Source organism: Tenacibaculum sp. A30, from assembly GCF_051200845.1.
In the GTDB taxonomy this organism is placed as follows: Bacteria; Bacteroidota; Bacteroidia; order Flavobacteriales; family Flavobacteriaceae; genus Polaribacter.
In genome coordinates this window covers 2657647-2715132 of record NZ_CP195160.1, presented here as the reverse complement: position 1 = coordinate 2715132, position 57486 = coordinate 2657647, and the positions used below count along the sequence as shown (strand labels likewise).

Annotated in this window: 58 protein-coding genes, 1 tRNA gene and 1 pseudogene (1 of these 60 only partly in view); 33 read left to right on the top strand and 27 right to left on the bottom strand. The window is 31.9% G+C overall.

The window, feature by feature from the left end:
- From ACR9ES_RS13090 to ACR9ES_RS13080, 3 genes are all read left to right on the top strand, one after another.
- A protein-coding gene (locus tag ACR9ES_RS13090; RefSeq protein ID WP_435254499.1) for a hypothetical protein crosses the window boundary here: on the top strand, nucleotides 1-97 show its 3' end. It extends 452 nt beyond the left edge of the window; 97 of the gene's 549 nt are visible here — the last part of the coding sequence; the start codon falls outside the window, past its left edge; the stop codon is at nucleotides 95-97.
- Between the two features lie 137 nt (nucleotides 98-234).
- Nucleotides 235-504, top strand: coding sequence for a hypothetical protein (locus ACR9ES_RS13085; protein ID WP_435254498.1), 270 nt, complete (start codon nucleotides 235-237; stop codon nucleotides 502-504).
- 463 nt (nucleotides 505-967) lie between these two features.
- On the top strand, nucleotides 968-1510 hold the full coding sequence (locus ACR9ES_RS13080) for a TlpA family protein disulfide reductase (RefSeq protein ID WP_435254497.1): 543 nt from the start codon (nucleotides 968-970) through the stop codon (nucleotides 1508-1510).
- A gap of 83 nt (nucleotides 1511-1593) precedes the next feature.
- Here the strand turns inward: ACR9ES_RS13080 and sucC are convergent, their stop codons facing one another.
- On the bottom strand, nucleotides 1594-2790 hold the full coding sequence (sucC, locus tag ACR9ES_RS13075) for an ADP-forming succinate--CoA ligase subunit beta (RefSeq protein WP_274633576.1): 1197 nt from the start codon (nucleotides 2788-2790) through the stop codon (nucleotides 1594-1596).
- Between the two features lie 408 nt (nucleotides 2791-3198).
- Between sucC and ACR9ES_RS13070 the strand changes: the two genes are divergently transcribed.
- The 9 genes and pseudogenes from ACR9ES_RS13070 to ACR9ES_RS13030 all read left to right on the top strand — a co-directional run bounded on the left by ACR9ES_RS13070 (nucleotide 3199) and on the right by ACR9ES_RS13030 (nucleotide 11138).
- Nucleotides 3199-3591: a carbohydrate binding family 9 domain-containing protein gene (locus ACR9ES_RS13070; protein ID WP_435254496.1), complete on the top strand. Its 393-nt coding sequence runs from the start codon at nucleotides 3199-3201 to the stop codon at nucleotides 3589-3591.
- A pseudogene (locus ACR9ES_RS13065) lies at nucleotides 3572-4054 on the top strand (DUF5916 domain-containing protein). Before ACR9ES_RS13070 ends, ACR9ES_RS13065 begins: the two are co-directional and overlap by 20 nt.
- Before the next feature lie 364 nt (nucleotides 4055-4418).
- Entirely contained in the window at nucleotides 4419-5081 is a 663-nt protein-coding gene (locus tag ACR9ES_RS13060) for an ABC transporter ATP-binding protein (protein ID WP_274633574.1), read from the top strand.
- Between the two features lie 48 nt (nucleotides 5082-5129).
- On the top strand, nucleotides 5130-5681 hold the full coding sequence (locus ACR9ES_RS13055) for a CPBP family intramembrane glutamic endopeptidase (protein WP_435254495.1): 552 nt from the start codon (nucleotides 5130-5132) through the stop codon (nucleotides 5679-5681).
- Between the two features lies 1 nt (nucleotide 5682).
- Nucleotides 5683-6447, top strand: coding sequence for a TIGR02757 family protein (locus ACR9ES_RS13050; protein ID WP_435254494.1), 765 nt, complete (start codon nucleotides 5683-5685; stop codon nucleotides 6445-6447).
- Between the two features lie 100 nt (nucleotides 6448-6547).
- Nucleotides 6548-7303, top strand: a complete 756-nt coding sequence (locus ACR9ES_RS13045) for a LytR/AlgR family response regulator transcription factor (protein ID WP_435254493.1) — start codon at nucleotides 6548-6550, stop codon at nucleotides 7301-7303.
- Between the two features lie 23 nt (nucleotides 7304-7326).
- Nucleotides 7327-10287, top strand: coding sequence for a histidine kinase (locus tag ACR9ES_RS13040; protein WP_435254492.1), 2961 nt, complete (start codon nucleotides 7327-7329; stop codon nucleotides 10285-10287).
- A gap of 73 nt (nucleotides 10288-10360) precedes the next feature.
- Nucleotides 10361-10606: a hypothetical protein gene (locus ACR9ES_RS13035; protein ID WP_435254491.1), complete on the top strand. Its 246-nt coding sequence runs from the start codon at nucleotides 10361-10363 to the stop codon at nucleotides 10604-10606.
- A 148-nt stretch (nucleotides 10607-10754) separates the two neighbouring features.
- Nucleotides 10755-11138 (top strand): DUF6122 family protein, encoded by a 384-nt coding sequence (locus ACR9ES_RS13030; protein WP_435254490.1) that lies wholly within the window; start codon nucleotides 10755-10757, stop codon nucleotides 11136-11138.
- Here the strand turns inward: ACR9ES_RS13030 and ACR9ES_RS13025 are convergent.
- Together ACR9ES_RS13025 and rimO are read right to left on the bottom strand one after the other, a co-directional pair.
- Entirely contained in the window at nucleotides 11127-11885 is a 759-nt protein-coding gene (locus tag ACR9ES_RS13025) for a diphthine--ammonia ligase (protein WP_435254489.1), read from the bottom strand. The two genes, ACR9ES_RS13030 and ACR9ES_RS13025, sit on opposite strands and share 12 nt — an antisense overlap.
- 112 nt (nucleotides 11886-11997) lie before the next feature.
- On the bottom strand, nucleotides 11998-13350 hold the full coding sequence (rimO, locus tag ACR9ES_RS13020) for a 30S ribosomal protein S12 methylthiotransferase RimO (protein ID WP_435254488.1): 1353 nt from the start codon (nucleotides 13348-13350) through the stop codon (nucleotides 11998-12000).
- Nucleotides 13351-13569: 219 nt separating this feature from the next.
- On the opposite strand from rimO, the gene ACR9ES_RS13015 reads away from it, so the two are divergent.
- Nucleotides 13570-13893 carry an HNH endonuclease gene (locus ACR9ES_RS13015; protein ID WP_435254487.1) on the top strand — a complete coding sequence of 108 codons (324 nt, stop codon included), beginning with the start codon at nucleotides 13570-13572 and terminating at the stop codon, nucleotides 13891-13893.
- Between the two features lie 107 nt (nucleotides 13894-14000).
- Here the strand turns inward: ACR9ES_RS13015 and ftsY are convergent, their stop codons facing one another.
- From ftsY to ACR9ES_RS12980, 7 genes are all read right to left on the bottom strand, one after another.
- On the bottom strand, nucleotides 14001-14954 hold the full coding sequence (gene ftsY, locus ACR9ES_RS13010; protein ID WP_274633566.1) for a signal recognition particle-docking protein FtsY: 954 nt from the start codon (nucleotides 14952-14954) through the stop codon (nucleotides 14001-14003).
- A gap of 261 nt (nucleotides 14955-15215) precedes the next feature.
- The gene (locus tag ACR9ES_RS13005) at nucleotides 15216-15368 is read right to left on the bottom strand and encodes a DUF4295 domain-containing protein (protein ID WP_081728324.1); all 153 of its coding nucleotides are present in this window, start codon (nucleotides 15366-15368) and stop codon (nucleotides 15216-15218) included.
- Nucleotides 15369-15395: 27 nt separating this feature from the next.
- On the bottom strand, nucleotides 15396-15578 hold the full coding sequence (rpmG, locus tag ACR9ES_RS13000) for a 50S ribosomal protein L33 (RefSeq protein WP_013868805.1): 183 nt from the start codon (nucleotides 15576-15578) through the stop codon (nucleotides 15396-15398).
- A gap of 28 nt (nucleotides 15579-15606) precedes the next feature.
- On the bottom strand, nucleotides 15607-15846 hold the full coding sequence (gene rpmB / locus ACR9ES_RS12995) for a 50S ribosomal protein L28 (protein WP_028893013.1): 240 nt from the start codon (nucleotides 15844-15846) through the stop codon (nucleotides 15607-15609).
- A gap of 165 nt (nucleotides 15847-16011) precedes the next feature.
- Nucleotides 16012-17256, bottom strand: a complete 1245-nt coding sequence (locus ACR9ES_RS12990) for a competence/damage-inducible protein A (protein WP_435254486.1) — start codon at nucleotides 17254-17256, stop codon at nucleotides 16012-16014.
- Nucleotides 17257-17297: 41 nt separating this feature from the next.
- The gene (locus ACR9ES_RS12985) at nucleotides 17298-17906 is read right to left on the bottom strand and encodes a fumarylacetoacetate hydrolase family protein (protein WP_435254485.1); all 609 of its coding nucleotides are present in this window, start codon (nucleotides 17904-17906) and stop codon (nucleotides 17298-17300) included.
- 99 nt (nucleotides 17907-18005) lie between these two features.
- On the bottom strand, nucleotides 18006-18845 hold the full coding sequence (locus tag ACR9ES_RS12980; protein ID WP_274633563.1) for a 1,4-dihydroxy-2-naphthoyl-CoA synthase: 840 nt from the start codon (nucleotides 18843-18845) through the stop codon (nucleotides 18006-18008).
- A gap of 94 nt (nucleotides 18846-18939) precedes the next feature.
- On the opposite strand from ACR9ES_RS12980, the gene ACR9ES_RS12975 reads away from it, so the two are divergent.
- Nucleotides 18940-20184: an alpha/beta hydrolase-fold protein gene (locus ACR9ES_RS12975; protein WP_435254484.1), complete on the top strand. Its 1245-nt coding sequence runs from the start codon at nucleotides 18940-18942 to the stop codon at nucleotides 20182-20184.
- Between the two features lies 1 nt (nucleotide 20185).
- On the opposite strand, the gene ACR9ES_RS12970 is transcribed toward ACR9ES_RS12975, so the two are convergent.
- The 4 genes from ACR9ES_RS12970 to ACR9ES_RS12955 all read right to left on the bottom strand — a co-directional run bounded on the left by ACR9ES_RS12970 (nucleotide 20186) and on the right by ACR9ES_RS12955 (nucleotide 23891).
- Complete coding sequence (locus ACR9ES_RS12970) at nucleotides 20186-20596, bottom strand: DNA-binding protein (RefSeq protein WP_274633561.1); 411 nt, start codon at nucleotides 20594-20596, stop codon at nucleotides 20186-20188.
- 1 nt (nucleotide 20597) lies between these two features.
- Nucleotides 20598-22250 (bottom strand): 2-succinyl-5-enolpyruvyl-6-hydroxy-3-cyclohexene-1-carboxylic-acid synthase, encoded by a 1653-nt coding sequence (gene menD, locus ACR9ES_RS12965; RefSeq protein WP_435254483.1) that lies wholly within the window; start codon nucleotides 22248-22250, stop codon nucleotides 20598-20600.
- Nucleotides 22251-22315: 65 nt separating this feature from the next.
- Nucleotides 22316-22969, bottom strand: coding sequence for a fructose-6-phosphate aldolase (fsa, locus tag ACR9ES_RS12960; RefSeq protein ID WP_274633560.1), 654 nt, complete (start codon nucleotides 22967-22969; stop codon nucleotides 22316-22318).
- Nucleotides 22970-23090: 121 nt separating this feature from the next.
- Nucleotides 23091-23891 carry an SDR family oxidoreductase gene (locus tag ACR9ES_RS12955; protein WP_435254482.1) on the bottom strand — a complete coding sequence of 267 codons (801 nt, stop codon included), beginning with the start codon at nucleotides 23889-23891 and terminating at the stop codon, nucleotides 23091-23093.
- Nucleotides 23892-23982: 91 nt separating this feature from the next.
- Here ACR9ES_RS12955 and ACR9ES_RS12950 point away from each other — a divergent pair, with 91 nt between their 5' ends.
- Complete coding sequence (locus tag ACR9ES_RS12950; protein WP_435254481.1) at nucleotides 23983-25653, top strand: M1 family metallopeptidase; 1671 nt, start codon at nucleotides 23983-23985, stop codon at nucleotides 25651-25653.
- A gap of 72 nt (nucleotides 25654-25725) precedes the next feature.
- Here ACR9ES_RS12950 and ACR9ES_RS12945 read toward each other — a convergent pair whose 3' ends face one another.
- The 5 genes from ACR9ES_RS12945 to ACR9ES_RS12925 all read right to left on the bottom strand — a co-directional run bounded on the left by ACR9ES_RS12945 (nucleotide 25726) and on the right by ACR9ES_RS12925 (nucleotide 34737).
- Nucleotides 25726-27570 (bottom strand): DUF349 domain-containing protein, encoded by a 1845-nt coding sequence (locus ACR9ES_RS12945; protein ID WP_435254480.1) that lies wholly within the window; start codon nucleotides 27568-27570, stop codon nucleotides 25726-25728.
- 86 nt (nucleotides 27571-27656) lie between these two features.
- Nucleotides 27657-28418: a shikimate dehydrogenase family protein gene (locus ACR9ES_RS12940; protein ID WP_435254479.1), complete on the bottom strand. Its 762-nt coding sequence runs from the start codon at nucleotides 28416-28418 to the stop codon at nucleotides 27657-27659.
- Entirely contained in the window at nucleotides 28399-29406 is a 1008-nt protein-coding gene (locus ACR9ES_RS12935) for a DUF368 domain-containing protein (protein WP_435254478.1), read from the bottom strand. Before ACR9ES_RS12935 ends, ACR9ES_RS12940 begins: the two co-directional genes overlap by 20 nt.
- Nucleotides 29407-29439: 33 nt before the next feature.
- On the bottom strand, nucleotides 29440-30363 hold the full coding sequence (locus ACR9ES_RS12930) for a DUF368 domain-containing protein (RefSeq protein WP_435254477.1): 924 nt from the start codon (nucleotides 30361-30363) through the stop codon (nucleotides 29440-29442).
- Between the two features lie 12 nt (nucleotides 30364-30375).
- Nucleotides 30376-34737, bottom strand: coding sequence for a translocation/assembly module TamB domain-containing protein (locus ACR9ES_RS12925; protein WP_435254476.1), 4362 nt, complete (start codon nucleotides 34735-34737; stop codon nucleotides 30376-30378).
- A gap of 226 nt (nucleotides 34738-34963) precedes the next feature.
- Here ACR9ES_RS12925 and tsaD point away from each other — a divergent pair, with 226 nt between their 5' ends.
- The 5 genes from tsaD to ACR9ES_RS12900 all read left to right on the top strand — a co-directional run bounded on the left by tsaD (nucleotide 34964) and on the right by ACR9ES_RS12900 (nucleotide 40188).
- Nucleotides 34964-35992 (top strand): tRNA (adenosine(37)-N6)-threonylcarbamoyltransferase complex transferase subunit TsaD, encoded by a 1029-nt coding sequence (tsaD, locus tag ACR9ES_RS12920; protein WP_435254475.1) that lies wholly within the window; start codon nucleotides 34964-34966, stop codon nucleotides 35990-35992.
- A 21-nt stretch (nucleotides 35993-36013) separates the two neighbouring features.
- Nucleotides 36014-36679 carry a M15 family metallopeptidase gene (locus tag ACR9ES_RS12915; protein ID WP_435254474.1) on the top strand — a complete coding sequence of 222 codons (666 nt, stop codon included), beginning with the start codon at nucleotides 36014-36016 and terminating at the stop codon, nucleotides 36677-36679.
- Nucleotides 36680-36746: 67 nt separating this feature from the next.
- On the top strand, nucleotides 36747-37421 hold the full coding sequence (locus tag ACR9ES_RS12910; protein ID WP_274633549.1) for a hypothetical protein: 675 nt from the start codon (nucleotides 36747-36749) through the stop codon (nucleotides 37419-37421).
- Between the two features lie 127 nt (nucleotides 37422-37548).
- The gene (gene pdhA, locus ACR9ES_RS12905; protein ID WP_299000721.1) at nucleotides 37549-38544 is read left to right on the top strand and encodes a pyruvate dehydrogenase (acetyl-transferring) E1 component subunit alpha; all 996 of its coding nucleotides are present in this window, start codon (nucleotides 37549-37551) and stop codon (nucleotides 38542-38544) included.
- Nucleotides 38545-38547: 3 nt separating this feature from the next.
- A complete protein-coding gene (locus ACR9ES_RS12900; protein WP_435254473.1) occupies nucleotides 38548-40188 on the top strand; it encodes a pyruvate dehydrogenase complex dihydrolipoamide acetyltransferase in 1641 nt (546 codons plus the stop codon).
- Between the two features lie 186 nt (nucleotides 40189-40374).
- On the opposite strand, the gene aroC is transcribed toward ACR9ES_RS12900, so the two are convergent.
- Nucleotides 40375-41436, bottom strand: coding sequence for a chorismate synthase (aroC, locus tag ACR9ES_RS12895; protein WP_299000716.1), 1062 nt, complete (start codon nucleotides 41434-41436; stop codon nucleotides 40375-40377).
- A 295-nt stretch (nucleotides 41437-41731) separates the two neighbouring features.
- Here aroC and ACR9ES_RS12890 point away from each other — a divergent pair.
- Nucleotides 41732-41816, top strand: a tRNA-Ser gene (locus tag ACR9ES_RS12890).
- Between the two features lie 126 nt (nucleotides 41817-41942).
- Nucleotides 41943-43168 (top strand): IS3 family transposase gene (locus ACR9ES_RS12885; RefSeq protein WP_435254472.1). Its coding sequence is split into 2 segments (ribosomal slippage): nucleotides 41943-42324 and nucleotides 42324-43168, totalling 1227 coding nucleotides; the frame shifts between segments, so codons are not numbered across the junction.
- 66 nt (nucleotides 43169-43234) lie between these two features.
- On the opposite strand, the gene ACR9ES_RS12880 is transcribed toward ACR9ES_RS12885, so the two are convergent.
- The 5 genes from ACR9ES_RS12880 to ACR9ES_RS12860 all read right to left on the bottom strand — a co-directional run bounded on the left by ACR9ES_RS12880 (nucleotide 43235) and on the right by ACR9ES_RS12860 (nucleotide 47240).
- Nucleotides 43235-43813, bottom strand: coding sequence for a phosphatase PAP2 family protein (locus ACR9ES_RS12880; protein ID WP_274633545.1), 579 nt, complete (start codon nucleotides 43811-43813; stop codon nucleotides 43235-43237).
- A gap of 2 nt (nucleotides 43814-43815) precedes the next feature.
- Nucleotides 43816-44865: a peptidylprolyl isomerase gene (locus ACR9ES_RS12875; protein ID WP_435254471.1), complete on the bottom strand. Its 1050-nt coding sequence runs from the start codon at nucleotides 44863-44865 to the stop codon at nucleotides 43816-43818.
- 93 nt (nucleotides 44866-44958) lie between these two features.
- Nucleotides 44959-45684 carry an FKBP-type peptidyl-prolyl cis-trans isomerase gene (locus ACR9ES_RS12870; protein ID WP_435254470.1) on the bottom strand — a complete coding sequence of 242 codons (726 nt, stop codon included), beginning with the start codon at nucleotides 45682-45684 and terminating at the stop codon, nucleotides 44959-44961.
- Entirely contained in the window at nucleotides 45671-46222 is a 552-nt protein-coding gene (gene gldI, locus ACR9ES_RS12865; protein WP_435254469.1) for a gliding motility-associated peptidyl-prolyl isomerase GldI, read from the bottom strand. Before gldI ends, ACR9ES_RS12870 begins: the two co-directional genes overlap by 14 nt.
- Nucleotides 46212-47240: a DHH family phosphoesterase gene (locus ACR9ES_RS12860; protein ID WP_274633541.1), complete on the bottom strand. Its 1029-nt coding sequence runs from the start codon at nucleotides 47238-47240 to the stop codon at nucleotides 46212-46214. The genes gldI and ACR9ES_RS12860 overlap by 11 nt, the downstream gene beginning before the upstream one ends.
- Before the next feature lie 90 nt (nucleotides 47241-47330).
- Here ACR9ES_RS12860 and ACR9ES_RS12855 point away from each other — a divergent pair, with 90 nt between their 5' ends.
- The 4 genes from ACR9ES_RS12855 (at nucleotide 47331) to ACR9ES_RS12840 (ending at nucleotide 49670) form a co-directional block, all read left to right on the top strand.
- Nucleotides 47331-47498, top strand: a complete 168-nt coding sequence (locus ACR9ES_RS12855; RefSeq protein WP_435254468.1) for a hypothetical protein — start codon at nucleotides 47331-47333, stop codon at nucleotides 47496-47498.
- Nucleotides 47476-48330, top strand: coding sequence for an alkaline phosphatase D family protein (locus tag ACR9ES_RS12850; RefSeq protein ID WP_435254467.1), 855 nt, complete (start codon nucleotides 47476-47478; stop codon nucleotides 48328-48330). The genes ACR9ES_RS12855 and ACR9ES_RS12850 overlap by 23 nt, the downstream gene beginning before the upstream one ends.
- A 109-nt stretch (nucleotides 48331-48439) precedes the next feature.
- Nucleotides 48440-48859, top strand: coding sequence for a nucleoside-diphosphate kinase (locus ACR9ES_RS12845; RefSeq protein ID WP_028892988.1), 420 nt, complete (start codon nucleotides 48440-48442; stop codon nucleotides 48857-48859).
- Between the two features lie 169 nt (nucleotides 48860-49028).
- Nucleotides 49029-49670 (top strand): DUF1801 domain-containing protein, encoded by a 642-nt coding sequence (locus ACR9ES_RS12840; RefSeq protein WP_274633539.1) that lies wholly within the window; start codon nucleotides 49029-49031, stop codon nucleotides 49668-49670.
- A gap of 10 nt (nucleotides 49671-49680) precedes the next feature.
- On the opposite strand, the gene ACR9ES_RS12835 is transcribed toward ACR9ES_RS12840, so the two are convergent.
- The gene (locus tag ACR9ES_RS12835) at nucleotides 49681-49977 is read right to left on the bottom strand and encodes a DUF721 domain-containing protein (RefSeq protein ID WP_028892985.1); all 297 of its coding nucleotides are present in this window, start codon (nucleotides 49975-49977) and stop codon (nucleotides 49681-49683) included.
- Between the two features lie 35 nt (nucleotides 49978-50012).
- On the bottom strand, nucleotides 50013-51092 hold the full coding sequence (recF, locus tag ACR9ES_RS12830) for a DNA replication/repair protein RecF (protein ID WP_274633538.1): 1080 nt from the start codon (nucleotides 51090-51092) through the stop codon (nucleotides 50013-50015).
- 114 nt (nucleotides 51093-51206) lie between these two features.
- On the opposite strand from recF, the gene ACR9ES_RS12825 reads away from it, so the two are divergent.
- The 7 genes from ACR9ES_RS12825 to ACR9ES_RS12795 all read left to right on the top strand — a co-directional run bounded on the left by ACR9ES_RS12825 (nucleotide 51207) and on the right by ACR9ES_RS12795 (nucleotide 57444).
- Nucleotides 51207-51989, top strand: coding sequence for a tetratricopeptide repeat protein (locus ACR9ES_RS12825; RefSeq protein ID WP_299033355.1), 783 nt, complete (start codon nucleotides 51207-51209; stop codon nucleotides 51987-51989).
- A complete protein-coding gene (ribH, locus tag ACR9ES_RS12820; RefSeq protein WP_435254466.1) occupies nucleotides 51989-52495 on the top strand; it encodes a 6,7-dimethyl-8-ribityllumazine synthase in 507 nt (168 codons plus the stop codon). The genes ACR9ES_RS12825 and ribH overlap by 1 nt, the downstream gene beginning before the upstream one ends.
- 177 nt (nucleotides 52496-52672) lie before the next feature.
- A complete protein-coding gene (locus ACR9ES_RS12815) occupies nucleotides 52673-52954 on the top strand; it encodes a riboflavin synthase subunit beta (protein WP_435254465.1) in 282 nt (93 codons plus the stop codon).
- Complete coding sequence (mutL, locus tag ACR9ES_RS12810) at nucleotides 52955-54805, top strand: DNA mismatch repair endonuclease MutL (RefSeq protein WP_435254464.1); 1851 nt, start codon at nucleotides 52955-52957, stop codon at nucleotides 54803-54805. It abuts the gene before it with no gap.
- A gap of 8 nt (nucleotides 54806-54813) precedes the next feature.
- On the top strand, nucleotides 54814-55539 hold the full coding sequence (locus tag ACR9ES_RS12805; protein WP_435254463.1) for a rhomboid family intramembrane serine protease: 726 nt from the start codon (nucleotides 54814-54816) through the stop codon (nucleotides 55537-55539).
- Nucleotides 55540-55569: 30 nt separating this feature from the next.
- On the top strand, nucleotides 55570-56430 hold the full coding sequence (locus ACR9ES_RS12800) for a rhomboid family intramembrane serine protease (RefSeq protein ID WP_435254462.1): 861 nt from the start codon (nucleotides 55570-55572) through the stop codon (nucleotides 56428-56430).
- Complete coding sequence (locus ACR9ES_RS12795) at nucleotides 56431-57444, top strand: endonuclease/exonuclease/phosphatase family protein (RefSeq protein ID WP_435254461.1); 1014 nt, start codon at nucleotides 56431-56433, stop codon at nucleotides 57442-57444. It abuts the gene before it with no gap.
- Nucleotides 57445-57486: the final 42 nt, after the last annotated feature.

Below are 57486 nucleotides of genomic sequence, written 5' to 3'. Positions count from 1 at the left end.
TTATTCCACTCAAACATATGGAGGAGAGTTTAAATTACTACAAAAAGTAAATGGAGAATGGGAAACTATTTGTGCTAATTCGGTTTGGATAGAGTAAAAAAATAAAAGATTCAATAAAAGTGGTGCGAAAAGTACTAAGTGTTAGTTTATTACTAAGTTTTTATTGTTGTAAGACCTCAAAAAATGTTTTTAGTTAATGATGAACTCTTCAGTATAAAAAGATTAAAATCTAATATGAGTACTACGTTAACTTTACAAGCTTATGATTATAATTCTAAAGAAAAGATTGGAGGTTTTGCGGAGATAAACAATGTGTATGTTAATTTTAAATATGAAAATAACGACTTTTCTCCAATAGTACTCGACGTAAAGCCAGAGAATGAATTTGACATTTCATTTCATTTTGTTGGTAGTAAAAACAATAGAATAAATAAAGTAAAAGTTGTGAAAAAAGATTCAATTATAATTAAGGCGTATTTAAAAAATAATGACATAATAGATTAAGAATATAACTTATTAATAATAATGCAAAAAGTACTAAATACCCGTAATTTTATTTGTTTATTTACTTGTATACTTATAATGAGTTGTCATACAAGTAAAAATACTATTAATAATAAAATACCGAGTTCCAGTTATGAAATAAAAAAATTAAATCATTTGGAAATTGGATAACCATAAATGCATTTGATAAGGGGGCACCCTATGGTAAGATCCCTCCTTTGATTATTATAAATAATCTTTATTTTACAAAAACAAATTCATTTAATATTGCCAAGGAAAACATACTATAGAAATAGGTTTTATAGGTAAAGTAAGTGTAAACATAGAAAAATTAAGAGTTAAAGAAAAATGATTCTATAGTAATTAATGCTTATTTAAAAGATGACCCTACTCCAATAGTTGATTAAACACGAAAGTCAGTAAATATTATCTCTTTATATTAGATCAGCAAATTAACTCAAAAATGAAAAAAGCAATTACCATAATTTTATTACTGTTTCTAACAATTCATTTACATTCACAAGAATTAGTAAAATTCCCTTATAAAACTACTTTAAAAGATATTCATGGAAAATCCTTTTTATCAAGTAATTTAACAAATAACAACTCCCCCATTATTTTAGAGTACTGGGCATCTTACTGTAAACCCTGTATTAGTAAATTAAATGAGTTAAGTAAAAAATATGATAAATGGAAAGATAAATACAATGTAAAAATAATTGTAGTTTCAATAGATAAAGGAAAACACATCAAAGATGCTTTAACTATAATAAAGAAAAATAATTGGCCTTTTGAATTTTATTTTGACTCTGACCTAACCTTGTTATCAAAATTAAGTCAATTTAAATTTGTTCCGCAATCATTTATATTTGACAAGAAAATGAGAAAAGTTAAAAGTTTTAAGGGAGTAAAATACAAAAACCCTCCTTCTAACTATTTAGATGTAACTAATCTAAAAGTTGATTTATATAGATATAAGAAAATACTTAAAAAAGCGTCTAAATAACTACTATAGTTTTAACAAACAAAAAAACCTCACTTTAAACAGTGAGGTTTTTTAATATATTACTAAGAATTAATTAAAAAGTTTTAAGCGCTTAAAACTTCTTGTACTTTATCAGCTGCTTCTTGGAACTCAGTAGCTGAGATAATTTCCATTCCGCTGTTATCAATTAATTCTTTTGCTTCTTTAGCGTTTGTTCCTTGTAAACGAGCTATAATAGGCACATTAATTTTGTCACCCATGTTTTTGTAAGCATCAACAATACCTTGTGCCACACGATCACAACGAACGATACCTCCAAAAATGTTTACTAAGATAGCTTTTACGTTAGGATCTTTTAAAATGATTCCAAAAGCAGTTTCAACACGTTGTGCATCAGCAGTACCACCAACATCTAAGAAGTTAGCTGGCTCACCACCTGCTTGCTTAATTAAATCCATAGTTCCCATTGCTAAACCAGCTCCGTTTACCATGCATCCAACGTTACCATCTAAATCTACATAGTTTAATCCTGCAGCATTCGCTTCAACTTCAATTGGGTTTTCTTCACGTAAATCACGCATTTCTGCATAATCTTTGTGACGGTATAAAGCGTTATCATCTAAAGTAACCTTAGCATCAACAGCCATGATTTTATCATCAGATGTTTTTAATACTGGGTTAATTTCAAATAAAGATGAATCAGATTTTACGTATGCTGTATATAAAGCAGTAACAAATTTTGTCATTTCTTTAAAAGCTGCACCACTTAACCCTAAGTTAAACGCAATTTTACGAGCTTGGAAAGGTAATAAACCTGTTGCTGGATCTACTTCTTCAGTAAAAATTAAGTGTGGAGTTTCTTCTGCCACAGTTTCAATATCCATACCTCCTTCAGTAGAATACATAATCATGTTTCTACCAGTAGCACGGTTTAATAAAACTGACATATAAAATTCATCTGGCTCACTATCACCTGGATAATATACATCCTCAGCAATTAACACTTGGTTAACTAACTTACCTTCTGCTGAAGTTTGAGGAGTTACTAACATCATTCCTAAAATGTCATCAGCGATACTTTTTACCTCATCTAAGTTTTTAGCTAACTTAACACCTCCACCTTTTCCACGACCACCTGCGTGTACTTGAGCCTTAATTACGTGCCAACCAGTACCTGTTTCTTCTGTTAATTTCTTCGCTGCTTCAACAGCTTCTTCTGGAGTATTTGCAACAATTCCACGTTGAATACGAACGCCAAAACTGTTTAATATTTCTTTACCTTGATATTCGTGTAAGTTCATTAGATATGAATTTTTAAAGTCGAACAAAAATACAAATTCAATTTATAATACCTTATAATTTGTACTTTAATTTATGATTAATATCAATTTTCTTTTTCACATTTTTTTAACACTTACAATGTAACGTTCATTTTTTAACAGGTTTTTATTGTAATTAACATGATTTTGTGATTTTACAACCTAAATCACAATAATTTAGCTAAACAACTAATTCTATTTCTAATCAACTATGCGTACAATTTAGCATTAATTGCTGTTTTTTTCTTTTTCATAGAAACAACTGCCGCTCAAACCGTAAACCAAAACAGAAAGAAACTAGATGTAATACGTGTAGAATCACCTCCAAAAATTGATGGAAAACTAGATGATGCTGCATGGAAAAATGTTCCTATAGCAAACAATTTTGTGATGATGCGCCCTGATAATGGTAAACCAGAACCCGATACGCATAAAACAGAGGTTAAATTAGTGTACAATGATGATGCTATTTACATCAGTGCTAAAATGTACGATCCTGAGCCATCAAAAATACCAGCTGAGTTTACTAACAGAGATAATATTGGTAATAGTGATTTCTTTTTAATTACGATTAACCCTAATGACGACGGACAAAACCCTTTTGAGTTCTTAGTTACTAGTTCTGGTGCGCAAGCAGATTCGAAAGTATCGAACGGAAACGAAGATTTTAATTGGAGTGCTGTTTGGGAAAGCGATATTAGTATGAATGATGATTCTTGGGTTGTTGAGATGAAGATACCGATTCAACAATCAATTTTCTTTAATTTATGGTTTAAACTATAATAAGTATGAAAATCAATTTGGGTATGTAAATAACGATGACACTGCTATTTATTTCGGACAACGAAATTGGACTTCATACAACAACTCTTTAACTGGTTAATACACATTTAGCACAAAATCGGCAGTATCATTATCGTTTAGACACAACTGGAGTAAAGTTCCGTATCAAAATCAATTTTACAGTTTAGATCAAACTAACGGAGAACTAATTCAAAGTAGCTATCAAGGAGATCATGACAAAAACTTTAATAGCTGGAATTTAGACCTTAATTACCAATGGCAATTTGCTCTTGGTAGTCAATTAATTGCTTTTTACAGAAACTCAATTTTTGGTTCAAACAGTCATGCAAAACACAGTTTCTTTAAAAATTTAGATCGTCTTTTTGATGAGAAACATCAACATACTTTTTCTGTTCGATTGGTGTATTTTATCGATTACAACAACATTAAAAATATATTTTAAAACATTATCGTCCGATAAAAGAAAATAGACCGCTTCACTGTTAGAATAGAGAAACAAGAATTTTATAACCAAATGACATTGATACGATTACCAGACAAAAAATAATTTAAAAGCTTAAACACCTCAATCCCTTTAAAAATAGAGCTTAGGTATATTTTACATAAATTAATCGGACGCTAATAATTAAAAAAAGGAAATTTCTTTATTATTTGAATTGGGTAGTCTCTTATATAAAATCACACAAGTAAATCCAAAACATTCATTTTATGTTTTTTTGTCTTGTTTCTTGGCTCTTATTTCTTAGAGTCTATATAAAGTCTATCTGATTTCTTTTTTATACATTCGTTACTTTGAAAATTACCTCATGATTGTTGCTAAAAATATTCATAGACACTACGGAGATGTTGAAATCTTAAAAGGAGTAAATCTTCATATAAAAAAAGGAGAAATTGTTGCTATTGTTGGTCCGTCAGGAGCTGGAAAAACTACCTTGCTTCAAATTTTAGGTACCTTAGATAAACCTTTAAAAGATAAAAACTATGAATTACTTGTCAATGGAGTTTCAATCAAAGATTTAAACGATAAAGAAGTTTCATCTTTCAGAAATAAACACATCGGGTTTATTTTTCAATTCCATCAGTTACTACCTGAATTTACAGCCTTAGAAAATGTTTGTATCCCAGCTTTTATTGGAGGAAAAGCAAAAGCTTCAACTGAAAAGAGAGCGAAAGAATTATTAGCTTTTTTAGGATTATCACACAGAGAAAACCACAAACCTAATGAGCTTTCTGGTGGTGAACAACAACGCGTAGCTGTTGCAAGAGCATTGATAAATGAACCTTCCGTTATTTTTGCTGATGAGCCATCAGGAAACCTTGATTCTACTTCAGCCAAAAACTTACACGAATTATTTTTTAAACTTCGTGATGAGTTTGGACAAACCTTTGTGTTAGTTACACACAACAAAGAATTGGCAGAAATGGCCGATAGAACACTTACCATGAAAGACGGAATTATTGTTGAATAGTGTAACGTTTTAAAGTTTCTGCCTACCTATTATAAAATCAACCAAACTATGAAAGAAACTTTTTACGAGCTTATTGCCTATTTAAAAAATCCTGTTTTAGAAAAAGATGCAAATCAAAATGCTTCGTATCGATTTCAAAAATTCTTACATCTACTCACGATATGTATTGTCACAGGTGCACTTTTATCACCTCTTTTTGTGCTTATTGAAGAATTGGGTTGGGTAAACATGGATGATCATGCTATGGAAGAGTTGCTAAAAACGCACTCTAAGTGGTTTATTGCTGGAATCGCTGTAATCTTAGCTCCTTTATTAGAGGAAATATTTTTTAGAGCTCCAATCACTTTATTCCAAAGTAAAAAATCGTTCAAAATAGCTTTTTATGTTTTTGCTATACTTTTCGGATTGGTGCATTTAACCAATTTCAACATTACTACCAACGTGTTGTTATTAGCCCCCATATTGGTGGCTCCTCAAACTATTTTAGGAGGTTACCTTGGGTTTATCAGAGTTCGATTTGGTTTAGCATGGAGTATCTTATTACACGCTTGCTATAATGCTTTCTTCGTTTTGCTTAGTTTTGCAGGAGATTTAATGTAAAATGAACAAAACGGAACTCAAAGAATTTTTAGACGAAAAGGTAATACAATACAACAATCCGGATTTTATTGATAGCGACCCTATTCAAATTCCGCATCAATTTTCAGTAAAAGAAGATATTGAAATCGCTGGTTTTTTAGCGGCGACCATTGCTTGGGGAAATCGTAAAATGATTATTAACAACTCCCATAAAATGATGGATTTAATGGGAAACTCTCCATACGATTTCGTTATGAATCATTCTGAGGAAGATTTAGCCAATTTTGACGGATTCGTACACAGAACATTCAATGCCGATGATTTTAAGTTTTTTGTTCAATCGTTAAAAAACATCTATCAAAATCATGGTGGATTAGAAGCTGTTTTACAACCAAAAAACAATGCTGATAATTACCAACATGCTATACATCATTTCAAACAAGTATTTTTTGAAATTCCTCATCAATCAAGAACTTTAAAGCATGTTTCTGATCCGTTAAAAGGATCAGCTTCAAAACGAATAAACATGTTTTTACGTTGGATGGTTAGAGACAATACAACTGGTGTCGACTTAGGAATATGGAAGACACACTCGTCTGCTCATTTACATTGTCCGTTAGATGTTCACACAGGAAATATTGCTCGAAAACTTGGGATTCTTACTCGAAAACAAAATGATTGGAAAGCAGTTCAAGAACTAGACCTTACTTTAAGAGATTTTGATGCTAAAGACCCTGTTAAATATGATTTTGCCTTATTTGGATTAGGAGTTTTTGAAAAGTTTTAAATGAGTTAATAAAGAGCAATTATGCTACTTTAAAACAATTTTTTAATACGTTTACTAATTCATACTTTTTTTCACTTATTATAAAAATAAATTTACCGTTATGATAAAGACAATTATTATTGATGATGAACATAATGCTAGAGAATTTTTAGAAAAATTATTAAATAGATATTTACCCAATGAATTCTTAGTACTTGATAAATGTGAAAGCGTTGATAAAGCTATTGTTTCTATTGAAAAAAACGAACCCGAACTAATTTTTTTAGATGTAGAAATGCCTAATAAAAATGGTTTTGAGCTATTAAAAGAAATGAAAAGTAGAAGTTTTGATGTCATTTTTACCACCGCTTATTCTGAATATGCCATAAAAGCTATAAAAGAAAACGCACTTGATTATCTTCTTAAACCAATAAATTATATTGATTTATTAGAAACCATAAAACGCTATAAACAACGTTTAGAAAAAAATACTAAACAAGATAATTTAAAAATAATTTTAAACCAAATAGACTCTGGTGATAGCAACTTTAATAAAATAGCTTTACCTACTGAATCTGGGTATGAAATTATAAACCCTAATCAAATTTTATATTGTCAAGCTGATAGCAATTATAGTTCGGTAACCTTTATAAATGGTAAAAAAATAATTTTATCGAAAACACTAAAATATATTGAGGAATTACTACCTAAAGCAAGTTTTCATCGAATTCATAAATCCTATTTAGTAAATTTAAACCACGTTGTACGATTTAATAAATCTGTAGATTTATATGTTGAATTAAATAATGGAGAACAATTACCTCTTGCTTCAAGAAAAAAAGAAAGTTTTTTAAATGCGATACTTCCTAAAAAATAAGCTTGTTCTTTTTATTTGTTTTTTTGTCTATTCAATTAACGTTTTCTCAAACCTTCTCGTCTACTAATTTTAGCACTTTAAACGGATTACCTAATAACAGTGTTTTTTCAATAAAAAAAGATAGCAGAGGCATTTTGTGGGTTGGTACTGGTGCAGGTGTTTCAAAAATAAGGAATAACAAGATTACTAATTTTTATGAAGAAGATGGTTTAGCTTATAATAATTGTTGGGCTATTGAAGAAGACGCTAATCATAATTTATGGTTTGGTAGTTACGGTGGTGGGGTAACATTTTATGATGGAAACAACTTCTCTGTTTACAATACCTCGAAGGGTTTGGTAAACAATTACATACGTAAAATATTTTATCACAATCAAAAGGTTTTTATAGGAACCAAAAGCGGATTATCGGTTATAGATATTAACAGTAAAGAAATTACTAATCCTGTAATCAACAACGATTTGAAGTTCCAAGTTATGGGATTTTTTGAATTTGAAAAAAGTGTCTATATCCAAACCTATAGAGACGGATTATGGAAGTATAATGAAGAAAAAAATCAATTAGTTTTTTTACATCATAATTATGATTCTGTTTTTTCAATATTTAAAAATAACGATTTAGTACTAGTTAGTTTTGATGGTTTTGTTAACAAAGATAAATCCATCAAAAAATATAATATTAGAAATTACATCAATGATAGCAAACCTTTAAACGAATTTGGTAACAGCGTTTTTTGGAATTTTGTTTCTGACAGAAATCAAAATATTTATGGAGTTGCCGATGGTATTAATTACCCTTCGGGTGGTTTATTTAATTTAAATAATAATGCTGCTGAAATACTCAATTCGACATTCAATGTGCAAAGTACAAAGCAATGGTCTTTAGAGTACGACTCAAATAACAATGTTTTATTTATTGGAACTTTAGATAAGGGACTTTTTAAAGTAGATTTAACTAAAAAAGTTACGTTTTATAATCAAATAAAAAATATTATTGATATTGAAGTTACAGAAAACACAGAGTACTATTTGTCTGAAGACGGATTACATGTTAAAGGAAACACTTACATGTATATCCCTCCTAAAGACTTCTATTCAAAATATCAGCTTTTTTTTGATGATGAGAAATTAACTCTAAAAGAAGGCTTTAGTTTTGCTCGTTTTAAAAACAACAATCTTGAAGATTTAGAATTTAAAAGCCTTAAAAAAATAGATAATACTATTTGGGTAAATACAACTATTGGGTTATTTAAAATAGCTAAGAATAATACCGTAGAGAGTTATTTCCCTATTTATACTAATACTTTTTATTTTACCTCAAAAAATAATGCTTTTTTTCAAGGCCCCTATTCTAAAGTTTACTTATTAAAAGATCTAGAAAATAATATCAAACATTCTGATTTTGAACTTGAAAATAGTAATAATCCAAGAGATGTTACTTCAATCATTGAAGTAAATAATAACTTGTTTTTCATTTCTAGATTTTCAGGCTTGTATCAGTATCATAACGGTGAATTTAAATCACTCTTAAAAAACAATATTTGGAAAGAGAAAGAGCTAATTTATTCAGCTGTTAATAACAACAATCAATTAATTATCAGCAATTCAAAAGGTGAAGTTTTCTTTATTAAAACGGATGATTATTTTGAAGTTGTAAATAAAATTGAAAATAGTGAGATTATAGGAAACACCATACTTTTCTTAAAATCGTATAAAGAATATTTAATTATTGGTACTGAAAAAGGAATTAATTTATACAGAGATAATTCAGTTATTTTCTTAGATGAAGAACAAGGAATAACAAATAAGCTTTTTTCTTCAGCAATAATCTCCAACGATAATTTATTAATAGGAACTGACAAAGGTTACTATAAAATTGATTTAAAAACTATTATTAATAATTTTAATATAAAACCTTATGACTTTAGTATTTCAAACATTAAAGTAAATTACAAAGACATACCGTCATCAAACTATAATTGGTTTCAATACACCAAAAAATCTATAAAACTACCTTACAAACAAAATACCGTTTCATTTTCCTTTAATATTAACAACCATCCACTCCCTAATAAATTAAAATATCGATATAAAATAGCTAGTGATGAATGGAGTCAGTGGAGTAGTGAAAACACAGTTCAATTAAACCACTTAAACAATGGTGATTATAATATTACTGGAGAAATTAAAGACTATAGTAACGGAAAAACTTACAGCAGTAAATTACTAAGCATAACTATTACTCCTCCTTTTTGGAAAACTTGGTGGTTTATTAGCTTAATTCCTATTATACTCTTTTTAGGAGGTTATATACTTTATAGGTTTAAAATTAATCGTATAAAGAAAGAAGAACTACTTAAACAAGATATTTTAAAACGAGTTTCAGAAACTAAGATGGAGGCATTGCAAAGTCAAATGAATCCTCATTTTATTTTCAATGCTATGAATTCAATTCAGAATTTTATTATAGATAATGATATTGATAACTCATTAAAATATATGGGAGAGTTTTCAAAACTAATAAGAAAAACACTTCATAATTCATCTTTACAATACATAAGCTTAGCTGAAGAAATAAGCTACTTAAAAACCTATATAGAGCTTGAAAAGTTACGTTTTGAAACAGAAGTAACCACTACAATAACAGCTGATGACTTAGCTATAGATACGATTGGGGTACCTCCTATGCTACTACAACCAATTATAGAAAATGTTTTTAAACATGCTTTTGACAGCAACTCTAAAAACCCAAAACTAACCATAAACTTTACTCAAAATAACGGTTCTTTAGCTTGTGAAGTGATTGATAACGGAAAAGGGGTTGACTATAACAATTCTAACAAACAGTCTAAAGGAACCAAATTAATCGAAGAACGATTACAATTGTTAGATCATTCTTCTTCTAATTCATTCTCAACCGTTTCAATTCCTTTAAAAGGAACAATCGTTACGATTACATTAAAAATTTACACGTTAAATAATTAACTAAAAATTATGTTTATAGTTGGGTTTTCTTTGTACTTATTTTAAATATCCATTAATTAAAAACCCCTACATAATGAAGTTAAAATTAAAAAAAAGAGCAACAAGGGTTAGGCGAAATAAAAAAGTTAAATTTTTATTCTTACCTATTATTCACCAAGGCTATTTTTATTGGTTAGAAAAAGTAGAAATCACAAAAAACTTTAATGGTTATAAATATCAAATAACGACAATAAAGTCTTTAAAAAACAATATTGAAAAGGGGAAAGAGAAACAAGTAGATGATAAACAAAAGGTAATTATTCTACAACCACAGGCTTAAAAACCAAAACAAGTACTAATATTTTATACCCATTTTATAAATATCTTCAAAACGGAGTACTTGTTTCTTTAAGCGAGTAAAAAAAAGCACATAATCCATGTGCTTTTTTTTATTTTAGAATAAGAAAGTAGTTTACTTTTGTAAGTAAATGCAGTCATTTATTCATTACTTTTTACATTTCGGATTTCCTGTTTTAATCGCTTTCTTCTTTTTTAGAAAAGATTGGATAAAAGTTGCTGTAATACTACTAGCAACTATGCTGGTAGATTTAGATCACTTATTAGCAAGCCCTATATTTGATCCCAATCGATGTAGTTTTGGCTTTCATATACTCCACTCCTACCATGCAATTGTTTTCTATATTGTATTGCTCTTTTTTAAAAGACCCTATAATATTATTGGTTTAGGACTTCTACTACATATGTTAACCGATTTTATCGATTGCTTGTTTATGTACAATACGTGTAGTTCTTGCTTAGAAAATGCGCCTGCTAAAGAATTACTAAAAACAATAAGTAGTTTATTTTTTTAACTGTAAATCACAATACCAAAAACTTCTATCATAGTTTTTATTAGTAGTTTCTTCTGACTTCTTAGTTTTCTTTGAATCTTGATAACAGTTATCATCATCATTTGTATGTAAAGTGTACGACTTCAACATCTTTTCTCCTATTTCAAATTCTACTGGTTTCTTAAAAATAGGACCATCATAACAAAAGGTATGAAACTCTCCATTCTCTCCACAAACATCAACCCCATCAGGTAGCTCATTAATAAAATCTTCATCAATAACTCTTCCTACAAACTCTTCACCTAATAATTTAGCATTGACACAAACAGTAATCGTTTTAAAACCTAAAGCTAAAAACTCTCTAAGTAACTCTTTAGTATCTTGTCTCCAAAGTGGATACACTCCTGTAATTCCAACCTCTTGTAGCTTCGAATCACGATAAGCTCTTAAATCTTCTAAAAAAATATCACCAAAAATACCATTTACAAGTCCAGCTTCTTTTAACTCAGCAGTTTTCTCCTTCATCTTTTGATTGTACAAATCCATGGTAACTTCAGCAGGAAAATATATTTTTTCTAATGGAATTCCAATACTTTCAGCCTGTGCATCTAACAAATCTTCATGTAAGCCATGCATTGAAACACGTTGATAGTCTTGATTTACATTCGTAATCAACTTTTGTACATCGTATTCTTTTTGTTGTACAATTTTATATAATGCTAATGACGAGTCTTTTCCTGAACTCCAGTTAAAATAGGCTTTTTTCATTATACCTTAGATGATTAGATACTTAGATTATTGGAATGTTAAATTTTTATCATTATTCAAACTCAAAAAAAACAAAAGCTTATAGCATACCGCCTGAAGCCTACACCCCAAACTATTTTCTCTTCTGATTTAAAGGAACTGGTCTTTCTTGTTTTACCACTGGCTTTCCATGTAAATCAAAGTCTCCTGCATCAAAAATCTCGATATCAATAAATTCTCCAAGCTTTATATAATACTCACGAGCATCAACAATTACGTCATTATCTACATCTGGTGAGTCAAATTCGGTACGTCCGTAATAGTACTCTCCATCTTTTCTATCGAACAAGCATTTGAAAGTCTTTCCTATTTTTTCTTGATTTAGTTCCCAAGAGATTTGTGACTGAACTTCCATAATTTCGTTCACACGTCTGAACTTTACATCCGCTGGCACATCATCTTCTAAAACGTACGCCCCTGTATTTTCTTCGTGTGAGTACTCAAAAGCTCCTAAACGCTCAAAACGCATCTCCTCTACCCAGTCTTTCAATTCTTGGAATTGTTCTTCAGTTTCTCCTGGATATCCAACAATTAACGTCGTACGAATGGCCATGTTTGGCACTGCCTCTCGAAATTTATGAATCAGCGAAGTCGTTTTTTCGTGCGTTGTACCACGCTTCATCGACTTTAAAATTTCGGTATTGATATGCTGTAACGGAATATCTAAATAATTACAAACCTTTGGTTCGTTCTTCATCACTTCTAGCACATCCATCGGAAAACCAGTTGGAAAGGCATAATGCAAACGAATCCATTCTATACCTTCAACTTTTACCAATTCTTTTAATAAATCTGCTAAGGCACGCTTTTTATAGATATCCAATCCGTAATAGGTTAAATCTTGCGCTATTAGCATGATTTCTTTGATTCCTTTTTCTGCCAACTTAGTAGCTTCTGTAACCAAATCTTCAATTGGTGTCGATTTATGTTTACCACGCATTAACGGAATGGCACAAAACGAACATGGACGATCGCAACCTTCCGCAATTTTTAAATACGCATAATGATCTGGGGTCGTTGTTAAACGTTCTCCTATTAACTCATGCTTATAATCTGCTTCTAAAACTTTTAACAAGTTTGGTAAATCGTGCGTACCAAAATACTGATCTACATTGGTAATTTCAGCTTCTAAATCTGGCTTATAACGCTCACTTAAACAACCAGTAACAAATACTTTGTCTACTTCACCTTCTTCTTTCTTTTGTGCGTAGTGTAAAATAGTCTCTACACTTTCTTCTTTGGCTTTACCAATAAAACCACACGTATTGATTACTACAATATTTCCTTCGTCATTTTCATCTTCATGAACTACCTCTTTACCATTGGCTTTTAACTGCCCCATTAACACTTCACTATCGTAAACGTTTTTAGAGCAACCTAAAGTAACTACGTTGATTTTGTTTTGTTTTGTTGTTTTAGTACGCATATTGTAAAAAAATTCGGAGTGCAAATATACGCTTTAATTCAGGTTTTTAGGTAGTTTAAACCCTTAAAATTAGTTTGATTCTTAACATATTTTTATTGAACTTCGTTATTATATAATTTAATTATTTGAAGTGACAGTTATCTTAAACATTGTGCTTAATAGGGCAATGAAACTAATTAAATGCAGAAGGTTAATAAACAAATTTTATAAAAAATTGATATGGGGAATAAATGGGGAATTCCAATTGAAGTAGAAAATTTAGTACTATCAAGAGATAAGTCTTGTGTTTATTGTGGAGTAACATTTTCTAACAACGACAACTCAAGAAAAACAAAACAATCTTGGGAACATATAGTAAACGACATTAGAATAAATAAGGCCAACAATATTGCCCTCTGTTGTATGTCTTGTAATGCAAGTAAAGGGGCTAAATTATTAGAAGATTGGCTGAATAGTGATTATTGTAAAAACAAAGGAATTACTAAAGATTCTGTAGCTTCGGTTGTAAAAGAAGCTATTAAAAACCCTCCTGAGTTTAAATAAAAACTATACTCTACTATACCCACCTTGTAAAAATAAACATAAAAAAACTCCCAATTTGGGAGTTATATTTTACACTAAGATTCCTACCTACGTAGGAATGACACTTTCTATTTAAAAAACGAGTCTACAAATTCATGCTTGTTAAACACTTGTAAATCGTCGATACCTTCTCCAACTCCGATATATTTCACAGGAATTTGAAATTGATCTGAAATACCAATAACCACTCCTCCTTTGGCAGTACCATCTAATTTGGTTACTGCTAATGAAGTTACTTCCGTTGCTTTGGTAAATTGTTTCGCTTGCTCAAAGGCATTTTGACCTGTTGAACCGTCTAACACTAGCAATACATCATGTGGTGCGTCTGGTACTACTTTTTGCATTACTCGTTTAATCTTTGTCAACTCATTCATTAAGTTAACTTTATTATGTAAACGTCCAGCTGTATCAATAATAATCACATCTGCATCTTGATTAACTCCTGACTGTACCGTATCGAAAGCTACTGAAGCTGGATCAGAACCCATTTCTTGACGTACAATTGGCACATCTGTTCTGTCTGCCCAAACTTGTAGTTGATCAATCGCAGCAGCTCTAAACGTATCTGCAGCTCCTAAAACCACTTTTAACCCTTTCTTTTTAAATTGTGACGCTAGTTTACCAATTGTTGTGGTTTTTCCTACTCCGTTTACTCCAACCACCATTAACACATAAGGTTTCGTGTTTGCTGGAATCGTAAAATCTGTTTCATCACCTGTATTTGTTTCTGATAATAAACCAGCAATCTCTTCGCGTAGAATTTGGTTTAACTCATCGGTACCCAAATACTTATCACGAGATACACGTTCTTCAATTCTATCAATAATTTTTAAGGTTGTTTCTACTCCTACATCAGACGACACGAGTACTTCTTCTAAATTATCTAACACATCATCATCTACCTTTGCTTTTCCTGCAACTGCTTTTGATAATTTAGAGAAAAAACTTGATTTGGTTTTTTCTAATCCCTTATCTAAGGTTTCTTTTTTCTCTTTTGAGAAGATTTTCTTAAAAAAACTCATTGTTAAATTTTATAATCGCTACTATAGGTTAAAAACTATACCATTTTATTGATACGGTCAAATTGTCATTAAACGGTTACTCTTGCGTTAGGTGTTGAGGCATTTGTTGGAGCTCTCCCGATGCTTCGGGAAGCGACTGCCGAAAGCCCGACCCTTTAGGGTAACGCCCAAATTTTTAACTACACACAGAGTACTAATTTGTAAATATAAAAAAAGCTACTCTCTAATGAAAGTAGCTTTTCTTTAAACTGTATACAAGAATTACTTTTTTGCAAAAAAGTCGTTTACTTGTGTTGGATCCATAATAGCTTCAACAAAAGTGTAAGCTCCTGATTTTGGAGACTTCACCATTTTGATAGCTTTGGTTAATCTTTTCGAACCTGTTTGTAACGTTGCTACTGATTTCTTTGCCATTTTAATTAAAGTTTACGCCGTAGCTAATTATTTAATTTCTTTATGAACTGTCATCTTCTTTAAGATTGGATTAAATTTCTTTATTTCCATTCTATCAGGAGTGTTCTTTTTGTTCTTTGTTGTAATATAACGAGAAGTTCCTGGTTGCCCAGATGCTTTGTGCTCAGTACATTCTAAAATTACTTGAACTCTGTTTCCTTTTTTTGCCATCTCTCTAAAATTTTATCTAAGTAAGGAATTATTTAGTTAAGAAACCGTTAGCTCTTGCTTCTTTGATAACCGCAGAGATTCCTTTTTTATTAATATTTTTTAATGCAGAAGCAGATACTTTTAAAGTAATCCATTTATCTTCTTCTGGAATATAAAAACGCTTAGTCATTAAATTAGCGTTAAATCTTCTTTTAGTTCTATTTAAAGCGTGAGATACATTGTTACCTACCATCGCTTTTTTTCCTGTTAATTCACAAACTCTAGACATCTTCTTGACAGTTTTTAGTGTTATTTCTAAACGAGGTGCAAATTTATGCAATTTAATTTATTGCACAAAAATATTCTCGATTAAATTTTAAATTATTTTAATCCATTCAAAACTTAGGTTCAGCATCTAACCTATTTGGAAGCGTAACGGCGGCAAAAATACTAATTATTTTAATATGATTGACTGTAAAAGTTCTAAAGATTTAGTTACCGTTCTATTGATTACTTTTTCTCTAGGTTGCCCAAAGTTAAACTCTTGCACTTCTACTCCGTTTTTACTAGCAATGGCAATATACACCAAGCCTACACTCTTATCATTATGATCGGTAGTTGGTCCTGCATTTCCTGTAACTGCTATGGCATAATCGGTTTTTAATTTATCTAAACATCCTTTTGCCATTGCTTCAGCAACCTCTTTACTTACTACAGTAAACTCATCAATTGTTTCTTTTGAAACACCTAATAGTTGCTCTTTTAAATCTGCAGTATAGGTTACAAACCCACCCATAAAATAATTGGAAGCTCCAGAAACAGAAACAATAGTGGATGCAATTTTTCCTCCTGTCAAACTTTCAGCAGTTGAAACTGTTTTTCCGTATTGTTGCAGCAACTTCCCTACTTCTTTTTCTAATGAAGTCTCATTATCATCCCCTACTATAATCTCTGGAATTAGAGTATACAGCGTTGCAACTTGCTTCTCCATCTCTTGGGTTAGTAATTCTTTATCATTTCCTTTTGCTGACAAACGCAAACGAACACTGCCATAAGACGGCAAATAGGCTAATTTTATAAAGTCAGGTAAATTATCTTCCCATTCAGAAATTCTTTCAGCAATAATGGTTTCACCTGTACCTGCCGTCATAATGGTTCTATGCAAAATAAAAGGTAACTTAAAAGTTGATTGAAGTCTTGGTAATACTTCTTCTTTCATCAATCCTTTCATTTCGTACGGAACTCCTGGTAGCGATACAAAAACCGTATTATTTTCATAAAACCACATCCCAGGTGCAGTTCCCAAACGATTCATTAATATAGTTGCTTTAGAAGGAAGCTGTGCTTGATATTGCTGAACCTCATTAAATGGATGATTGACTTTCTTGAATAAATGTTTAATATGGTTGATTACCTCTGGATATTCAACAACCTTTTCATCTTGAAAATATTCAGCAATTGTTTTTTTAGTAATGTCATCTTTAGTAGGCCCTAACCCTCCAGTTATAATGACTATATCTGCTCTATTTTCTGCTTCTTTTAACGCATTTAGTATGTGTTGTTTTTCATCTTGGATAGAAGATATTTGAAAAACCGAAACTCCAATTTTATTGAGTTCCTGACCAATCCATTGTGAATTAGTATCCACTATTTGTCCGATAAGAATCTCGTCTCCTATCGTTATAATTTCTGCATTCATTTAGTTATCTCTAAAAAAGAATCCCGCCGAAGCGGGATATTTTATTTTACTTTAATTTGAAAAGCTTGTTTTCCTTCAATAGTTCCTGTTAATATGTCGTTTTCTACTACTTTACCAACACCTGCTGGGGTACCTGTAAAAATAATATCTCCTTTTTTTAAGGTGAAATACTGCGATACATAACTTACCAACTCATCAATCTTCCATAACATACTAGACGTGTTTCCATCTTGAACCACCTCATCATTCTTTAGCAACTGAAAAGAAATATTTTCTAAATCAAACTCTTCTTTCGGATAAAACTCTCCAACAATGGTACTACCATCAAAAGCTTTAGCCTTTTCCCATGGCAACCCTTTTTCTTTACACTCTGCTTGTACGTCTCGTGCAGTAAAGTCGATTCCTAATCCGACAGTATCGTAATACTTATGTGCAAATTTTGGAGAAATATGTTTTCCCACTTTGTTTATTTTTACCAATACTTCCACCTCATAATGCACATCATTTGAAAATGGTGGGATAAAAAATGGCATTTTCTTTGGAAGAATAGCCGAATCTGGCTTTAAAAAAACTACAGGGTTTTCTGGTTTTTCATTCGCTAATTCTTCTATATGTTTTGCATAATTGCGACCAATACAAATTATTTTCATAAGCCCCTTTTAATTTCCCCAAAGGGAAAAATCATACTCTTTTATTTTTATAATTTACTCAAACTAACTCCCTCCCTTTGGGAGGGTTAGGGTTGGCTTTTAAGGTATCCAAGTTTTTGGGAAGTTTGGCTTACGTTTTTCTAAAAACGCATCACGTCCTTCTTTAGCTTCATCTGTCATATAAGCTAAACGTGTTACTTCTCCTGCAAATACTTGTTGACCAACCATTCCATCATCTGTTAAATTCATTGCAAACTTTAGCATTTTTATTGAAGTTGGTGATTTTGCTAAAATTTCCTGTGCCCAATCAAAAGCGGTTTGCTCTAATTCGTCATGAGGAATAACAGCATTTACCATTCCCATTTCATAAGCTTCTTGCGCTGAGTAATTTCTTCCTAAGAAAAAGATTTCACGCGCTTTCTTTTGCCCTACCATTTTAGCTAAATATGCTGATCCATACCCTGCATCAAATGAAGTAACATCGGCATCTGTTTGTTTAAAAATCGCATGCTCTTTACTCGCTAGTGTTAAATCACAAGTTACGTGTAAACTATGTCCGCCACCTACTGCCCAACCAGGAACCACACAGATTACTGCTTTAGGCATAAAACGGATTAAACGTTGTACTTCTAAAATATTTAATCGGTGGTAACCATCATCTCCTACATAACCTTGATGTCCACGTGCATTTTGATCTCCTCCAGAACAAAAACTCCAAACCCCGTCTTTGGTTGATGGTCCTTCTGCTGATAATAATACAACTCCAATATTGGTGTCTTCATGCGCATCTTGAAAAGCATCTAACAACTCAGATGTAGTTTTAGGACGAAATGCATTACGCACATTTGGTCTGTTAAACGCTATTCTTGCAACATTATGTGATTTTTTATAGGTAATATCTTCGTATTCTTTGGCAACTTTCCAATCTGGTTGTATCATAATTTTAAAATATTGTCGTTATTTAGATGTACAAAAATAACATAATAACTTTATTTTTCTTTTCTATATTTGAACGATCTAATTTACCCCTAGTATGAGACAACTATATTTATTATTCGCCCTTTTAATTAGTACCACTCTTTTTTCTCAAAAAATAATTTCTCAGAAAGTTAATTCTGAAGAGTTAATTGGAAGTAGAAATGTTAAAATTTATCTTCCTCAAGGTTATGATATAAATGAAACCACTAATTACCCATTAGCAATTGTATTAGGAGACGAGTACCTTTTTGATTTATATGTAGGAAATGCAAAGCTGTATGCCAATGTAGATAAAGCGCCTAGACAGATTGTTGTTGGAATTGACATGAAAGACACATACGGAAAAGACGTTTCAATAATACCTGCTAACAACGCCTTAACAACTTCAGGAACACATTTTTTCAACTTTATAAAACATGAGTTAATTCCTTTTATGGAAGGTAACTTTAGAACCTCTCCTTTTATGACAATTGTTGGTGAAGGTAAAGCTGCTAACTTTATAACTCATTACTTAAAAGATGAGCAACCTGTTTTTAACTCACTTATTTGCATTACCCCAGAGTTTCCTCAATTTGCTCCTGCTATTATAGAATCTTATTCTTTAAGCAGATTAGGTTCTATAGATAACACTTACTTTTTATACACTAGTAATAACAAGAAATATATAGACTCTAAGCAGTACAATCTATTCAGTGAAATCAAAACATTAGTAACTTCTTACGATGCTAAAAACTTACATGTTAATTTTGATGAATTCCCTAATGCTCCTAACCACCTAGCGGTTATTGCCGAAACAATCCCTAGGGCATTCAATCAAATGTTTGCCTTATATTCAAAAATCACGAAAGAGGAATTTGAAGCAAACGTTAAAGACTTAGCTCCGCTAGATGCTATTAAATATGTTGAGAAAAAATACTTAGATATTCAATATTTATATGGATCTAATTTAAATGTTCGTTTGGATGATATTTTTGTTATTGAAGATATCGTTATTGACAGACAAGATGGTGATTATCTTAGAGTTTTAGGCGACTTTGTTATGATAAAATACCCAGACTCACACATGGGAGATTTTTACATTGGTAAGTATTATGAGTTAGGAAAAGAATATGAAAAAGCAGATTTTTACTATAAAGCTGCTTACGGAAAAATGGATCCTTCAAACCCTAATGCGGATGCTTTTTATGAAAATATTAAACGTGTAAACGATTTAATGAAAACGGAAAAGAAAGAAAATCCTACTGAAGAAATAATCGAAAATGAAAACATAGAACAACAAGAAGAAGAAGGTCAAGAATAGGTTATTTTAACACTATTCTATCCTCTTCTAATTCTATCTTTTTGTCTTTATACAAACTGCCAATAGCTCTCTTGAATGCTTTTTTACTCATTTGCAAGTGAAATTTAATTGATTCGGGAGAGCTTTTATCTGTCAATAATAAAAAGCCTTTCTCTTCTAGCTTTCGTAATACTTTATCTACATCAGAATCAATTACATTCTTAAAACCTTGCGGACGTAACGATACATCTATCTTTTCATCTTCACGTATCTTTTTTACGTAACCCACGGTACGCATTCCTTCTTCTACATCGCTAAAAACCTCGTTATTATACAACAAACCTTCATACGATTCATTAATTAAAACCGTATAACCTAAAGCTGTTTGAACTCCAATAACTAAATCTACCTTATCACCTTCTTTTAATTCCATCTTATAAGTTTTTAAAATAGTTCTTTAAAACTACATCATTTATTTCTTTTGGAGTAAATATCTCCATTATTTTTGGTTGTTCAGTTTCTGAATAAAACTCATTTAACTCTGCATTCAACTCTTTTAAATCTGCTACCTGAACATATTCAAAGCCATACATTTTTGCCAAATGTTCTGCCGTTAAGTTATGAGGAGTTTCAAAATAATCTGCCGCATTCGTCTTCAATGGCCCAGGAATAAACCTAAAAATGCCACCTCCTGCATTGTTTAATATTATAATTCTAAAATTCTTCGGAATATTTGTATTCCACAAAGCATTACTATCGTAAAAGAAGCTTAAATCTCCTGTAATAAACGTTGTTGGTTTCTCATCGGAAAACGCTGCACCAACAGCAGTACTTGTACTACCATCTATACCACTTGTTCCTCTGTTACAAAATACTCTTAAAGTAGAATTCACATCAAATAATTGAGAATATCGAATCGTTGAACTGTTACTAATTTGCAACTGTGATTCGTTAGGCAATTTTTCTAAGATTGCTTCAAAGACTTTTAAATCTGAATACTCACATTTTTGCATGTACGCTTCATGTTTCTCAGCCCTTCTACCCTTTTCTTCTAACCATTTTTGCTGATAATCGCTTTCAACATTTTCGTTCGTTTCAAACAAGCTTGTTAAAAATTCAGCAGAATTAGTTTGTACAAATTCTGACAAACAATGATAAGTATCCATTGCTCCAAGCTCATCAATATGCCAATGATGTTTTGGCGGTGATTTTCGTAAGAGCTGTTTAATTTTCTTTGAAATCACCATTCCTCCTAAAGTTACCAATATTTCAGGTTTAAATTCCTCAAACTCCTCAGAAGACACAGGAAAAATTACCTTATCAATACTATTAATAAACTTCGGATGATATATATTAGAAGTCGTTTCAGTTAAAATTATTACGGAATCATCTTCTGCATACTTCGATAAAACCTTTTGTAATTCAACATTAGGAAAACTACTTCCTACTAAAATCATTTTTCTAGTTGAAGCATTCCAAATTGAAGCTAATTTTTCTAAATCAAAAGATTTCTCGACTGCGCTCGAAATGACATCAGGAAAATCAAAAGGTTTTAGTTCTTCTACTGTTTCATATAAAGGCTCATCAAACGGAACATTGATATGAACTGGCCCTTTTTGAGTGATAGCCGTTTGCATCGCTTTTGTCAATAAGTCAGCGTTATTTTTTAACTGCTCATCTTCTTCTATCAAATTCGCTGAAAACAAAATATGATTTTCAAACACATTCTCTTGGCGAATGGTTTGTCCATCACCAATATCAATTAAATGTTTTGGTCTATCCGCAGAAATTACTATTAACGGAATTTGACTATAATACGCCTCAGCAATTGCTGGATAATAGTTTAATAAAGCCGAACCTGAAGAACATGTAATTACCACAGGTTTTTGAGTTTGTTGCGCTATTCCTAACGCAAAAAAAGCAGCACAACGTTCATCTACAACACTTAATGCATTTATTTTTGGATGATTTGAAAATCCGACAGTAAGTGGTGCATTACGAGAACCTGGAGAAATAACTACAGTATCAACATCAAATTCATGACATGCAGTAATAACAAGTTGTGCGAGTTCCTTTTTTGGGTACATATCTTTTAAAAAATGAGATTCCCGCTTTCGCGGGAATGACAAAATACTAAAACCAACTTTGTTGGTTAGTTTCCTTTTTTATAATCTTCTAAAAACTTAGCTAAACCAATATCTGTTAATGGATGTTTTAATAATCCTTCAATTGCACTTAAAGGACCTGTCATAACATCGGCTCCTAATTTAGCACAATCGATAATATGCATTGTGTGACGTACAGATGCCGCTAAGATTTGTGTATCAAATAAATAGTTATCATAAATTTGACGGATTTCTGAAATTAAATTCAATCCATCTGTAGAAATATCATCTAAACGACCAATAAATGGAGACACATAAGTTGCTCCTGCTTTTGCCGCTAACAATGCTTGACCAGCAGAAAACACTAAAGTTACGTTTGTTTTAATTCCTTTATCAGAGAAATATTTACATGCTTTAACACCATCTGCAATCATAGGTAGTTTCACTACAATTTGTGGATGTAATGCAGCTAACGCTTCACCTTCTTTTATCATTCCATCAAAATCAGTAGAAATTACTTCAGCAGAAACATCTCCATCAACAATTTCACAAATAGCTTTGTAATGGTTGATAATGTTTTCTTCACCTGTAATTCCTTCTTTAGCCATTAATGAAGGATTGGTTGTTACTCCGTCTAAAATACCTAAAGCTTGTGCTTCTCTAATTTGGTCTAAGTTAGCCGTGTCAATAAAAAATTTCATCTTGTATATATTTATCTAGTTGTGTCCAATTTTATATTTAAAGGTCTTAAACCTTTATGAAACAAGGGCTAAAAACATCTTTACAAATACTCTTTACCCCCTACTTTAATCCTTTGCGAATTTACAACTTATAATGATTCATTAAGAGTTTTTCGTAAACTTTATCAGGCAATACTCTTTTTAAAACTATCGAGAATTTTTCCATAAATCCACCCACTTTATAATGAATCTTTGGATTTTTATTTTCTATAATTTGATGAATTGCTTTCGCCATTAGTATTGGGTCTGCGCCAGAATCAACATGAGCATCCATCAACGCTAAGTTTTCAGCATATTTTTCTTTGTATGCAGAGTTTTCAAAAACTGGCGTATGATATCTTCCTGCCGCAATATTCGTAGCAAAATCACCTGGAGCTACATTTACCACTTTAATTCCGAAGCTTTTAACCTCCATACTCAATGCTTCTGTAACCAATTCTAAAGCGCCTTTACTCGAAGAGTAAATTCCTCTAAAAGGTAACCCCATATAACCAGCAATCGATGTAGTATTAATAATCATTCCTGATTTCTGCTCGCGCATATAAGGTAACACAGCTTTAATCACATCAATAACTCCGAAGAAATTCGTATTAAAATTCTCTTTCATTTCTTCTGTCGGTGTATCTTCAATAGGGCCAGTAATTCCTTTTCCTGCATTATTAATCAACACATCAATTTTTCCTGCTTTCGTTACTACTTCTAATACCGCATTTTTAATCGACTCTTCATTCGTAACATCTAAAGCTACCATTTGAAATGGTACATTAACCTTATCAGGATTCCTGCTTGTTCCAAACACCGTATACCCTTTGTCATGCAGATATAAAGCGATAGATTTTCCTATTCCCGAAGAAGCTCCTGTAATGAAAACTGTTTTTGACATGCTTGTAATTTTAAGCAAATATCTTAAAGTTAGTTCCAATAAAAAAACTTTAAAACTTATCTTAGCATTTTATCTCTCAAGAACAAACACTATGTATAAAAAAACATTTTCCTTATCTGTTTTTATGGCATCTTTGGCTTTTTTAATTGCTGGATGCTCTTCTACAACCGCTCAAAAAAGCACATCATTATTTTCTAAAAGTGAAACATTTACACGTCAAGATTCTTTACGAGGATCTATTACACCAGAAAGATCTTGGTGGGACTTGACCTATTATCATTTGAATATTACTGTTAATCCTGATAAAAAATTCATTGAAGGAAAAAACACAGTGCAATACAAAGTTTTAAAACCTCATCAAGTTTTACAGATAGACTTACAATCTCCTTTAAAAATCACCAAAGTCATCCAAAACAATAAAGAATTAAAAGTTTTTTCTGAAGGAAATGCGCATTTCATTCAGTTACAAGATTCTCAAAAGACAGGAGAAATTCAATCAATTGATGTTTATTACGAAGGAAATCCTAAAGAAGCGATTAGAGCTCCTTGGGATGGAGGTTTTTCTTGGAAAAAAGACAATAACGGAAACCATTTTGTTGCTACTTCTTGCCAAGGTTTAGGAGCTAGTGTTTGGTGGCCTAACAAAGACCACATGTACGATGAAGTAGATAGTATGGCAATTAGTGTTCGTGTACCTAAAAACTTAATGGATGTTTCTAACGGTCGCTTACGTAATATTGAACAACACAATGACAACACAACTACATACCACTGGTTTGTAAACAATCCTATTAACAACTACGGAGTAAATGTAAACATTGGAGATTATGTTCACTTTTCTGAGAAATATCAAGGAGAAGATGGTGAATTAGATATGAACTACTATGTACTTAGAGACAATTTAGAAAAAGCAAAAGAGCAATTTAAAGATGCTCCTAAAATGATGAAAGCTTTTGAGCATTGGTTTGGTAAATACCCTTTTTATGAAGATGGATTTAAACTTGTAGAAGTTCCGTATTTAGGAATGGAACATCAAAGTTCTGTAACTTACGGAAACCAATATAAAAATGGGTATTTGGGTAGAGATTTATCAGGAACTGGTTGGGGATTAAAGTTTGACTTTATCATCATCCATGAAGCAGGTCATGAATGGTTTGCCAACAACATTACTAATGTAGATATTGCGGACATGTGGATTCATGAGAGTTTTACTGCCTATTCTGAAAACTTATTTTTAGATTATTACTACGGAAAAAAAGCAGCTTCGGAATATGTTATAGGAACTCGTGATGCTATTCAAAATGACAAACCAATTATAGGTCATTATGATGTTAATAACGAAGGTTCTGGCGACATGTATTACAAAGGAGCTAACATGTTACACACCATTCGTCAACTAGTAAATGATGATGAAAAATGGCGACAAATTTTACGCGGTTTAAACTCAGACTTCTATCATCAAACAGTTACCACTCAAGAAATTGAAAAATATATGATTGAAAAATCAGGAATTGATTTAAGTAAAATTTTTGACCAATACTTACGTACGGTTGATATTCCTGAATTTGAATATCATATTGAAAATAACAAGTTAAAATATCGTTGGACTAATGTTGTTAAAGGATTCAACATGCCTTTACGAATAACTATTAACGGAAAGTCTGAATTATTATATCCGACAGAAGACTGGCAAACAAAAACGATTAAAGGAACTTCCATTGAAGTTGATGAAAACTTTTATGTGTATTCTAAACCTGTTTAACAACAGTTATACAAAACAAAAAAACTCGAATCAAATTGATTCGAGTTTTTTATGCTTTAAAATTACATATGATTAGTAATCTAATCTTTTTAAGTAATCTAGTTTTTCTTGCCAAAGGTCTAATTGGTCTTTAAACTCTTGGATTCCCTTACGTACATTTTGAACTAAAGGATTATCTTCTGTAGCGTTAGAAATAAAGCTTAAATTATTTTCTAGCTGCTGCATTTCTCTTACAGTTTCATCAATCTTCTTACGGATAAAGAACTGCTCGCTATCTAACTTTCTGTAATCTTCTTGTGATAAATATGAATCTACTACATTCTTAAACTTCATCATTTCAACATCTACTCTATTCAGATCCAATTTTTCTAAATGAGCATCCATCGCCTTGTTGAATTTCTCGTCTAAATGACGAGCGTTTCTAGGTAAAGCTCCTAAATCTCTCCACTCTCCTAACACTCTTTCAACATCTTCTTCTGTTTTAATGTCTTGAGATTTTACTTGCTCAATATAATCTTTCTTAGCTTCTACAGTAGCTAATTGTTCTTTGTTTTGCTCATTTTTTAAAGCATGTAATCTATCAAAATAATGATTACACGCATTTTTAAAACGTTTCCAGATATCATCAGAAAATTTTCTAGGCACGTGTCCTATCTTTTTCCAATCTGATTGAATACGCTTCATGGTATTAGTTGTTTCATTCCAGTCTTCACTGTCTTTTAAACTTTCAGCAAGTTCAACCAATTCCATTTTTCTTTTTAAGTTGTCATTCTGCGCACTTTTTTCATTTTTATAAAAAGCATTTTTCGCAGTATTAAACTTTTTCGTCGCAGCTTTAAACTCTTGCCAAACAGCTTCACTTTTACTGTAAGGAAGTTTTCCTATATCGAAGTATTTCTTACGTAGTTTTTCTATTTCTACTATACTCTTTTGCCAATCGTTATGCGTTTTGTTTTTAGAAGTATCGTAAGCTTTAATTTCAGCTGCTACTGCCAATTTAATATCAATCATTTCTTGATATTTTGATTTTAGCTCTCTAAAATACTGATGACGTTTATCGTGTATTTTCTTGGTGGCTTCGCTAAACTTACCCCAAACTTCTTCTCTATTTTCTTTTGCAACAGGTCCTACTTCTTCCTTCCATAAACGGTGTAATTCTTGTAACTCTTTAAAAGCTACATTTACATCTTCAATATCATTTAAAGCCTCTGCTCTTTCAATTAATCCTAACTTTTCTTCTAAATTATGTTTAAAATCAAGCTCTCTAAAATCTTTATTTAGGTGTAATAAATCGTAAAAACGCTCTACGTGATGGTGATAAGTTCTCCAAGTATCATTGTACTTTGTTTTAGGAACTGGGCCAATACTCTTCCAACGATTTTGAATTTCTTGAAAATCGTTATACATCGTTTTAGGATCAGCGTTTTCGATTAAATTCTTTAACTCTTCAATTAAATTATTTCTTCTTTCTAAATTCTCTTTTAATTGCTTTTCTAATTGAGAATAATACGCGTCTCTTCTGGTTTTATATTCTCCAAGTAATTTGTTGTACTCTGTTTTAACAGGACTAGAAAACTGAAAATCAATAGAATTACCTCCTTCAGCTAAAAAAGCTTCTTTTTTACTAGCAAGTAAAACTCCAAACTTTGAGTTGAATGCTGTTTTTAAAGCATCTACATTTGATTTTAATTGTTGTACTGGATGATCTTTTAACAACTTTTTTAATTCATCAACCAATTTTTCTAATTCCATCGAAGCATAATCAAGCATTGGAATTTCGTGCTTTTCATCTGCTTTTTCAGATTCACTAGCCACTTCATTTTCTACTTCATTAACTGCGTTTTCAGTTTCCTTACTTGCGTTGTTTTGTTCTTCTGTAATTGGGTTTTCTACTTTCTCTTCGTTATTTTCTAACATATCTACAATGTTTAAGTTCCTTTGATTTAGATTATAAAGATACGGATTCTAATATAATAGCAAATTTTATTTTCTTTTTTAAAGAATTAGTCCTCATTCCATATTTTCCAAGCTTTTTCGGCTTGAAGCTCTAGCATTTCTAATCCGTTTTTTATGATTGCTCCTTTTTCTTTTCCTTTCTTCAAAAAAGCAGTTTCTGCCGGATTGTATATTAAGTCGTATAGCAAATGCTTATCTGAAATAAACTCGTAAGGAATATCAGGGCAATTTTCTACATTCGGATGTGTTCCTAATGGTGTACAGTTTACAATTAGATGATATGAGTTCATCATTTCTTCAGTAATATCACTATAAGAAATTTGCTTTTTACCTTCTGGAGCTCTAGAAACTTGTTTGTATTTAATTTCTAACATTTCAAGCACAAAGGCAACTGCTTTAGCTGCTCCGCCTGTTCCTAGAATCAATGCTTTTTTATGATTTTTTTTCAGTAAAGGTTTTAGTGATTTTTTAAATCCGTATACATCAGTATTATACCCTTTTAATCTTCCTTTTTTAGAAATTTTTATAGTGTTTACTGCTCCAACCTTCAACGCTTTTTTATCAATCCTATCTAAAAAATTAAAGACTTCTAGTTTATAAGGAATGGTAACATTCATTCCTTTTAACCTTTTTTTATTTTCTTTTATCTTTTGAGGAAGTTCATGTATTGATTGAATATCAAAATTGATGTACTTATGGTCTTCTAAGTCTAATTTTTCAAATTTTTCTGTAAAATATCCACGAGAAAATGAGTAGGAAATATTTCTTCCTACTAAAGCATACAAATGCTTATTTTCTTTTTCTGTCATAAAAATCAATAATTAAGATTAATGAGATTCCAATAATAATGAATCCTATTGAAATCCATGTTTCTTGATTGTTAAAATTAGGAATAAATCTTTGGTAGTTTTCGATGATCTTATTTCCGTTCTGATCTAACAAAAAAGAAGCTCCATCCGTTTTATATATTGTTTTTTTCCAAGGCCAAACAACCCCTAGAGATCCTGTTATAAATCCGATAATAATTGCTGTTACAATCTGGTGCCATCTTTTTAAAACGTATCCTAACACATGTGAAATAGAAACCAATCCGAATGCTGAACCCGCAGTAAAAACTGCTATTATTTTTAAGTATTTTACTTTAACCTCATCTTGCAACACTTCAAAATTACCCGAAATTAAGTTCGTAATTACGTTTCCTAAAACGTTTACACTATCCACCAACAACAACACATAATTCCCTAGTAATATCAGAATAAAGGATCCTGACAATCCCGGTAATGTCATTCCTGAAACACCAATAATTCCGCACACAAACACAAACCATAAGTTATCGTTTTCTGTTGCTGGCGTCATAAAACTAATAGACATACCTACTGTAGCACCAATGAGTAAACCAATTACTGTTTTAGGCTTCCAATCACCAAAGTCTTTTGAAATGTAATAAATAGAGCCTATGATCATTCCAAAGAACCATGACCAAACATATAACTCGTAATTTTTTAGAAAATAATCTAGTACCAAAGAAACGCTAAAGTAGCTAAACATACTTCCAGCCATTACCCATACTAAAAACTGTAAGTTGGTATAATTTGAAAAACTTTTAAACCTACCATTAAAAAGCAGTTTAAAAGCTTTACCGTTTATTCTTTGAAATGTATAAATAAGTTCTTCATAAAACCCCATAACAAAGGCCACCATACCACCAGAAACACCAGGTACTTTGTTGGCACCTCCCATGATTAGGCCTTTTAAAAAAAGATGGATTTTTTGTAGTAGCGTACGCTCTTTATACATATTGTTTGATTAGAACGCTAAGTTACTTATTTTCTATTGCTTTTCTACTGCTAATTTTTCAAGTAATAAAATCAATCCGAAACCTATAATCGCTAATAAAACTGAATACATTAATTGCGGATCTCCTTCAAAAGAAAATGGCGAAATTGACAATTCATTAAGCGGAACTTGCTCTCCATGTGAGTTTGTACGATAGGTCAACACTTTTTTCCATGGCCAAATTTTATTTAATGAACCAATAATAAAACCTGTTAACACTACCAACGTATAGTTTTTGTAGTTTGCAAATAAGTATTTTAAAACTCTTGAAAAAGACAGTAATCCCACAACTGCTCCTAAAGCCACAACTGTAATGGTTGTTAAATCACGGTTATTTACTGCCGCTAAAATAGGCTTATACGCTCCTAAAAGTACCAAAATAAAGGATCCTGAAATGCCTGGTAAAATCATCGCGCAAATTGCAATTGCTCCTGCTAAGAACATAAACGACATAGAAGAATGTTCAGAAACTAACGGATTTAATGTAGTGATATAGTAAGCTACAATTGCTCCCACAATTAGTAAAACTCCTGATAAAACGTTCCATTGTGTTACTTGCTTTGCAATATAAATAACACTTGCTAATACCAATCCGAAGAAAAAAGACCATACTAAAATTGGATGGTTCGTTAACAACCAAGATATTATTTTCGCTAATGAAACAATACTGACAAAAACCCCTGTTAAAAGTGCTGCTAAAAAGTTTCCATTAGCTTGTTTCCATGCCGCTTTTACACCTTCTCCTTTTAGTGTTTTTAATAATTTTAGATTGATGTTACTGATAGTTCCCAGCAGTTCTTCATAAATTCCCGAAATAAATGCAATTGTACCTCCTGAAACTCCAGGAACAACATCAGCAGCTCCCATGGCAATTCCTTTCAACATGATTACCATGTAATCTTTTACTGTTCTACTCATAAAATTGTTTGGTTATTTTTCTTCTTTAGACTTAAAGTTGATCAATCCTTTTTTCTTTTTTGGTTGAATACTGTCTTTTATAGTGTCTTTCTTTTCTCTTTTTTTGTTCAACCCTAGTTTTCTTCCTAACTGGCGCAAGTTATTAAAATTAACTTGATACGAAATACCTACTCCCTGTGTATATCCTTCTTCTTCGGTAGAATATTGCACTTCATTTTGACGGTTAAACACCGTACCTCTTAAATTTCCTTCTTCATTTAACAACACCTCAACTTTTACCTCACCTACAACACTGGTTTGTGTATTTGTTCCTACAGGCACACCAACCTTACCATTCACTAACACTCTGTCGCTTAATTGTGTAGAAACAGAAACATCTACTTGGTCATCTGAGTTAAGATTATCTACCTCACCTCTATCTCCTTGTGTATACCCTACTCCTAATTGGAACTTATTCCCATCACTATTTAACATATTTGTTAATATACTCGAGGCAATTCCTGATGCTGTTCCTGCTATTCCTGCACTTGCACTATTTCCAATTGCATCTGCATTATAGAACGTTCCAAAAGCTAGTAAGAATGAAAAATGCTGCATTTTAGTGTTCAAGTCATTTTCATTTAGAATAAACTCTAACTCTGAAGTTACCGTTGAATTCGCATTAGGTATTTTAATATCGAACTCTTGTGTTGAGCTAAATAAACCTCCAGTAATTTTTGTGTATAAATCGATAGGAATTTTACGGTTGGAATTGATATTATCTAACAATTGTGCTGGATTCGCCTTTGTTCGATAAACTGCAGTAATATCTAATTCTGCATCATAAGGGTCTCCATTCCATGAAATCGTTCCTCCTTTTTGTACTATAAATGGTTTGGTAATTCCTGCATACTTAAAGTTATAAAAACCATTATCTACCGTAAAATCTCCAAACATATTAAACTTACCTCGGGTATCTATATCTATAAATAAATTCCCTTCTCCACTACCTTTTAATTCACTTCCAGAAACTTTGTCTATTACTACTTGCGCAACAGCATCTTTCGTTACCGCTAAATTTAAGTTTAAATCTAACCCTTTAATATCTTTAATGATTCTTCCTTTGGTTTCTTCTCCTTCTTCTCCTGTTTTAAATCGAATTAGCTTATAATTATCTATCGTTTTAACATCACTTAAAGGTATTACGAATAAGGTTCCTTTGTTGGTTCTACCATTTACGTCAATATTTAAATTACTTGTAAGTCCTCTAATTTTAGCTTCTCCATCTAAAAAACCTGTTCCGTAGTATTGAGATTCTTCTTTTTCTTGTGTGTCTAGCACTAATAAATTTCTGGTATTGATATCAAAATTCAAATACCATTCTTTAAAATTTTGATGCGCTATACTTCCTGATAAATCTCCTTGTGTTAGATATTTAGTATCTTCAAGAATAATATCTTTGAAAACAAATTCTTGTCCTTCTAAGACAACATTAGAGTTTCCTTTTAAGTCAAAATCTACGTTTAAATAAGGAAATGCCAATCCTGCATTTTCAAAATTAAGTTCTCCTTGTAAATCTGGACTCCCTAAATAACCCCTCGCTGTAAAATCTCCTGTTACTTTTCCTCTCAACTTAGATAAAACATCTTCTCCTAAAGGGCTAAAAGCTGCTATATCATATTCTTTTAGATAGATTTCTAAATCTATCGTTGGTCTTTCTCCTGAAAAATCTACCCCTCCCGTTGCTGAAATACTTTTAGCATTGTCATTTTCTAAAGTAAGATCAACATTATATTTTTCATACGAGTTGTTTCCTATAACATTTAAAGCTAGATTTCCTTGGGAGTAATCATTAATAAAAAAGTCTTCTATATATAGATTTCCTTTTGGTACTATCGTTTCTTGATCTTGTTTGTACTCTAGGTTTCCGTTTAACTTTCCATCTAACTTTAAACTATCTATAGGTTGTAAAAAACTACCTAATTTTACTTTATCAAAGTTGGCGTGTAAATCTTTATAAGTACTATCCTTTACAATTCCTTTGAAATCTATTCGTTGCTCTCCTGATTTAAATACAAATGGACTAATGTTAAAATCGTCTTTTCGTAAATCAAAAGTTACTTTGTTATTTTTATCATCGTTTGGATTCACAACCCAATCAAACCCTCTATAATGTAAGGTTGATTTTTGAATTCCTACAACCGATTTTTGAAGTTCATTAATCGTGTAAAAGAAATCTAAATTAAAACTCTCTGCATAATCTTTACCTCCTTTAAAAACCGATTTAAAAAACAGTGTATCGTTTTGAGTACGGTTTAACAAGTTGAGCTTTTCAATATTATAATACTTTGTATTAATTTTATTGGCTGTTAGGTGGGTATTATATAATGGATTTTTATTGTCTAACCTTAAAACAACTCCTTCAATTATATTCTTGTAAGCGTTAATTTCAGGCGATTCAAATGTAAGTTTTAAGGAGTTTTTATCAGAATTGATTCTTCCTTTTAATCGCGTATTACTACCTATTGAAATGCTAGGTAAAAAGATATCGATAATTTGATTGTAAATAGTAAAATCAAAATCTAAAAATTGATTTGGAGCTACTTCGTGCGGACGATAGTTCGTATACACACTACCCAATGCATTTTGAGTTATCGGTAATAATTCTTCAAAAGAAAATTTACCTCTTAATTCTCCTTTTACAATATCTTCAGAATTTACTTCTATCGTTTTAATACTATCTTTTACCGATGAATTTACTTCAAAACTCTTAAAAGGATAACTCTGTTTTTGATTTGTATACACCAAGTTTTTAAACGTTGCTTTACCTACAATATCATCAAAAGTGTTTCCTGAAATATTCAAATTGATATTTCCTTTTAACTCAGCAATACTATCCCTTGTAAACAGATTTGTTTTTTTCAAATCAACCCTATCGACATTTGCTATAAAATCAAACTTATTTATTTCTGATGAAAAATCTGCCAATCCTTCAAAATTCAATTTAAAATTATCGTCCTCAGCATTTAATAACCCATCAAACTTTTTATTTTGAAATTGTCCGTTCACCAGTAAATTCTTGTATTCATAGTTATTAAAATACAAGCTAGTTACTTTTCCAATGATAATAGTATTTACATTTTCTACATTAAATCCACTTCCATTTACATCTGCTTTTAATGATACCGTTCCTAGTACAGGATCGTTTGCAAAAACTCCTAAATCAAAGTTCTTAAACTCAATCTCACCGGTGTATTCAGCATTGTCTATATTGTCTATATTGGTTAATTGAAGGTCTGAGATAGCAGTTCCTATTTCAGATTTTACCGATAAAGTAGCATCCATTTGATCTGGAGTTACTTTTACCAAACCATTCATTGTAAAAGTACCTAATCGCTGAAATTCTGTTGGTAATGTCTTACCTAATAAATTCGGAAGTACATTTCTTAATTGATGATAATTTGCTGTAAGGTTTTCTAAATCTGCATCAAAAACAAAACCTCTATCAGTATTAAAGGAATTAACAAATCCCATATCGCCAATAATTCGCATCCCTCCTTTAGAGTGAATTCGAACATTATTTGCACTGAAATTATTAAGAACACCATTAATACTTCCGCTCATATACAGAAAATCATTCCCACCAATTTCATTATAAAGCTTGTTCAAGTCTTTAACCGATATTGTACTTTCTTGAAACTTCGCTTTAATTTTTACTTTGTCGTTAAAGTTCACGAAGTCTTTTCTGTCATAGGTAAATTTTATCCCTGCTTGTAACTTGGTTTCATTATCTGTTTCAAGTACTGTTTCTGCAAAATCCATTGATGATTTTGTGTACGTAAAATCCGTGGATAGATTAGATATATTTATTCCTCTATTCTCTGTAAAATGTAGATTTCTAATTTTAGCAGAAACATCTGGTCCTATAATAGAAAAATCTTGTAATTCTCCTCCTCCATTATACGCTGCAAATTGAATTAATTCACTTTTATTCTCATCCAGCAGTTTAAAAGTCAAATCTTCTAAAGCGATTTTTTCACTTTTAAGAATAAAAGGAGTTGCTAAACTATCTCTCGGCTTACCATCTTCAAAGCTTTCAATAAAAATAGACATGTTATCATTTTTCTCTCCTTTATAGATTTTCATATAAAAATGAACTCCCGTTAAAGACGCTTCACCTAAGTCTACTTTATTATCTAATATCCGCTTTACATTCGACAGAGAAGTGCTTAGTTTATTAACAAAAATGAGGGTGTCTTTATGATGGTCTCTAATTTCAATTTCTTTTAATTGAACTTTACCTAACCAAGATAAATCTATTCGTTTTACTACAATATTCGTATTAAACTCTTTGTTCACCCAATTTGTAGCTTGCTTGGCTATTTTACTTTGCACAAAAGGAAGCGATAACAAAATAAAAAGCAAGAGCAGAAAAAGCAGCGTGTACTTTAGTATTCTACCTATTATGTTACCTACTCTTTTAATGATTTCCCTTTTTACAATCTTAATAAACAAAAGTAATCAGCAAACTGCAAAAATATTGCCTTATTTTAAAGAAATATTGATTTTAACGAAAATCTAACGTAATATCAATATTTTTGTAGTCTAAATCCGAAATGATTTGAGTAACAAAACTGTTTATATTTTAGGAATTGAAAGCTCTTGTGACGATACAAGTGCTTCAGTAATTTGCAACGGAAAAGTACTAAGTAATGTTGTTGCTAACCAAGAAGTACACGCTAAATACGGCGGTGTAGTTCCTGAATTAGCTTCAAGAGCACATCAACAAAATATCGTTCCTGTGGTTCAACAGGCTATTGAGCAAGCAGGCATTACAAAGCATGACTTAAATGCTATTGCTTTTACTCGTGGGCCTGGGCTTATGGGGTCATTACTTGTTGGAACTTCTTTTGCTAAATCTTTAGCTTTAGGATTAAACATTCCTTTAATAGATGTAAACCATATGCAAGCGCATATTTTAGCACATTTTATTGAAGAAGAAGGTAGTCAAATTCCTCCTTTTCCTTTTGTTTGCTTAACTATTAGTGGAGGTCACACTCAAATCGTAAAAATCACCAATCATTTTGAAATGGAAATTTTAGGAGAAACGATTGATGATGCTGTTGGTGAAGCTTTTGATAAGTCTGCAAAAATATTAGGCTTACCTTACCCTGGCGGACCTTTAATTGATAAATATGCTCAATTAGGAAATCCGAAAGCCTTTAAATTTACCAAACCAAAAGTTGGGGATTTAGAATTTAGTTTTAGTGGATTGAAAACAGGAATCTTATACTTCATTCAAAAAAACACAAAAGAAAATCCTGATTTCATTAAAGAGAATCTACACGATATTTGTGCGTCTATTCAACATACCATTATTGAAATTTTAATGGATAAACTAAAAAATACTGTAAAACAAACAGGCATAAAACACATAGCTATAGCTGGAGGTGTTTCTGCTAATTCTGAAATTAGAAAACGATTAACTACAGCTCAAAAACATTGGGGATGGACAACCTATATCCCTAAATTCGAATACACCACAGACAATGCAGCTATGATTGCTATTGCTGGATATTTAAAATACTTAAACAATGATTATTCTGATATTTCAGTAACCGCTCAAGCACGTTTAAAAGTCACAGAATAACCCCCCTTTTACCCTCCCTCTATGAAATGGATTTTAACTTTAGTACTACTAATTTCTTTAAGCGTTCACTCTCAAAATTTACCTAAAGGTTTTTCATACATAAACGATATTTCTCCCACAATACAAGCTGATTTAAGATATTGCCATAACAACAACTTTATGGGGGTTCCAGTTAATGGATACGAAGAAAATATATTGATTACTACCACTCCTACTGCTCAAGCTTTGAAAAAAGTACAAGATGAGTTAGCTACCAAAAACTTAGGCTTAAAAATTTACGATGCGTATCGCCCACAAACAGCTGTTAATCATTTTGTAAAATGGGCTCGAATAGTAAACGACACTTTAATGAAACAGCAATACTATCCAAAAATAAACAAGCGCCATCTGTTTAAAAAAGGATATATTTCTTCTAAATCTGGACATTCAAGAGGTAGTACTGTTGACCTTACCATCATCAATTTAGAAACTGGAGAAGAATTAGACATGGGAAGTCCGTATGATTTCTTTGGAATTTCATCTCATATCGCTTATGATAGTCTTTCTGATCAACAAAAAAAGAACAGACAATTACTACAAAAAGTTATGAATAAACATGGATTCAGGTCTTACAGTAAAGAATGGTGGCATTTTACTCTTAGAGGTGAACCTTTCCCTAAAACTTTTTTTGATTTCCCTGTAAAATAATTAGTTTTAACTCTTTATTAAAAGAATCTCTTAAAAATCGGCATTATATTTGTTTAGTTTTTTTGCAATGATGAAAATTATACCAACACTCGCTATCATTTTTTTATTCAGCATAACATCTAATGTTGTTGCTCAAATGGATGGTACAATAGGCGGTAAAGAAAAAAGAAATACTTCCTTCGGAATTATTACTGCGCCTGCAAAAGAAGTTACTAAACCTAAGAGCTTAGAATTTAATAGTGATAGTGGTTTTAAAACTGCACATAACGACCTACAAAAAGAACTTGAAAAACAACGAGCTAAAAGTGAGTTTGAGAATAAAGGAATTTTAACAAGAGCTAAAATTGCCGAAGAACGACACCTAAACGCTTTTAAACAAGTAAACGGAATGTATCAATACCCTGTTATTGATCAAGATTTAGGAAGTTTCAGAACAAAAAGTGGTAGTGTAAATATTATTTGTAGAGATTACCAATATCCTGATGGAGACAGAGTAACCATCTATATAAATGACGTACCTGTTGTAAGTAACCTAACACTTCAACAACGTTATCAGTCTTTCAACCTTCCTTTAGATGAAGGTATCAACACCATAAAAATTGTTGCCCTAAACCAAGGAACTTCTGGTCCTAATACTGCTGCTTTTAAAATTTACAATGATGCTGGCATGCTAATTTCATCAAATGAATGGAACTTAGCTACAGGAGCAAAAGCTACAATCATTGTTGCAAAAGAAAAATAAATCGTAAAAGTTCTAAAAAACTTATCATAACTTTTATGAATAACCCTTTTTTAAATTACTAAAAACTACTTACTTTTGTAGCTACGTTTTTTAATAAACAAACTTTAAAATAAACAACTAATATATAATGAAGAAAATCACCAAAGAAACCTATATCAACTGGTATAGAGATATGCTATTTTGGAGAAAGTTTGAAGATAAACTAGCAGCTGTTTACATTCAACAAAAAGTAAGAGGTTTTTTACACTTATATAACGGTCAAGAGGCTGTTTTAGCAGGTTCATTACATGCAATGGATTTGACTAAGGATAAAATGATTACTGCATACCGTAACCACGTACAACCAATTGGTATGGGTGAAGATCCAAAACGTGTTATGGCAGAGTTATATGGTAAAGCTACTGGTACTTCACATGGTATGGGTGGTTCAATGCATATTTTCTCTAAAGAGTACCGTTTTTATGGTGGTCACGGAATTGTAGGTGGACAAATTCCTTTAGGTGCTGGTATTGCTTTTGGAGATAAATACAAAGGTAGCGATGCTGTTACTTTATGTTATTTTGGTGATGGAGCTGCTCGTCAAGGTTCTTTACATGAAACTTTTAACATGGCAATGAACTGGAAGTTACCTGTAATATTTATTGTTGAAAACAATGGATATGCCATGGGTACTTCTGTTGAAAGAACTGCAAACCACACAGATATTTGGAAATTAGGTTTAGGGTATGAAATGCCTTGTGGACCTGTTGACGGAATGAATCCTATTAAAGTTGCTGAAGCAGTTGACGAAGCTATTCAAAGAGCACGTCGTGGTGACGGACCAACTTTCTTAGAAATGAAAACGTATCGTTATAGAGGTCACTCTATGTCAGATGCTCAACATTATCGTACAAAAGACGAAGTTGAAGAGTATAAAAAAATAGATCCTATCACTCAAGTTTTAGATGTCATCAAAGAAAAAGAGTACGCTACAGAAGATGAAATCAAAGCGATTGATAAAGAAGTAAAAGATTTAGTAAAGGAATGTGAAAAGTTCGCTGAAGAATCTCCATATCCAGAATTAAATCAATTATACGATATGGTATACGAACAAGAAGATTATCCATTTATAAAATCTAAGTAAACTATGGCTACAATTATAAACATGCCTCGCTTAAGCGATACGATGGAAGAAGGAGTGGTAGCTTCTTGGTTGAAAAAAGTAGGTGACAAAGTTGAAGAAGGTGATATTTTAGCTGAAATCGAAACCGATAAAGCTACGATGGAGTTTGAATCTTTCCACGAAGGTACCTTATTACATATCGGAGTTCAAGAAGGTGAAACAGCCCCTGTTGATAGCCTATTAGCTATTATTGGCGAAGAAGGTGAAGATATTTCTGGATTATTAAACGGAGGAAATACTTCGGCTCCTGCAGAAGCAAAAACAGAAGAAGCTCCTAAAGTTGAAGAGCCTAAAGTAGCAAGTTCAAACACAACTATTCCTGAAGGAGTAAAAGTTGTTACGATGCCTCGTTTAAGTGATACGATGACTGAAGGTACTGTTGCTTCTTGGTTGAAAAAAGTAGGAGACAAAGTTGAAGAAGGTGATATTTTAGCTGAAATCGAAACGGATAAAGCTACCATGGAATTCGAGTCTTTCAACGAAGGAACTTTATTACATATCGGTGTTCAAGAAGGTGAAAGCGCTCCTGTAGACAGTTTATTAGCTATTATTGGTGAAGCTGGAACTGATGTTTCTTCATTAGTAGATGCACATAAAGCAGGTACTTTAACAAATTCTACTTCTGCTGAAACACAAGAGGAAGCTCCTAAAGCCGTAGCAGAAAATAAAACAGAAACAGTAACTGCTCCTGTAGCAACTATATCAAATACTAACGGAGGAAGAATTTTTGCATCTCCTTTAGCTAAGAAAATAGCAAAGGACAAAGGAATCAATTTAGCAGAGGTTAAAGGTTCTGGAGAAAACGGTCGTATCGTTAAAAAAGATGTAGAAAATTATACGCCAGCAGCTAAAGCTGAAGCTCCTGTAGCTACAAGTACTGCTTCTACTCCATCAGCTGTAACTAATTTTGCAATTGCAGGAGAAGAAAATACTTCTGAAGTTAAGAATTCTCAAATGCGTAAAGCGATTGCGAAGGCATTAAGTAATTCTAAATTCTCTGCTCCTCACTTCTACTTAAATATTGAAGTAGATATGGACAATGCAATGGCTTCTCGTAAAACCATTAATGCAATTCCTGACACTAAAATATCTTTCAACGATATGGTAGTAAAGGCATGTGCAATGGCATTGAAAAAGCATCCACAAGTAAATACTAGCTGGACAGATAACGATACGTTATTCCACAGTCATATTAACGTAGGTGTTGCAGTCGCTGTAGATGAAGGCCTAGTAGTACCAGTAGTTAAACATACAGACGCTTTAAGTTTAACACAAATTGGTGCTGCAGTACGTGATTTAGCTGGTAAAGCTAGAACTAAGAAAATTACTCCTGCAGAAATGCAAGGAAGTACATTTACGGTTTCTAACTTAGGAATGTTTGGTATTGAAAGTTTTACTTCAATTATTAACCAACCTAACTCTGCTATTTTGTCGGTAGGTGCTATTGTACAAAAACCAGTAGTTAAAAACGGAGAAATCGTTGTAGGTAACACAATGAAATTAACCTTAGCATGTGACCACAGAACGGTTGACGGTGCTGTTGGGGCTCAGTTTTTACAAACTTTAAAAACGTATATTGAAAACCCTGTTACGATGTTAGCATAGTTTTCAATAAAATTATAACTAAAAAAGCTCACCAATGGTGAGCTTTTTTTTATTAAAACAAAATTGTTAGATTGATTTGATATTTGTCAACTTTAGAAGTTCAGCTTAAAATTATCCATAAACATTTAATCATAATTAAATAAAAGGTTTGATAAACAAAAAAGCTGAACAATGTTCAGCTTTAATTTATATTCTTCTAGTTCTGTCTAACAACCAAAAATCTGCTAATACCAAAGCTGTCAACGCCTCTACAATAGGCACCGCTCTCGGCACCACACAAGGATCGTGGCGTCCTTTTCCATGAATATCGGTAGCTTCTCCTTTTGAGTTTATTGTTGCTTGATTTTGCATAATGGTAGCCACAGGTTTGAACGCTACGCGGAAGTAAATATCCATTCCGTTAGAAATTCCTCCTTGAATACCTCCTGATAAATTAGATTGAGTTGTTCCGTCTGGATTAAAAATATCGTTATGTTCAGAACCTTGCATTTTCGCTCCGCAGAAACCACTTCCGAACTCAAATCCTTTTACTGCATTGATAGACAACATTGCTTTCCCTAATTCAGCATGGAGTTTATGAAAAATAGGTTCTCCTAAACCTACAGGTACATTTTGTGCCACACAAGTAATAGTTCCTCCAATAGTATCACCAGCTTTACGTATTTCATTGATTTTATCAATCATGATTTCAGCAGAATGTTCATCAGGACAACGAACTATATTACTTTCTGTTTTTGAAAAATCTAAATCTTGGTACGGTTTCATCATAAATACATCTCCTACAGACGAGGTAAATGCATTAATATTTATATGATTGATTAACTGTTTTGCCAACGCTCCAGCTACTACCCAATTGGCAGTTTCACGCGCAGAGGTTCTTCCTCCACCTCTATGATCTCTAATACCATATTTTTTGTCGTAGGTATAATCAGCATGTGAAGGACGATAAACGTCAGTATTATGATTGTAATCTTTACTCTTCTGGTTTGTATTCTTAATTACAAAACCAATAGAAGCTCCTGTAGTAACACCTTCAAAAATTCCTGATAAAAACTCTACCGTATCTGGTTCTTTTCGTTGTGTAACAATTTTTGACTGCCCTGGTTTACGACGATCTAATTCATATTGAATTGCCTCAAAATCTACTTTCATTCCTGCTGGGAATCCATCAATTACACCTCCAATAGCCACTCCGTGAGATTCTCCGTAAGTAGTCACTTTTAAAATATTTCCAAACGAATTAAACATACTTAATAAATTTAAGAACGAAGGTAGAATTATTTTATAAAAAATCTACATTTAAAAGTCTATTATTTACTTACAAAGCTACTGTTTTACCTAACCCATCATTAGATTCAATAAAAAAAGCAGTATTTTTTTTCTTCTTCAAGTTAAAGCAAACTAACTGATTGCAAAAGTGTTATAATTACCTTTACTTTTTGATTGAAAAAAAACTTAAAAAAAGTAGGCGAAAACTTTTTTAGAATTGAAAAAAGGTCATATATTTGCACCCGCAATCAGGGAATACCTGATGAGACGCTCAGGAGAAATGGCAGAGTGGTCGAATGCGGCGGTCTTGAAAACCGTTGACTGTAACAGGTCCGGGGGTTCGAATCCCTCTTTCTCCGCAAAACCGAAGTGCAAGCTTCGGTTTTTTTTTAGGGGATTAAAGAAAAAAAGCTTACAATTACGTAAGCTTTTTTTGATTTTAATGTCTCGTCCTGAAATAAGTTTACACAATTTAGACTTATTTTATGAAAAGCAATGTATCCAAGAAGAAACGCACACAGTGTGATTACAATTTAGGCTTTAAATTAGCTGTAGTTTCTCAAGTAGAAAAGGGCGAGTTAACCTATAAACAAGCTCAAAAGAAGTATGGTATTCAAGGAAAGAGTACTGTTTTGGTTTGGTTAAGAAAACATGGTACCTTAGACTGGAGCAAACCTGCCTTACTAATGAAATCAAAATCCAAAGAAACACCTGCCCAAAAAATAAAGCGATTAGAACGAGAATTAGAAGATCAGAAGTTAAAGAACCTGATCCTCAATAAAATGATTGATATTTCTGATAGTCAATATGGGACTTCTATTAGAAAAAAGTATTTATCTCAACAATCCAAGGCATCAGACAAGAACAAAGGATAAGTTTATCTCGTTGTTGTCGATTGTTTGAGATATCAAGACAAGGATTCTATCAAAGCATTATGCGAGAGAACACTCGAAGAGCAAAACGTTCTAAAATTAAACCTTTAGTCCTAAAAATACGCATGCAAATGCCTAGAATAGGTACTCGAAAGTTGTATTATTTACTAAAGGATGAGTTTAATAATCAAGAAATAAAAATAGGTAGAGATGCCCTATTTGATTATTTACGCTCAGAATCCATGTTAATCAAACCTAAAAAGAATTACACTAAAACCACTAACTCTAAACATTGGTTACGCAAATACCCCAATCTAATCAAAGAAACAAAGATAGTGCGTCCAGAACAATACTTTGTTAGTGATATTACCTATGTAAAAAGTAGAGAACGAACCCATTATTTATCTTTGGTGACCGATGCTTTTAGTAGAAAAATTATGGGATACCATTTAAGTAATGATATGAGTGCAGAAAATGTAGTTAAAGCCTTAACTATGGCAATTAAAAATAGAGTTACATCTGAACCAATGATTCATCATTCTGATAGAGGATTACAATATTGTTCTGCAATATATCAAAACAAGTTAGCCGAAAAAGGAATAAAATCATCAATGACCGATGGATATGACTGTTATCAAAATGCTCTAGCAGAAAGAATTAATGGAATTTTGAAACATGAATTTTTAATTTATAAATGTAATACAGGTAAGGAATTAGAAAAACTCATTAAACAATCAATAAATATTTATAATAATCTAAGACCACACTTGAGTTTGAATATGAAAACACCTAACTTTATACACAACAAAAAACCTTTGAAGCTAGCTTCAAAGGTTTAATTAATATTTTATAAAAACTGTCAACCTATTTTAGGACGACTCATAATAAGTATTTAAATTCTTATACTACTCTTGTTCTTTTACTAATCCTAATTTCTTTTCTAAGGCTGAATATCCGAAGTAAAACAATGTTCCTAATATGATTCCTGTAACATACCCTGTTGTTACATCTACAGGGAAATGCACTCCTAAATAAATACGGCTATAACCGAATATTAAAGGGAATAAAATCATTAAGTAAATCATCTTAAAATGCTTTCTTAACAATAAAATCATAAACGTTGTTACTGTGGTGGATAATGATGCGTGTCCTGACCAAAAACTATACCCTCCAGACCTGTATTTTATTTGGCGTAAATACTCTTTTATACCCTCCGCGTTGCAAGGCCTTACTCTTTCGGTAGTGTTTTTTATTAAGTTCGTAAACTGATCAGAAAAAGCTACAATAACAGCTATAAATAAGACTGTAAACAAACCTTTCTTCCACCCAAATTGTTTAAACACTAAAAAGAGCACAAAAACAAATAAAGGAGTCCAAGTAAACTGATTGGTTATTGTTATCCAAAAACCATCCCATTGCTCACTTCCTAAATTATTAAGATAAATTAAAAGCTCTTTATCTTTTTGTATAATATTTTCTATCAAAACTACTTTCCTACTTTTAAAACTTCTATTTCAAAAATTAAATCTGATTTAGGAGGAATTGGCCCCATTCTTTGGTCTCCATATCCTAAATAATGAGGAATAAATAAACGTACTTTATCTCCTTCTCTCATCGTTTTTACCCCTTCTTTCCAACCAGCTATTAACGGAAAATTTTCATCGTTAACTGTAAAAACAAAAGCTTCACCTTTATCTAAACTAGAATCTATTTTTCTTCCGTCTGTTAAATATAATGTATAATGTGCAGTGGTAGGCAAAGCTGGATTTACTTTTTTCCCATTTCCTTTTTGTAACGATAAAATTTTTAATCCTGAATTAGTAGTAATTGCATCGTTAATTCCTTGCTCTTCTTGGTACTTCTTTTTAAACTCTTCTAATTTTTGTTTACGCTCTACCTCCATCTTCTCTGCATTTGCTAACTCTTGCTCAAACACTAATGGTGCATCGAATTTTTTTGCATTCTCTCCTATTCTTAAAATCTCTACTTTATTAATAACATCTCCTTTTTGGATAGTATCTACCACCATTTGACCTTTTAAAACACGTCCGAAAACAGAATGTCCATTATCTAACCAAGGAGTCGCTTTATGTGTAATAAAAAACTGACTAGAGTTTGTTACTGGCCTTGAGTAATTAGCCATAGATAAAACACCTGGGCCATCATGCTTATGTAATAACTCTCCTTCTTCGTTCGTAGGAAACTCATCAGGAAAAGTATACCCTGCATCTCCACTTCCTTTACCAGTTCTATCACCACCTTGTATCATGAAATCTTTAATCACCCTATGAAATACAACCCCATCATAAAAAGGAGTTCCTTTTAAAGAATCGGTCATTTTAGGATGTGTTCCTTCACTTAAAGCTACAAAATTAGCCACCGTCATAGGCACATCTTTATCAAATAACTTCACTAAAATATCACCTTGATTGGTTTGAATATCAGCATACAATCCATTTTCTAAATTAGAATATTTTGTTGTTTTACACGACGTAAACAGTACTGATACTAATAGTAGAATTTTAAATAGTTTCATTAATTTATTTTTTAAAAAATTACTTTTATAAACAATTAATTAGGTTAACAACCAGTGCTAACCTAATTAATTATCAACCTTTTGAGTTTAATTTTATTCTACCTCTAATAACTCAACTTCAAAAACTAAAGCTGAAAAAGGTTTAATATGCTGCCCTCTTTGTTGTGCTCCGTAAGCTAACTCTTGAGGAATAAAAAACTTATATTTTGCTCCTGGTTTCATTAACTGTAAACCTTCTGTCCACCCTTTAATTACCTGACCTACTCCAAACTCACTTGGCTCTCCTCTTTCGACTGAACTATCAAAAACGGTTCCGTCAGTTAAGGTACCATGGTAATGAACCTTAACTCTAGAACTTGCTGTAGGAGCCTCTCCTTCACCTTCTTTTAAAACGATATATTGCAAACCACTTTCTGTAGTTTTTACTTCGTCTTTAGTTTTGTTTTCTGCTAAAAACTCTTCTCCTGCTTTTTTGTTATCTCCAAACTCAACTTCTGCTTTTTTAGCTTGCTCTTCTTGCATTTCTTTCATTCTTTCTTGTTGTTTCTTTTGAAAGAATGTTCTTAAAATATTATTGATATCTTTTGACTCTATTAATAAGTTGGTAGAATCCATTCCGTTTTTAAAACCTTGAACGAATAAACCTTGATCCATATCATCAAAGTTTACTTTAATTTTATTTGCCATATCTAACCCTAAAGCATAGCTTACAGAATCTACTTCTGTTGCTAATGAACTTTTTTGTTGGAATTGGCCGTTGCTACAAGATACAACTGATAAACCTACTACCGTAGCTGCTAAAATATTAGTTAATTTCATTGTCTTTTTTTGATTTAATATCGATTAGTGTTACTGTACTCTGTATTGGCTGATTAACAGCGATTTTATTTCCATCACCTGTAACCCCAAAAGCTCTATATGATGGAATTACAAATGTAATAGTTTCTCCTTTTTTCATCAACTTTACTCCTTCTTGTAATGCAGGAATAAAATCTTCTTTATCTACTTTATAAGTTTTTTCTCTTCTTTCATAAATAAGTCCGTTGCTCATATCTGAAATACTATATGATAATAAAACTACATCTTCTGGTTCAGGGCTACTTAACCCTAAGGTATCTTTTGTAACATAAGTATACCAAAAACCATGAGGCGACGCTTTATATTCTGTAATTGTATCTTGAGAAATCCATTTTTCTAAACGCTCTTTTTCTAAAGCGTTTAATTTTTTATTCTCTTTAAGAACTTCATTATAAAAATTTGTTGTACCGTGTTGCTTAGGTCTTCTTGCTTCAGGTTTTTCACACGCAACAACCACCACTAAAGTTATAAGAATAAAAAGTATTGTTTTATGCTTCATACGAATTCTGTAATTCTTGTTGATACGAAGTTAATAACGTTTTAAATCTTACTATCGTATCCTCTAAACTTTCATCACTTCTTCCACCTGCAGCATTGTCATGCCCTCCTCCATTAAAATAGTTACGAGCAAACTGATTTACTGAAAAATTCCCTTTAGATCTGAAAGATATTTTTATAATTCCTTGCTCTTCATCTTCAATAAAAATAGCAGCAAATACAATTCCTTTCAAAGATAGTGCATAATTCACAACTCCTTCCGTATCTCCTTTTTCGTAATTAAACCTTCTCTTTTCTTCCTCTGTAAGTGTTATAAATGCTGTTTTATATTCTGGCAACACCTTCATATTGCTCAAAGCTTGCCCTAACAACAACAACCTATTGTACGAGTTCGAATCATGCACATTGCTGTGAATTCTATCATTTTCAGCTCCTTTATCTATTAAGTCAGCTATAATTCTGTGGGTTGTACTCGTTGTAGAACGAAAACGGAAAGAACCAGTATCCGTCATAATACCCGTATACAAACAAGTAGCAATATTTTTATCTATCAACTCAACATCACCCATCATTTCTATGAAATTATAGACCATTTGACAAGTAGAAGACATTGAAGTATCTGAATACATGTACATAAATTCATCTGGTTGTTGATGATGATCTATCAATGCAAATTCATTTTCATATTGCTCTAAGGTATTTTGCATATCATCTCCAACCCTATGCAAAGCATTAAAATCTAATAAAAAAACGATCTCTGATTTTGCTAAAGCTTTAACAGATTGCTTGTTTTGTCTATCAAAACGCTTAACTGTTTCTGAACCCGGAATCCAATGTAAAAAATCAGGATATTCATTTGGCATCAACACTTGAGTAGTATGTCCTTTTTTATCTAAATAATGTTTTAACCCTAAGGTTGAGCCAATTGCATCTCCATCAGGATTTCTATGTCCTATAATCACAATATTTCTAGATTGTGATAAAAATTGCTTTAGTTCTGTAAAGTGCTTTAAAATCATAAGTGGCGAAGATACAAATTAATGCTTTATTAACCTTTTTAAGCTTTTCTTTTTGTTTCTTCGTATAAAATTTAAAACATCATGACATTTATGAAATCTATAATTTCATTTGTACTCTTAGTTACTTTTTCTATCACCTCATTTGGACAAGAAAATTTCACCATTGCTTTTGGATCATGTAACAACCAAAAACTTGACAATCCTTTTTGGCAAGATATCGTTTCATTACAACCCGATGTATGGATTTGGGGGGGGTGATAATATTTATGCCGACACCAACAATATGCGTAAAATGAAACGCATGTATAAAACTCAAAAAAACATAAAAGGTTACAAAGAATTAAGTTCTGCAACTCCTATACTTGCTACTTGGGATGATCATGATTATGGTAAAAACGATGCTGGAGTAGAATTTGTGATGAAAGATGAAAGTCAGCAGTTATTTTTAGATTTTTTAGATGTACCTAATGACTCTCCAAGAAGAAAACAAAAAGGCGTATATCACTCCGAAACATTTAATACCAAAAATGGAGATGTTAAAGTAATTGTACTTGACACACGCTACTTCAGAACCGCTTTAACTAAGGGAACTAACGGACAACGTTTTCAACCAAACAACTATAACGAAGGTACTGTTTTAGGGGACATACAATGGAAATGGCTCAAAGACGAACTTACCAACTCTACCGCTACTTTCACAGTAGTTGTAAGCAGTATTCAAATATTATCAAAAGAACACGGTTTTGAAAAATGGGGTAACTTCCCTCATGAAGTAGATAAGTTATTCAACTTAATTAAAGAAGCTAAAAACACAAATGTAATCCTTCTTTCAGGAGATAGACATATTTCTGAATTCTCTAAAACAACTGTCGAAGGATTAAAATACCCTGTTATTGATTTCACTTCAAGCGGTTTAACACATGCGTATTCTTCTTTTACTTCTGAAAAAAATGACTACCGAATTGGAAAAGTTGTAAACTCTTTAAGCTATGGCACGTTACTTTTAAATTTAAAAACTAAAAAAGCTACCTTACAAATGCGCGGTAAAGATGGAGCTATCTTGCAAGAAATCAACGAAATATACCCTTAACTTGTAGATAACATTAAAAAGTGTATTTTTGCGCCGATTTATACAAAGTTTGTATAAACAACAACAATTAAGGAATTTATCATTTTATTGATAATTATTACATTTAATAATGGCAACAAATAGAACTTTTACAATGATTAAACCAGATGCTGTTGAAAACGGACACACTGGTGCAATTTTAGAAAAAATTAATGCTGCAGGATTTAGAATCGTAGCTATGAAGAAAACTCAAATGACTAAGCGTGATGCTGAAACTTTTTACGGAGTACACAGCGAACGTCCTTTCTTTGGTGAATTAGTTGAGTTTATGACTCGTGGACCAATCATCGCTGCTATTTTAGAAAAAGATAACGCTGTTGAAGATTTTAGAACTTTAATCGGTGCTACTAACCCAGCTGAAGCTGCGGAAGGAACTATCCGTCAGTTATACGCTACTTCTATCGGTGAAAATGCAGTACACGGTTCTGATTCTGATGAGAACGCAGCTATCGAAGGTGCTTTCCATTTTTCAGGAAGAGAAATGTTTTAATCTGTTTAGATTACTAGATTTTTAGATCGTTAGATTCTTAGAATTATAGATATTAAAAACTCGTTACAAAAATTGTAACGAGTTTTTTTTACGCTTAATTCCCAACACAATTCCTTCAAAATGCTATACCTTAGTCTTCAATAGTTTCTTAAAAAGAAAACCGAAAAAGATGAATTCAAAAGTTGATGATTATATAAAAAATCTTGAAAAATGGCAGAAAGAAATAAAACTATTAAGAAAAATAGCTCTTGAATGTAACCTTATAGAAGATTATAAATGGATGCACCCTTGCTATACTTTTCAAAAAAAGAATATTGTGTTACTACAAGATTTTAAAAATTATTGTGCTTTAGGTTTTGTTAAAGGCGCTTTATTATCAGACTCTCATAAAGTACTGGTGAAAATAACAGAAAATGTTCAAGCTGCTCGTCAAATAAGATTTACAAATCTTACAGAAATTGCAAATCAAAAAACCATTATAAAACAATATATTTTTGAAGCAATAGAAATTGAAAAAGCTGGCTTAGAAGTTGCCATGAAAAAAACTACTGACTTTGAGGTTCCTAAAGAACTAACAGAGGCCTTTGAAGAAGATGTAACTTTAAAAAATGCTTTTAACAATTTAACTCCAGGAAGACAAAGAGGTTACCTCTTACATTTCTCTAAACCTAAGCAAGCTAAAACACGAACAGCAAGAATTAAAAGCTGTACTAATAGAATTTTAAATGGTAAAGGGTTGAATGATTGCGTTTGCGGACTTTCTAAAAGAATGCCTAACTGCGATGGCTCTCACAAGCAACTTAACTCTTAAAAAAGTAAAACTACACCAACATTAACTTTTTAACAAGCTCTTCTCCCATTTCTTCGTTAATCATACGAACAATTTTGTCTTTTCCGTAACTTAACTCTTCTCGTAACACAGAGGAAGATAAACGAACAATTAAGGTTCCGTTTTGTAGCTTTACCTCACTTGTATATGAAGCAACTCCTGCACCCATCAATTTCGCCCAAGCCTCGTCTATTTGAATTTTTTGAAATCCCTTTTTTAAATTATTCTCCTCAATAAAACTTCCCATTAAGTCTTTTAACGAAAAACTATCGTTTTCTCTTTTAGCCATTTATTCTACTTTGTGCCTTGCTCCTAGCAACGCCTTTATAATTTAAAAATCTGATATTCTTGATTACTCTGTTTAATCACATCCTCTGTGCGTTCTGCATGGGTGTCAGTAATGAAAATCTGACCAAACTCATCACTATTCACCAAATCTACAATCTGAGCTACCCTATTTTCATCTAACTTATCAAAAATATCATCTAACAACAAAATTGGTGTTACGTTAGATTGCTGTTTGATAAACTCAAATTGCGCTAACTTTAACGCTATTAAATATGATTTTTGTTGTCCTTGCGACCCAAATTTCTTAATCGGATGCTCTCCTATTTCAAAACTTAGATCATCTTTATGAATTCCTGCCGATGTGTACTGCAAAATTTTATCTTTCTCTAAATTTTGTTGCAATAACAACTCTAAAGACATATCATGCAACTGACTTTTATAACGCAAATTCACCTCTTCTTTCGCTCCTGAAATAATTTGATGCTTTGCATTAAAAATAGGTACAAATGCTTCTAAAAATACTTTTCGTTTATTATAAATAATCGTTCCATATTCAATCAACTGTTCATCGTACACCTTAAGGTTCAGTGCATCAAACGTTCTGTTTGCAGCAAAGTATTTCAACAAGGCATTTCGTTGACTTACAATCTTTGTGTACGATATTAAAGCTTGTAAATACTGTTTGTCTTGTTGCGAAATTACACCATCAATAAACTTACGGCGTGTTTCGCTTCCTTCAACAATTAAATCTCTATCAGCAGGAGAAATAATTACAAGTGGTAATTGCCCAATATGTTCAGAAAACTTTTCGTAGGCTTTACCGTTACGCTTCAACACCTTTTTTTGCCCTCTTTTTAAAGAACAAATAATCTTTTCTTGTCTATCATGCAGTAAATAATCGCCTTCAATCATAAAAAATTCTTGACCATGACGAATATTCTGTCCAGCTATCGAATTAAAGTAACTTTTAGCAAAAGACAGGTAATAAATTGCATCTAATATATTGGTTTTACCAATACCATTATTTCCCACAAAACAGTTTATTTTCTTTTGAAAATCAAAAGTTTGCGATTCGATATTCTTAAAGTTAACCAATGATATTTTCTGCAAATACATGAATAAGCGTTGTTTCAAAAAAGAATGCGCAAATTATCGAAAATTTACGAAAAAACGACTTTTAAAATCCAATTAAAAAAACTATTTTTGTCGCCACTAATTTTTTAAGCAACTATGGCTACATACAAGAAAAGAGGTTATAAACCTAAGAAAGAAAAGGTTACACAAGAAGTAGAAGAAACATTTGATGAAACGCAAAGCACTACCGCTGAAGTATTTAATACTTTAGACGAAACTGCAAACAAATCAGAGGAATGGATTGAGAAAAACAGCAAGCCATTATTTTACGGATTGGTAGCTATTGCAGCTTTAATTTTAGTGTACTTAGCTTATAATAAATTTATTGCTGAACCTACACAACAAGAAGCTTCAAATGAATTAGCGTACCCTCGTACATTCTTCGATAAAGCAAATACTTCTGCAGGTGCTATTGCAGATTCTTTATACACGTTAGGTTTAGAAGGTGGTGATGGTAAATACGGTTTTATTGATATTGCTGATCAATTTGGCGGTACAAAAGCAGGTAACTTAGCAAACTATTATGCTGGTATTTCTTACTTAAAAATGAAAAAGTATGAAGAAGCTATTGACTATTTAAGCAGCTTTAAATCTGACGACGAATTATTAGGCCCTACTGCTTTAGGTGCTATTGGTGATGCTTTTGCAGACATTAACCAACCAAAAGAAGCTTTAGATTACTACCAACAAGCAGCCAACAAAAAAGACAATCAATTTACAACTCCTTTATTCTTATTCAAAGCAGCTCAAATCGCTATGGATTTAAAAGAGTACAGTAAAGCTGAAAAATTATACACAACCATTAAAGAAAAATACGCTGATTCTGATCAAGGAAGAGATATTGAAAAATATATCAACAGCGCAAAATACGCTCAGTAATGGCAACAACAAATTTATCTTATTACGATAAAGCTTCAATCCCAAATGCGAAATCTTTTCGATTTGGGATTGTTGTTTCAGAATGGAATCCTGAAATCACTCAAAACCTTCATAAAGGTGCTATTGAAACTTTAGTAGACTGTGGCGCTGAACAAGAAAACATTATTTCTTGGGACGTTCCTGGAAGTTTTGAATTGGTGTACGGATGCAAAAAAATGATTGAAACTCAAAAATTAGATGCTATTATCGCAATTGGAAACGTTATTCAAGGTGAAACAAAGCACTTCGATTTTGTATGCGAAGGGGTAACACAAGGAATTGTAGATTTAAACATTAAGTACGATGTTCCTGTAATTTTCTGTGTGTTGACTGACAACACCAAGCAACAATCACTTGATCGTTCTGGTGGAAAATTAGGAAACAAAGGAATTGAATGCGCTGTAGCTGCTATTAAAATGGCTGCTATTAAAAACCAAGAGCGCACATCTAACTTATTAGGATTTTAATTTCTTAAAAAAGAACAGCATAAAAAAGCGAGAAATCTTAAAAAGGTTTCTCGCTTCTTTTTTAACTTTAATTTATCCACAATTTTTGACCACCTCTCTATAATTCAGTAACTTTGAATTTCGACTTATTTGGTGTGATTTTTGTTCCACATAAGCTATTAATGAAGCAACATTTTTATGGGATTTATCAAAAGAGAAAATAAAAAGTTCGATTACAAACCTCGTTATTATCAAGGAGAAGGGAATCCTTATGAGATAAAACAAAAGTTTGATCAGTATAGAACTACTATTGGAAAGAAGAAGAATTTAAAAGGAAAATTCAATGCTGCTTTAGACGATCTTAAAGAGTCAGGATACCGATTTAATAAAACAATCGTAATTATCGCATTGATTTTAACGCTTATTTTCTTATTTATTATCGATTTTGATCTTTCAATCTTTTTCCCAAAAAATAATTAAATGTCAGATATCATACAGTTACTTCCTGATCATGTTGCCAATCAAATTGCTGCTGGTGAAGTGGTACAACGTCCCGCTTCTGTAGTAAAAGAATTGATTGAAAACGCTATTGATGCAGGTGCTACTTCAATCACTTTATTATTAAAAGATGCTGGAAAAACTTTAATTCAGGTAATTGATGATGGTAAAGGAATGAGTCCTACTGATGCTCGTTTAAGTTTTGAACGTCACGCTACTTCTAAAATTAAAGACGCACAAGATTTATTCAACCTAAACACTAAAGGATTCCGTGGTGAAGCTTTAGCCTCAATAGCAGCTATTGCACATGTTGAGCTAAAAACCAAACAGGAAGAAGATGAATTAGGTACACAAATAAAAATTGAAGGTAGTGAAATCGTTTCTCAAGAAGTAGTTTCGACAGCAAAAGGAACAAGCATTGCTGTTAAAAATTTATTTTTTAACATTCCTGCCCGTCGAAATTTTTTAAAATCAGACACCATTGAAACACGTCATATTATTGATGAATTTCAACGTGTTGCTTTAGCGCATCCGAATATTACTTTTTTACTACACCATAACAATAACGAAGTTTACCATTTAAAAAAGAGTAATCTTCGTAAACGCATCGTAGCTATTTTTGGAACTAAAATGAATGAAAAATTAGTTCCTATTAACGAGCAAACCGATATTATTACCGTAAACGGATTTGTAGCTAAGCCTGAATTTGCTAAGAAAAAACGAGGTGAACAGTTCTTTTTTGTCAACAATCGTTTTATCAAAAGTTCGTATTTGAATCATGCGGTTGTGAATGCTTTTGAAGGGTTGTTGGAAGGAGGAGCGCATCCTTCGTATTTCTTGTATTTAGAAGTACCTCCAAATACGATTGACATCAATATTCATCCAACAAAAACGGAGATTAAATTTGACAACGAAAAGGCTCTTTATGCTATTTTACGTGCTACGGTTAAACATAGTTTAGGGCAATACAATGTTGCTCCTGTATTGGATTTCGATAGAGATTCTACTTTAGATACTCCGTATGATTATAGTAAAAAAAGCGGTTCTTCTATTCCACCGATAACAGTAGACCCAACTTTTAACCCGTTTAAAACGGAAACCAGCTACAAAGAACCTTCTACCAATGGTTCTTCTAAAAGCGTTAATACACACAGCTACCAATCAAACTTTAAAAAAGACACAGGTAGTTGGGAAGCTTTATATACAAATATAGATATTGTTGAACCTATTCAACAAGAACAGCTTTTTGAAACTCAACAAGAAACTGAGACAGGAAAAACTTTTCAAATTCAAAAGAAATATTTGTTGAGCTCTATAAAATCAGGAGTGGTATTAATTCATCAATCTTTAGCACATCAACGTGTTTTGTATGAAGAATTTTTAGAGAATATTACCGTTAAAGAAGCTAGCAGTCAGCAATTACTATTTCCTGTAAATATTTCGTTTTCTTCGTCAGATATTGAAATGATTTACAGTATAAAATCTGATTTAGAAAGTGCTGGTTTTATGTTTGATGAATTCACAAAAGAAAGTGTGGTTATTGCAGGAATTCCAACTTCAATAACTGAAAGTCAAATAACGCTAATTTTAGAACAGTTATTAGACGATATAAAATTAGAAGTGCCCGATACTAGCTTTAGCCACTTTGATGTAATGGCTAAATCTTTTGCTAAATCATTAGCTATAAAAACTGGTACTTCTTTAAATATGAAAGAGCAAGAAAATTTAGTTAACAATCTGTTTTCTTGTAAAGAACCGACTATTTCACCATTTGGCAAACCTACTTTTAAGACCTTGTCTTTAAATGAAATTGATGCCATTTTCAATAAATAAAAAATTGTATGCCTAGATTAACACAAGCCATAAAGCATTTAATAATCATTAACGTGATTCTATTTTTTGCTCCGCAGTTATTAAATATGGATTTAACCAATCTGTTTGCTTTGCACTATCCTGCAAATGAGCATTTTGGTTTTTGGCAATATATTACACATATGTTTATGCATGGAGGTCCTGCACATTTACTTTTTAACATGTATGGTTTATGGGCATTTGGTACTCCGTTAGAACAAATGTGGGGGAGAAATAAGTTTTTATTCTTTTATTTTTCTGCTGGAATTGGAGCTGGATTAATTTATACACTTGCCAATTACTATCAGTTTAATGGAATTTATGAGCAATTAATCGGTATGGGAGTATCACCTGCTGAAATACAACAAATTTTAGATATGGGAAGGTACAACGATAGCTTAATCACACTTTCTAACAAAGAAATGAGTGAGTTTTACAGCTTATACAACTCTCCAGCTGTTGGTGCCTCAGGTGCAGTTTACGGTGTCTTGGTAGCTTTCGGATTAACCTATCCTAACGCTAAACTAGCATTGATCTTCTTCCCTGTTCCAATAGCTGCAAAATACTTTATTCCGTTAATTATTTTGAGTGACTTGTTCTTCGGAATGACGAGTTATTCTATTGGTAACATTGCGCATTTTGCCCACGTTGGTGGAGCTATTATTGGTTTTATTATAGCGTGGTATTGGAAGAAAAATCAATTCAGATTTCATTAATTTAGTATTTTTATAAAGAAGCTATGTGTAATGAATATACTAGATAACTTAAAATATAGATTTAAACACGCAGGTGTAGTTGAAAAACTTATTTATGTAAACCTTGCTGTATTTTTATTGGTTTTTATCACTAATACCTTTGGTTTTTTATTCCAATCAAAAACTAACTTTATTGTTGAATGGTTTGCTTTGCCTGCCAATTTTAACGATTTTATCACTAAACCATGGACTCTTATTACCTATGGTTTTTTACACACGAGTTTTTTACATATTTTACTAAACTTAATCGCTTTGTTTTATGTAGGATATTTATTTCAACAGTACTTTACACCTAAACAACTACTTAGTTTTTACTTGTTAGGAACTGTATTTGGAGGAATTATTTTTATAGCTAGCTATAACTTTTTCCCTGCTTTACAAAATGTTGCTCACAATAGTGTTTTGTTAGGAGCCTCTGCTGGTATCTCAGCTATTTTTATAGGTATTGCTACCTACATGCCTAATTATGAATTAAAGTTCCCTTTAATTGGTTTTGTAAAATTGTGGGTATTGGCATGTATTTGGGTAGCTATTGATATTATTCAAATTCCTGCGGGAAATGCGGGTGGACACTTAGCACACATTGGCGGTGCTTTATTTGGTTTTTTCTACGTTCGTAGTGCCAGCAATAAAGACTTAGATATTTTTGAATCGATTAAAAAATTCTTTGCTAAAAAAGAACCAAAACTTAAAACAGTATATAAATCGGGTAACAAAACTCCTAAAAAAAGCGCTAATAAAACACAAAATCAACAAGATATTGATGCTATTTTAGATAAAATTAGCAAGTCTGGTTACGATACACTTAGTAAAAGTGAAAAAGAATTTTTATTCAAACAAGGAAAAAACTAAATGAGAAAGTATTCGATAGCTCATAAATTTTTATTTTTCATTAATTCAGTTTTTGCAACTGTTTTATTGCTTTCGTATGCGCTTCCATATATTTCTCCAAAAACAATTCCTTTTCTTTCTGTTTTTAGTTTAACTGTTCCATTACTAGTTGTTTCTAATATTTGCTTTTTTATTTATTGGTTAATTAAAATTCATAAGAATGCTTTATTATCATTTCTTGTTTTAATTATAGGATGGTTTATTTCTACTCCCCTAATTAAGTTTACGAATAAGGAAATTATACTTAATAATGATTTAAAAATCATGAGTTATAATGTTCGTTTGTTTAATCATTACAAACATGAAAATGATGCAACTACCGAACAAAAAATATACAAGTTCATTAATGACAAAACTCCAGATGTAATTGCTTTTCAAGAGTTTTACAACTCAAAACTTTTAGACATAAAACTTCCTTACAAGTACATAAAAACTAAAACCAAAACAAATAAGTTCGGACTAGCGATTTACTCAAAATACCCTATCATTAACTCCGGTTCTCTTAATTTTAAAAGCAGTGCCAACAATACTATTTTTGTTGATATTGTTGTAAAAAAAGACACCGTTCGTGTATACAATGTACATTTAGAATCGTTAAAACTTAATCCGAAAAAAGAGAATTTTGGCGAAAAAAGTTCTGAACGCTTGTTTAAACGCTTAGAAAATGGTTTTGTAAAACAAGTTGATCAAGTTGATTTGATAACTCAACACGAAGCCACTTGGAAAGGTAAAAAAGTAATTTGCGGAGATTTTAACAACACTGCCTATTCATGGGCATACAACCAACTAGCCACCGATAAAAAAGATGCTTTTATTGAAGCTGGTATGGGTATGGGTAAATCTTTTCGTTACATCTATCCTATGCGTATCGACTTTATTTTGGCTGACAAAAACACGACTATCAACCATTTTAAAACGTATACCGATTTAGAATTATCTGATCATCATCCTATTATGACTCGTTTACACTGGTAGATTTATTATTTTGTACGGAATAAAAATGTATTTTTATCCGAA

What these genes read in the sequence shown, in the direction of transcription:
- ACR9ES_RS12870 (WP_435254470.1), bottom strand. Translation starts at nt 45,684, where the DNA reads ATGAAATTAACTAATATTTTAGCAGCTACGGTAGTAGGTTTATCAGTT.
- ACR9ES_RS13025 (WP_435254489.1), bottom strand. Translation starts at nt 11,885, where the DNA reads ATGAAAAAAGCCTATTTTAACTGGAGTTCAGGAAAAGACTCGTCATTA.
- ACR9ES_RS13045 (WP_435254493.1), top strand. Translation starts at nt 6,548, where the DNA reads ATGATAAAGACAATTATTATTGATGATGAACATAATGCTAGAGAATTT.
- ACR9ES_RS13050 (WP_435254494.1), top strand. Translation starts at nt 5,683, where the DNA reads ATGAACAAAACGGAACTCAAAGAATTTTTAGACGAAAAGGTAATACAA.
- ACR9ES_RS12950 (WP_435254481.1), top strand. Translation starts at nt 23,983, where the DNA reads ATGTATAAAAAAACATTTTCCTTATCTGTTTTTATGGCATCTTTGGCT.
- ACR9ES_RS12935 (WP_435254478.1), bottom strand. Translation starts at nt 29,406, where the DNA reads ATGTATAAAGAGCGTACGCTACTACAAAAAATCCATCTTTTTTTAAAA.
- ACR9ES_RS12985 (WP_435254485.1), bottom strand. Translation starts at nt 17,906, where the DNA reads ATGAAAATAATTTGTATTGGTCGCAATTATGCAAAACATATAGAAGAA.
- ftsY (WP_274633566.1), bottom strand. Translation starts at nt 14,954, where the DNA reads ATGAGTTTTTTTAAGAAAATCTTCTCAAAAGAGAAAAAAGAAACCTTA.
- ACR9ES_RS13005 (WP_081728324.1), bottom strand. Translation starts at nt 15,368, where the DNA reads ATGGCAAAGAAATCAGTAGCAACGTTACAAACAGGTTCGAAAAGATTA.
- rpmG (WP_013868805.1), bottom strand. Translation starts at nt 15,578, where the DNA reads ATGGCAAAAAAAGGAAACAGAGTTCAAGTAATTTTAGAATGTACTGAG.
- aroC (WP_299000716.1), bottom strand. Translation starts at nt 41,436, where the DNA reads ATGTTTAATTCGTTTGGAAATATTTTAAAAGTGACTACTTACGGAGAA.
- ACR9ES_RS12795 (WP_435254461.1), top strand. Translation starts at nt 56,431, where the DNA reads ATGAGAAAGTATTCGATAGCTCATAAATTTTTATTTTTCATTAATTCA.
- ACR9ES_RS12855 (WP_435254468.1), top strand. Translation starts at nt 47,331, where the DNA reads ATGAAATCTATAATTTCATTTGTACTCTTAGTTACTTTTTCTATCACC.
- ACR9ES_RS12850 (WP_435254467.1), top strand. Translation starts at nt 47,476, where the DNA reads ATGTATGGATTTGGGGGGGGTGATAATATTTATGCCGACACCAACAAT.
- ACR9ES_RS12955 (WP_435254482.1), bottom strand. Translation starts at nt 23,891, where the DNA reads ATGTCAAAAACAGTTTTCATTACAGGAGCTTCTTCGGGAATAGGAAAA.
- ACR9ES_RS12845 (WP_028892988.1), top strand. Translation starts at nt 48,440, where the DNA reads ATGGCAACAAATAGAACTTTTACAATGATTAAACCAGATGCTGTTGAA.
- ACR9ES_RS13070 (WP_435254496.1), top strand. Translation starts at nt 3,199, where the DNA reads ATGATGCGCCCTGATAATGGTAAACCAGAACCCGATACGCATAAAACA.
- ACR9ES_RS12875 (WP_435254471.1), bottom strand. Translation starts at nt 44,865, where the DNA reads ATGAAACTATTTAAAATTCTACTATTAGTATCAGTACTGTTTACGTCG.
- sucC (WP_274633576.1), bottom strand. Translation starts at nt 2,790, where the DNA reads ATGAACTTACACGAATATCAAGGTAAAGAAATATTAAACAGTTTTGGC.
- recF (WP_274633538.1), bottom strand. Translation starts at nt 51,092, where the DNA reads ATGTATTTGCAGAAAATATCATTGGTTAACTTTAAGAATATCGAATCG.
- ACR9ES_RS13035 (WP_435254491.1), top strand. Translation starts at nt 10,361, where the DNA reads ATGAAGTTAAAATTAAAAAAAAGAGCAACAAGGGTTAGGCGAAATAAA.
- ACR9ES_RS13060 (WP_274633574.1), top strand. Translation starts at nt 4,419, where the DNA reads ATGATTGTTGCTAAAAATATTCATAGACACTACGGAGATGTTGAAATC.
- ACR9ES_RS12840 (WP_274633539.1), top strand. Translation starts at nt 49,029, where the DNA reads ATGAATTCAAAAGTTGATGATTATATAAAAAATCTTGAAAAATGGCAG.
- ACR9ES_RS13085 (WP_435254498.1), top strand. Translation starts at nt 235, where the DNA reads ATGAGTACTACGTTAACTTTACAAGCTTATGATTATAATTCTAAAGAA.
- mutL (WP_435254464.1), top strand. Translation starts at nt 52,955, where the DNA reads ATGTCAGATATCATACAGTTACTTCCTGATCATGTTGCCAATCAAATT.
- ACR9ES_RS12910 (WP_274633549.1), top strand. Translation starts at nt 36,747, where the DNA reads ATGATGAAAATTATACCAACACTCGCTATCATTTTTTTATTCAGCATA.
- rimO (WP_435254488.1), bottom strand. Translation starts at nt 13,350, where the DNA reads ATGCGTACTAAAACAACAAAACAAAACAAAATCAACGTAGTTACTTTA.
- ACR9ES_RS12970 (WP_274633561.1), bottom strand. Translation starts at nt 20,596, where the DNA reads ATGGAATTAAAAGAAGGTGATAAGGTAGATTTAGTTATTGGAGTTCAA.
- ACR9ES_RS12915 (WP_435254474.1), top strand. Translation starts at nt 36,014, where the DNA reads ATGAAATGGATTTTAACTTTAGTACTACTAATTTCTTTAAGCGTTCAC.
- ACR9ES_RS12815 (WP_435254465.1), top strand. Translation starts at nt 52,673, where the DNA reads ATGGGATTTATCAAAAGAGAAAATAAAAAGTTCGATTACAAACCTCGT.
- rpmB (WP_028893013.1), bottom strand. Translation starts at nt 15,846, where the DNA reads ATGTCTAGAGTTTGTGAATTAACAGGAAAAAAAGCGATGGTAGGTAAC.
- ACR9ES_RS12805 (WP_435254463.1), top strand. Translation starts at nt 54,814, where the DNA reads ATGCCTAGATTAACACAAGCCATAAAGCATTTAATAATCATTAACGTG.
- pdhA (WP_299000721.1), top strand. Translation starts at nt 37,549, where the DNA reads ATGAAGAAAATCACCAAAGAAACCTATATCAACTGGTATAGAGATATG.
- ACR9ES_RS12980 (WP_274633563.1), bottom strand. Translation starts at nt 18,845, where the DNA reads ATGATACAACCAGATTGGAAAGTTGCCAAAGAATACGAAGATATTACC.
- ACR9ES_RS13015 (WP_435254487.1), top strand. Translation starts at nt 13,570, where the DNA reads ATGGGGAATAAATGGGGAATTCCAATTGAAGTAGAAAATTTAGTACTA.
- ACR9ES_RS12800 (WP_435254462.1), top strand. Translation starts at nt 55,570, where the DNA reads ATGAATATACTAGATAACTTAAAATATAGATTTAAACACGCAGGTGTA.
- ACR9ES_RS12945 (WP_435254480.1), bottom strand. Translation starts at nt 27,570, where the DNA reads ATGTTAGAAAATAACGAAGAGAAAGTAGAAAACCCAATTACAGAAGAA.
- ACR9ES_RS12990 (WP_435254486.1), bottom strand. Translation starts at nt 17,256, where the DNA reads ATGAATGCAGAAATTATAACGATAGGAGACGAGATTCTTATCGGACAA.
- ACR9ES_RS12835 (WP_028892985.1), bottom strand. Translation starts at nt 49,977, where the DNA reads ATGGCTAAAAGAGAAAACGATAGTTTTTCGTTAAAAGACTTAATGGGA.
- ACR9ES_RS12930 (WP_435254477.1), bottom strand. Translation starts at nt 30,363, where the DNA reads ATGAGTAGAACAGTAAAAGATTACATGGTAATCATGTTGAAAGGAATT.
- ACR9ES_RS12900 (WP_435254473.1), top strand. Translation starts at nt 38,548, where the DNA reads ATGGCTACAATTATAAACATGCCTCGCTTAAGCGATACGATGGAAGAA.
- ACR9ES_RS13080 (WP_435254497.1), top strand. Translation starts at nt 968, where the DNA reads ATGAAAAAAGCAATTACCATAATTTTATTACTGTTTCTAACAATTCAT.
- fsa (WP_274633560.1), bottom strand. Translation starts at nt 22,969, where the DNA reads ATGAAATTTTTTATTGACACGGCTAACTTAGACCAAATTAGAGAAGCA.
- ACR9ES_RS13030 (WP_435254490.1), top strand. Translation starts at nt 10,755, where the DNA reads ATGCAGTCATTTATTCATTACTTTTTACATTTCGGATTTCCTGTTTTA.
- gldI (WP_435254469.1), bottom strand. Translation starts at nt 46,222, where the DNA reads ATGAAGCATAAAACAATACTTTTTATTCTTATAACTTTAGTGGTGGTT.
- ACR9ES_RS12975 (WP_435254484.1), top strand. Translation starts at nt 18,940, where the DNA reads ATGAGACAACTATATTTATTATTCGCCCTTTTAATTAGTACCACTCTT.
- ACR9ES_RS13055 (WP_435254495.1), top strand. Translation starts at nt 5,130, where the DNA reads ATGAAAGAAACTTTTTACGAGCTTATTGCCTATTTAAAAAATCCTGTT.
- ribH (WP_435254466.1), top strand. Translation starts at nt 51,989, where the DNA reads ATGGCAACAACAAATTTATCTTATTACGATAAAGCTTCAATCCCAAAT.
- ACR9ES_RS12825 (WP_299033355.1), top strand. Translation starts at nt 51,207, where the DNA reads ATGGCTACATACAAGAAAAGAGGTTATAAACCTAAGAAAGAAAAGGTT.
- ACR9ES_RS12940 (WP_435254479.1), bottom strand. Translation starts at nt 28,418, where the DNA reads ATGACAGAAAAAGAAAATAAGCATTTGTATGCTTTAGTAGGAAGAAAT.
- ACR9ES_RS12860 (WP_274633541.1), bottom strand. Translation starts at nt 47,240, where the DNA reads ATGATTTTAAAGCACTTTACAGAACTAAAGCAATTTTTATCACAATCT.
- menD (WP_435254483.1), bottom strand. Translation starts at nt 22,250, where the DNA reads ATGTACCCAAAAAAGGAACTCGCACAACTTGTTATTACTGCATGTCAT.